The 57,671-nt window shown below is 60.5% G+C and carries 50 protein-coding genes (2 of these 50 only partly in view); 40 read left to right on the top strand and 10 right to left on the bottom strand.

Annotated features, from left to right (window positions below; translation table 11 throughout):
- On the top strand, nt 1–544 hold the 3' portion of the coding sequence (gene ampD / locus DLM_RS23765) for a 1,6-anhydro-N-acetylmuramyl-L-alanine amidase AmpD (RefSeq protein WP_231960279.1). It extends 32 nt beyond the left edge of the window; the window shows 544 of its 576 coding nt (coding positions 33–576); its start codon lies beyond the left edge, outside the window; it ends in the stop codon at nt 542–544.
- A 246-nt stretch (nt 545–790) separates the two neighbouring features.
- On the opposite strand, the gene kup is transcribed toward ampD, so the two are convergent.
- The gene (gene kup / locus DLM_RS18800) at nt 791–2,656 is read right to left on the bottom strand and encodes a low affinity potassium transporter Kup (RefSeq protein ID WP_089082631.1); all 1,866 of its coding nucleotides are present in this window, start codon (nt 2,654–2,656) and stop codon (nt 791–793) included.
- Nucleotides 2,657–2,955: 299 nt separating this feature from the next.
- Between kup and DLM_RS18795 the strand changes: the two genes are divergently transcribed.
- Genes DLM_RS18795 through DLM_RS18785 form a run of 3 tightly spaced genes read left to right on the top strand, consistent with a single transcriptional unit; the run spans nt 2,956 to nt 6,662 of the window.
- Nucleotides 2,956–4,662, top strand: coding sequence for a proline--tRNA ligase (locus DLM_RS18795; protein WP_089082582.1), 1,707 nt, complete (start codon nt 2,956–2,958; stop codon nt 4,660–4,662).
- Complete coding sequence (locus tag DLM_RS18790; RefSeq protein WP_089082583.1) at nt 4,662–5,300, top strand: lytic transglycosylase domain-containing protein; 639 nt, start codon at nt 4,662–4,664, stop codon at nt 5,298–5,300. Before DLM_RS18795 ends, DLM_RS18790 begins: the two co-directional genes overlap by 1 nt.
- Nucleotides 5,301–5,354: 54 nt before the next feature.
- Entirely contained in the window at nt 5,355–6,662 is a 1,308-nt protein-coding gene (locus tag DLM_RS18785) for an Nramp family divalent metal transporter (RefSeq protein ID WP_089082584.1), read from the top strand.
- Between the two features lie 54 nt (nt 6,663–6,716).
- Here the strand turns inward: DLM_RS18785 and DLM_RS18780 are convergent, their stop codons facing one another.
- The 5 genes from DLM_RS18780 to DLM_RS18760 form a co-directional block, all read right to left on the bottom strand.
- On the bottom strand, nt 6,717–7,214 hold the full coding sequence (locus DLM_RS18780; protein WP_089082585.1) for a MarR family winged helix-turn-helix transcriptional regulator: 498 nt from the start codon (nt 7,212–7,214) through the stop codon (nt 6,717–6,719).
- 237 nt (nt 7,215–7,451) lie between these two features.
- A complete protein-coding gene (locus DLM_RS18775; protein WP_089082586.1) occupies nt 7,452–7,991 on the bottom strand; it encodes an RDD family protein in 540 nt (179 codons plus the stop codon).
- A 21-nt stretch (nt 7,992–8,012) separates the two neighbouring features.
- Nucleotides 8,013–8,402 (bottom strand): DUF3106 domain-containing protein, encoded by a 390-nt coding sequence (locus DLM_RS18770; RefSeq protein ID WP_089082587.1) that lies wholly within the window; start codon nt 8,400–8,402, stop codon nt 8,013–8,015.
- Nucleotides 8,395–8,781, bottom strand: a complete 387-nt coding sequence (locus tag DLM_RS18765) for a DUF3619 family protein (protein WP_089082588.1) — start codon at nt 8,779–8,781, stop codon at nt 8,395–8,397. Before DLM_RS18765 ends, DLM_RS18770 begins: the two co-directional genes overlap by 8 nt.
- On the bottom strand, nt 8,778–9,344 hold the full coding sequence (locus DLM_RS18760) for an RNA polymerase sigma factor (protein WP_089082589.1): 567 nt from the start codon (nt 9,342–9,344) through the stop codon (nt 8,778–8,780). The genes DLM_RS18765 and DLM_RS18760 overlap by 4 nt, the downstream gene beginning before the upstream one ends.
- Nucleotides 9,345–9,567: 223 nt before the next feature.
- Here DLM_RS18760 and ilvB point away from each other — a divergent pair, with 223 nt between their 5' ends.
- The 6 genes from ilvB to bioD all read left to right on the top strand — a co-directional run bounded on the left by ilvB (nt 9,568) and on the right by bioD (nt 16,959).
- Nucleotides 9,568–11,334 carry a biosynthetic-type acetolactate synthase large subunit gene (gene ilvB / locus DLM_RS18755; RefSeq protein WP_089082590.1) on the top strand — a complete coding sequence of 589 codons (1,767 nt, stop codon included), beginning with the start codon at nt 9,568–9,570 and terminating at the stop codon, nt 11,332–11,334.
- 10 nt (nt 11,335–11,344) lie between these two features.
- Nucleotides 11,345–11,836 (top strand): acetolactate synthase small subunit, encoded by a 492-nt coding sequence (gene ilvN / locus DLM_RS18750; RefSeq protein ID WP_045845778.1) that lies wholly within the window; start codon nt 11,345–11,347, stop codon nt 11,834–11,836.
- A 64-nt stretch (nt 11,837–11,900) separates the two neighbouring features.
- The gene (gene ilvC / locus DLM_RS18745) at nt 11,901–12,917 is read left to right on the top strand and encodes a ketol-acid reductoisomerase (protein ID WP_045845777.1); all 1,017 of its coding nucleotides are present in this window, start codon (nt 11,901–11,903) and stop codon (nt 12,915–12,917) included.
- Nucleotides 12,918–13,133: 216 nt separating this feature from the next.
- Nucleotides 13,134–13,898 carry a CDP-diacylglycerol--serine O-phosphatidyltransferase gene (pssA, locus tag DLM_RS18740; RefSeq protein WP_420000699.1) on the top strand — a complete coding sequence of 255 codons (765 nt, stop codon included), beginning with the start codon at nt 13,134–13,136 and terminating at the stop codon, nt 13,896–13,898.
- A 306-nt stretch (nt 13,899–14,204) separates the two neighbouring features.
- Complete coding sequence (locus DLM_RS18735) at nt 14,205–16,001, top strand: 2-isopropylmalate synthase (protein WP_089082592.1); 1,797 nt, start codon at nt 14,205–14,207, stop codon at nt 15,999–16,001.
- A 313-nt stretch (nt 16,002–16,314) separates the two neighbouring features.
- Nucleotides 16,315–16,959 carry a dethiobiotin synthase gene (gene bioD, locus DLM_RS18730; RefSeq protein ID WP_089082632.1) on the top strand — a complete coding sequence of 215 codons (645 nt, stop codon included), beginning with the start codon at nt 16,315–16,317 and terminating at the stop codon, nt 16,957–16,959.
- A 14-nt stretch (nt 16,960–16,973) separates the two neighbouring features.
- Here the strand turns inward: bioD and DLM_RS18725 are convergent, their stop codons facing one another.
- On the bottom strand, nt 16,974–18,167 hold the full coding sequence (locus DLM_RS18725) for an HD-GYP domain-containing protein (protein WP_167467166.1): 1,194 nt from the start codon (nt 18,165–18,167) through the stop codon (nt 16,974–16,976).
- Between the two features lie 388 nt (nt 18,168–18,555).
- Between DLM_RS18725 and coxB the strand changes: the two genes are divergently transcribed.
- The 5 genes from coxB to DLM_RS18700 are packed head-to-tail and all read left to right on the top strand — an operon-like array spanning nt 18,556 to nt 22,869.
- Complete coding sequence (gene coxB, locus DLM_RS18720) at nt 18,556–19,629, top strand: cytochrome c oxidase subunit II (RefSeq protein WP_231959901.1); 1,074 nt, start codon at nt 18,556–18,558, stop codon at nt 19,627–19,629.
- Nucleotides 19,630–19,638: 9 nt separating this feature from the next.
- Nucleotides 19,639–21,267 (top strand): cytochrome c oxidase subunit I, encoded by a 1,629-nt coding sequence (gene ctaD / locus DLM_RS18715; protein ID WP_197715450.1) that lies wholly within the window; start codon nt 19,639–19,641, stop codon nt 21,265–21,267.
- Between the two features lie 12 nt (nt 21,268–21,279).
- Nucleotides 21,280–21,822: a cytochrome c oxidase assembly protein gene (locus tag DLM_RS18710; RefSeq protein WP_089082595.1), complete on the top strand. Its 543-nt coding sequence runs from the start codon at nt 21,280–21,282 to the stop codon at nt 21,820–21,822.
- Nucleotides 21,819–21,995, top strand: coding sequence for a DUF2970 domain-containing protein (locus DLM_RS18705; protein WP_089082596.1), 177 nt, complete (start codon nt 21,819–21,821; stop codon nt 21,993–21,995). The genes DLM_RS18710 and DLM_RS18705 overlap by 4 nt, the downstream gene beginning before the upstream one ends.
- Before the next feature lie 10 nt (nt 21,996–22,005).
- A complete protein-coding gene (locus tag DLM_RS18700) occupies nt 22,006–22,869 on the top strand; it encodes a cytochrome c oxidase subunit 3 (RefSeq protein ID WP_089082597.1) in 864 nt (287 codons plus the stop codon).
- A 7-nt stretch (nt 22,870–22,876) separates the two neighbouring features.
- On the opposite strand, the gene DLM_RS18695 is transcribed toward DLM_RS18700, so the two are convergent.
- Nucleotides 22,877–23,077 (bottom strand): DUF2909 domain-containing protein, encoded by a 201-nt coding sequence (locus tag DLM_RS18695; protein WP_089082598.1) that lies wholly within the window; start codon nt 23,075–23,077, stop codon nt 22,877–22,879.
- 133 nt (nt 23,078–23,210) lie between these two features.
- Between DLM_RS18695 and DLM_RS18690 the strand changes: the two genes are divergently transcribed.
- The 24 genes from DLM_RS18690 (at nt 23,211) to DLM_RS18575 (ending at nt 54,095) form a co-directional block, all read left to right on the top strand.
- On the top strand, nt 23,211–23,777 hold the full coding sequence (locus DLM_RS18690; protein ID WP_231959900.1) for an SURF1 family cytochrome oxidase biogenesis protein: 567 nt from the start codon (nt 23,211–23,213) through the stop codon (nt 23,775–23,777).
- Complete coding sequence (locus tag DLM_RS18685) at nt 23,774–24,274, top strand: hypothetical protein (protein WP_089082600.1); 501 nt, start codon at nt 23,774–23,776, stop codon at nt 24,272–24,274. Before DLM_RS18690 ends, DLM_RS18685 begins: the two co-directional genes overlap by 4 nt.
- 54 nt (nt 24,275–24,328) lie before the next feature.
- A complete protein-coding gene (locus DLM_RS18680; RefSeq protein WP_167467165.1) occupies nt 24,329–25,372 on the top strand; it encodes a COX15/CtaA family protein in 1,044 nt (347 codons plus the stop codon).
- 13 nt (nt 25,373–25,385) lie between these two features.
- Nucleotides 25,386–26,294 carry a heme o synthase gene (locus tag DLM_RS18675; RefSeq protein WP_089082602.1) on the top strand — a complete coding sequence of 303 codons (909 nt, stop codon included), beginning with the start codon at nt 25,386–25,388 and terminating at the stop codon, nt 26,292–26,294.
- Between the two features lie 23 nt (nt 26,295–26,317).
- Nucleotides 26,318–26,884: an SCO family protein gene (locus DLM_RS18670; RefSeq protein WP_231959899.1), complete on the top strand. Its 567-nt coding sequence runs from the start codon at nt 26,318–26,320 to the stop codon at nt 26,882–26,884.
- Between the two features lie 45 nt (nt 26,885–26,929).
- Nucleotides 26,930–27,694: a flagellar brake protein gene (locus DLM_RS18665; RefSeq protein ID WP_231959898.1), complete on the top strand. Its 765-nt coding sequence runs from the start codon at nt 26,930–26,932 to the stop codon at nt 27,692–27,694.
- 39 nt (nt 27,695–27,733) lie between these two features.
- Entirely contained in the window at nt 27,734–28,375 is a 642-nt protein-coding gene (gene hisG, locus DLM_RS18660; RefSeq protein WP_089082604.1) for an ATP phosphoribosyltransferase, read from the top strand.
- A gap of 17 nt (nt 28,376–28,392) precedes the next feature.
- Entirely contained in the window at nt 28,393–29,685 is a 1,293-nt protein-coding gene (hisD, locus tag DLM_RS18655) for a histidinol dehydrogenase (protein ID WP_089082605.1), read from the top strand.
- Nucleotides 29,686–29,923: 238 nt separating this feature from the next.
- Nucleotides 29,924–30,994 carry a histidinol-phosphate transaminase gene (gene hisC, locus DLM_RS18650; protein ID WP_089082606.1) on the top strand — a complete coding sequence of 357 codons (1,071 nt, stop codon included), beginning with the start codon at nt 29,924–29,926 and terminating at the stop codon, nt 30,992–30,994.
- Between the two features lie 4 nt (nt 30,995–30,998).
- Nucleotides 30,999–31,592, top strand: coding sequence for an imidazoleglycerol-phosphate dehydratase HisB (hisB, locus tag DLM_RS18645; protein WP_045845854.1), 594 nt, complete (start codon nt 30,999–31,001; stop codon nt 31,590–31,592).
- A 37-nt stretch (nt 31,593–31,629) separates the two neighbouring features.
- Nucleotides 31,630–32,271 carry an imidazole glycerol phosphate synthase subunit HisH gene (gene hisH, locus DLM_RS18640; RefSeq protein WP_089082635.1) on the top strand — a complete coding sequence of 214 codons (642 nt, stop codon included), beginning with the start codon at nt 31,630–31,632 and terminating at the stop codon, nt 32,269–32,271.
- Between the two features lie 19 nt (nt 32,272–32,290).
- Nucleotides 32,291–33,034, top strand: a complete 744-nt coding sequence (gene hisA, locus DLM_RS18635; protein WP_045845766.1) for a 1-(5-phosphoribosyl)-5-[(5-phosphoribosylamino)methylideneamino]imidazole-4-carboxamide isomerase — start codon at nt 32,291–32,293, stop codon at nt 33,032–33,034.
- Nucleotides 33,035–33,095: 61 nt separating this feature from the next.
- The gene (hisF, locus tag DLM_RS18630) at nt 33,096–33,863 is read left to right on the top strand and encodes an imidazole glycerol phosphate synthase subunit HisF (RefSeq protein WP_089082607.1); all 768 of its coding nucleotides are present in this window, start codon (nt 33,096–33,098) and stop codon (nt 33,861–33,863) included.
- Nucleotides 33,860–34,252 (top strand): phosphoribosyl-AMP cyclohydrolase, encoded by a 393-nt coding sequence (hisI, locus tag DLM_RS18625; RefSeq protein ID WP_089082608.1) that lies wholly within the window; start codon nt 33,860–33,862, stop codon nt 34,250–34,252. Before hisF ends, hisI begins: the two co-directional genes overlap by 4 nt.
- A gap of 124 nt (nt 34,253–34,376) precedes the next feature.
- Nucleotides 34,377–34,697 (top strand): phosphoribosyl-ATP diphosphatase, encoded by a 321-nt coding sequence (locus DLM_RS18620; RefSeq protein WP_082086335.1) that lies wholly within the window; start codon nt 34,377–34,379, stop codon nt 34,695–34,697.
- Nucleotides 34,698–34,719: 22 nt separating this feature from the next.
- A complete protein-coding gene (locus DLM_RS18615) occupies nt 34,720–35,043 on the top strand; it encodes a histidine triad nucleotide-binding protein (protein WP_089082609.1) in 324 nt (107 codons plus the stop codon).
- A 57-nt stretch (nt 35,044–35,100) separates the two neighbouring features.
- Nucleotides 35,101–35,304: a Sec-independent protein translocase subunit TatA gene (tatA, locus tag DLM_RS18610; RefSeq protein WP_089082610.1), complete on the top strand. Its 204-nt coding sequence runs from the start codon at nt 35,101–35,103 to the stop codon at nt 35,302–35,304.
- Between the two features lie 15 nt (nt 35,305–35,319).
- A complete protein-coding gene (tatB, locus tag DLM_RS18605; RefSeq protein WP_089082611.1) occupies nt 35,320–35,829 on the top strand; it encodes a Sec-independent protein translocase protein TatB in 510 nt (169 codons plus the stop codon).
- Nucleotides 35,826–36,569 carry a twin-arginine translocase subunit TatC gene (tatC, locus tag DLM_RS18600; protein ID WP_089082612.1) on the top strand — a complete coding sequence of 248 codons (744 nt, stop codon included), beginning with the start codon at nt 35,826–35,828 and terminating at the stop codon, nt 36,567–36,569. The genes tatB and tatC overlap by 4 nt, the downstream gene beginning before the upstream one ends.
- Nucleotides 36,566–36,913, top strand: coding sequence for a DUF2069 domain-containing protein (locus DLM_RS18595; RefSeq protein ID WP_089082613.1), 348 nt, complete (start codon nt 36,566–36,568; stop codon nt 36,911–36,913). The genes tatC and DLM_RS18595 overlap by 4 nt, the downstream gene beginning before the upstream one ends.
- 242 nt (nt 36,914–37,155) lie before the next feature.
- Nucleotides 37,156–39,324 (top strand): type I secretion system permease/ATPase, encoded by a 2,169-nt coding sequence (locus DLM_RS18590; protein ID WP_089082614.1) that lies wholly within the window; start codon nt 37,156–37,158, stop codon nt 39,322–39,324.
- Nucleotides 39,324–40,733, top strand: coding sequence for an HlyD family type I secretion periplasmic adaptor subunit (locus DLM_RS18585; protein ID WP_089082615.1), 1,410 nt, complete (start codon nt 39,324–39,326; stop codon nt 40,731–40,733). Before DLM_RS18590 ends, DLM_RS18585 begins: the two co-directional genes overlap by 1 nt.
- A 5-nt stretch (nt 40,734–40,738) precedes the next feature.
- A complete protein-coding gene (locus tag DLM_RS18580) occupies nt 40,739–41,338 on the top strand; it encodes a helix-turn-helix transcriptional regulator (RefSeq protein WP_167467164.1) in 600 nt (199 codons plus the stop codon).
- A 175-nt stretch (nt 41,339–41,513) separates the two neighbouring features.
- A complete protein-coding gene (locus DLM_RS18575) occupies nt 41,514–54,095 on the top strand; it encodes an Ig-like domain-containing protein (RefSeq protein WP_119313274.1) in 12,582 nt (4,193 codons plus the stop codon).
- Nucleotides 54,096–54,375: 280 nt separating this feature from the next.
- Here DLM_RS18575 and DLM_RS18570 read toward each other — a convergent pair whose 3' ends face one another.
- Both DLM_RS18570 and DLM_RS18565 read right to left on the bottom strand, forming a co-directional pair.
- On the bottom strand, nt 54,376–56,292 hold the full coding sequence (locus tag DLM_RS18570) for a LapD/MoxY N-terminal periplasmic domain-containing protein (RefSeq protein WP_089086373.1): 1,917 nt from the start codon (nt 56,290–56,292) through the stop codon (nt 54,376–54,378).
- A gap of 8 nt (nt 56,293–56,300) precedes the next feature.
- The gene (locus DLM_RS18565; protein WP_089086374.1) at nt 56,301–57,014 is read right to left on the bottom strand and encodes a transglutaminase-like cysteine peptidase; all 714 of its coding nucleotides are present in this window, start codon (nt 57,012–57,014) and stop codon (nt 56,301–56,303) included.
- A 118-nt stretch (nt 57,015–57,132) separates the two neighbouring features.
- On the opposite strand from DLM_RS18565, the gene DLM_RS18560 reads away from it, so the two are divergent.
- On the top strand, nt 57,133–57,671 hold the 5' portion of the coding sequence (locus tag DLM_RS18560; protein ID WP_089086375.1) for a TolC family outer membrane protein. Its footprint extends 988 nt past the window's final position; the window shows 539 of its 1,527 coding nt (coding positions 1–539); the start codon lies at nt 57,133–57,135; its stop codon lies beyond the right edge, outside the window.

Genomic DNA, 57,671 nt, shown 5'->3' with positions numbered 1-57,671 from the left:
GCTGCATCTGGAAGCCAGTGGCTGGGTAAGGGAGGCCAGGCAGATACCATCGCCCAATTGTGATGCCCGTGAGCAGGGACAGCCCGAACTGCTGGTCATTCACAATATCAGTCTGCCGCCGTATCGCTATGGCAGCCACGCGGTGGAGCAACTCTTTACCAATACGCTGAATCCGGATGAAGACCCGTTTTTTGCCAGCATCAAGCAATTGCGGGTGTCATCGCATTTCTTTATCCGGCGCAGTGGCCAGTTAGTGCAGTTTGTCCCGGTACAAGCCCGCGCTTGGCATGCTGGGGTCTCCAGTTGGCAGGGGCGGGAGCGCTGCAATGATTTTTCCATCGGTGTCGAGATGGAGGGCTGCGACTTTGAGCCCTTTGCCGATGCCCAGTACCAGATGTTGCTGGCACTGGTACGCGAGTTGCAGCAGCACCTGCCATTGCAGGCCATCACCGGGCACGAACACATTGCCCCCGGACGCAAGACAGATCCGGGGCCGTACTTTGACTGGGCGCGGCTGAGGCGGGAAATCGACCTGCCGATGTAGTAATGACACTACATAGTAAAATTTCATCCATTTTGCATCATTTGGCCGGCATTCATCTGCCGGCCTTTTTTGTTGCTGGCAGGCCTGTGGCGGCAGGAAATTCTGGAAAATTAATAGCTAATGCATTGAAATAAAAGCGTAAGTTTGAATATTGAAAGCAGTTTGTAATCGATTACATTGCCTGATTTTACGCGGGCAAATAAAAAAGGCAGGCGAAAATGCCTGCCTTTTGATGTAGTTGCTTGACTACAGCTCGACCTGGGCGCCCAGTTCCACCACGCGGTTGGTGGGAATCTGGAAGAAGTCGGTGGCACGCAGCGCGTTCTTGCTCATCCACACAAACAGGCGTTCACGCCAGCGTGCCATGCCGGGACGCTCGGTGGAAATAATGGTTTCGCGCGACAGGAAGAAGGACGTATCCATCAGTTCGAAAGCCAGTTTTTCGGCTTCGCACAGGGCAAGCACATTCAGCACGCTCGGGTCTTCCTTGAAACCGTAGCGGGCCACCACACGCCAGAATGACGGCGATAACTGCACCACTTCCAGGCGCGATTCGTCACTGATGTAGGGTACATCCTCGGTGCGAATGGTCATCAGCACGATGCGCTCATGCAGAACCTTGTTGTGTTTCAGGTTATGCAGCAATGCATGTGGCACACCATGCAGGGTGCTGGTCAGGAATACTGCTGTGCCCTGAACCCGTGTTGGCGGATAGGACTCCAGATTCTCAATGAAACTGTCCAGCGGCAGCGCCTGCTCGCGCAGCCGGTCGAACAGCAGCTTGCGGCCCTGTTTCCAGGTGGTCATCAGCATGAAGATGACCATGCCCAGCACCAGTGGCAGCCAGCCACCGGAGAACAGCTTGAGCAGGTTGGCACTGAAGAAGGCGGTATCGATGATGCCGAAGAAAATGGTGATGCCCAGTGCCAGCGGCAGCGGCCAGCGCCAGTTGACACGGGCCACCACAAAGAACAGCAAGGTGGTGATCAGCATGGTGCCGGTAACGGCAATGCCGTAAGCCGAGGCCAGATTATCCGAGCTCTTGAAAATCACCACCACCACCAGCACGGCCACCAGCAAGGCCCAGTTGACGAAGGGCAGATAGATCTGGCCGATTTCGTTTTCCGAGGTGTGGGAAATTTCCATGCGCGGGCTATAGCCCAACTGGATGGCCTGGCGGGTGAGCGAATAGGCACCGGAAATCACCGCTTGCGAGGCAATCACGGTCGCCAGCGTGGCCAGGATGATCAGCGGCAGCAGCGCCCATTGCGGTGCCAGCAGGAAGAAGGGGTTCTTGATGGTTTCCGGCTTGAGCATCAGCAATGCGCCCTGGCCAAAGTAATTGAGCACCAGTGCAGGCAGTACCAGGCCATACCAGGCCCGACGGATCGGTGCCTTGCCGAAGTGTCCCATATCCGCATACAGCGCCTCTGCGCCGGTCAGTGCCAGCACCACCGAGCCCAGCGTCAGATAGGCCCCAATGCCGTGGTGAACGACAAAGTTGTAGGCATACCAGGGATTGACGGCGGCCAGGATGCCCGGAGCCTGGACGATCTGCAGGATACCCAGCAAACCAAGGATGGAGAACCAGGCCAGCATCACCGGGCCAAACAGCATGCCCACGCTGGCCGTGCCAAAGCGTTGCAGGGCGAACAGGCCGACCAGCACGGTGATGGCAATGGGCATCACATAAGGCTGCATGCTGGGGCTAAGCACCTCCAGCCCTTCTGCCGCCGACAGTACCGACATGGCGGGGGTGATGATGGCATCGCCATAAAACAGGGAGGCACCAAACAGCCCCAGCAACACTACCTTCCAGCGCGCCGAATGGGTGACGTAATGACGGGCCAGCGCCATCAGCGCCATGATGCCGCCTTCGCCGTGGTTGTCGGCGCGCAGCACGAACACCACGTACTTGATGGAGACCACGAAGATCAGCGACCAGAAGATCAGCGACAGGATGCCGAAGATGTTGTCAGGCGTGGTGGCCATGCCATGGCCGGTAAAGCATTCGCGCAAGGTGTACAGCGGGCTGGTACCGATATCCCCATACACCACGCCCAGCGCAGCCAGCGTCAGGCCGGTCATGGCTTGTTTATTGTGAGCCTGCATGATTTGTGTGTGCATTCTTTATGTAGTTAAGCATGCATGCCATTCGTCTTCCGTGATTGTTGCGGCGCAAGAAAACGGAATGGCCTGTGAGCGCGAAGGTTACTACTGTGTCAGTACAGCGCCAAGCTAATGCTGTACTGCCAGGCATTTTCCATCTGGCGCTGTCGGGGGAAAGCGACAAAGTGACGCTGGCAGCGCTTGCGCACTCCGCTGGCATGAGGCTGCCGACAGGATGCTTTCCCGTCACCCGTGCAAAACGCTACAATCAACCCTATTTAGCCGAATACCAAGGACGCATCATGCGCGCATCGCAGTTTTTCATTTCCACCCTGAAAGAAGCCCCCGCCGACGCCGACATCACCAGCCAGAAGCTGATGATTCGTGCCGGCTTCATCCGCAAGGTTGCTGCCGGTATCTATTCCTGGATGCCGATGGGCCTGCGCGTGGTGCGCAAGGTGGAAAACATCGTGCGCGAAGAAATGAACCGTGCCGGTGCCATCGAAGTCTCGCTGCCGGTGGTGCAGCCGGCCGGCCTGTGGCAGGAGTCGGGCCGCTGGGACACCATGGGCGAGGAAATGCTGCGCTTCCAGGACCGTCACGAACGTGACTTTGCGCTGCAGCCTACTGCCGAAGAAGTGATTACCGACATCGCCCGCAGCGAGCTGCGCAGCTATCGCGCCTTGCCGAAAAACTTCTACCAGATCCAGACCAAGTTCCGCGACGAGCGCCGCCCGCGCTTTGGCGTGATGCGTGGCCGCGAGTTCACCATGAAGGACGCCTACTCCTTCGACCGCAGCGCCGAAGCTGCCGGGGTGAGTTACGACAATATGTATGCCGCCTACTGCCGTATTTTTGACCGTCTGGGCCTGACTTACCGCGCCGTGGCTGCCGACACCGGTGCCATCGGCGGTGACCGCTCGCACGAATTCCAGGTGATTGCCGATACCGGTGAAGATGCCATCATCTACTGCCCGGATTCCGACTACGCCGCCAATATCGAACTGGCCGAAGCCGTTGCGCCCGCCGGCGAACGCCCGGCCGCCAGCGCCGCGCTGACCAAGGTCCACACCCCCAAGGTCAAGACCATTGCCGAGCTGGTGGATTTCCTGTCCATCGACATCAAGAGCACCGTCAAGGCGCTGGTGGTGGAAGGCAGCGAAGGTGAGGCTGTGCTGATGCTGGTGCGTGGTGATCACGAACTGAATGAAGTGAAGGCGGAAAAAGTGGCCGGCATCAAGAAGCCGCTGACCATGGCTTCACCGGCCATCATCCGTGAGGCTTTTGGAGCCAATCCGGGTTCGCTGGGCCCGGTGGGCTTCAAGGGCCGCATCATTGCCGACCGTACCGTGGCCAAGATGGCCGACTTTGTCATCGGTGCCAACGAGGACGACCAGCACTACACCGGTGCCAACTTCGGCCGTGACTGTGCCGAGCCGGAAGTGGCCGACATCCGCAACGTGGTGGCAGGCGACCCCAGCCCGGACGGCAAGGGCGTGCTGGCCATCCAGCGCGGCATCGAAGTGGGCCATGTGTTCTATCTGGGCACCAAGTACTCTGCGGCGATGAATGCCACCTTCCTGGACGAAGACGGCAAACCCAAACCGTTTGAAATGGGCTGCTACGGCATCGGCGTCACCCGTATCCTGGGTGCCGCCATCGAGCAGAACCACGACGACAAGGGCATGATCTGGCCGGACAATATCGCCCCGTTTGCCGTGGTCATCTGCCCGGTCGGCTACGATCGTTCCGCCGAAGTGAAAGCCGCTGCCGACAGCCTGTACGCCGGTCTGCTGGCCAAGGGCGTGGACGTGATTCTTGACGACCGTGGCGAACGGCCGGGTGCCATGTTTGCCGACTGGGAACTGATCGGCGCGCCGCATCGCGTCACCATTGGCGACCGTGGCCTGAAGGAAGGCAAGGTCGAATACCAGCAGCGTCGCGATGCTGCAGCAACGCCGGTTGCGGCAGATGCTATTCTGGAACATCTGCTCGCCAAACTGTCCTGATGAAAATCCTCCTGTCGCTGCTCGCCCTTACCACCATGCTGGCCTGTTCGCCAGCGTGGGCGGGTGCGCAGCGCGAGGAGGCGCTGTCTGCCAATGTGGCGTCAGCCATGAGCCGCACCATTGCCGATGTCAATGCGCCGCGCCTGGTATTCGATACGCCGCAAGAGGGGCAGGCCTGGCTGGCTGAAATGTCGCGCCGCCTGCAAAAGCGTATTCCCGATAGCTGGATGCGTGAGCGACTGTTGACGGCCATCCAGTACGAGGCCACCCGCGCCGGGCTGGACCCGCAAATGGTGCTGGGCCTGATCCAGGTGGAAAGCGGCTTTAACAAATACGCCATTTCCCCTGCCGGTGCCCGTGGCCTGATGCAGGTGATGCCCTTCTGGGTAAGGCAAATCGGCAACCCGCAGCACAATCTGTTCGAACTCACGCTCAATCTGCGCTATGGCTGCACCATCCTGCGCCATTATCTGGACATGGAGCGTGGCAATCTTTATCGCGCACTGGGCCGTTACAACGGCAGCCTGGGTCGGCCGGAATATCCCAATCTGGTGATTGGCGCCTGGAAAAAACAATGGTCCTGGACTGCGCCAGTACCAGTCAAAGTAGCTGGTAGTAACCTGCCTTTAGGTCAGTAGACTTTGCACGCAAATAGCGTGCATTTTTCTTTCCTCTTCGCTTGAGGATGTTGCATGTTTTCCCTTCCCCGCACGGCAACCGCTCCGTTTTGTCCCGCTGAAGTACAAGGCAGCATCCGCATTGATGGCCGCGCGCCCTGGTGGCAGCGGCTGCGCCGTTTTGCCGGCCCCGGTCTGCTGGTGGCTGTTGGCTATATGGACCCCGGCAACTGGGCTACCGATATCGAGGCCGGTTCCCGCTTTGGCTACGGCCTGCTGTGGATTGTGGCGCTGTCCAGCCTGGTTGCCATGGTGTTGCAGTTGATGGCTGCCCGCCTTGGCCTGGTAACAGGCTTGGATCTGGCGCAGGCCAGCCGCAATCATTTCGGTCCATATGGCCGGATTATTCAGTGGTTGAGTGCGGAATTATCCATTATTGCCTGCGATGTGGCCGAGGTACTGGGCTGCGCACTGGCATTCAAGCTGCTGTTTGGCGTGCCATTGGCCTGGGGGGTGGTGCTGACGGCGTTTGATACCGTCATCGTGCTGGGCATGAAGGGCAAGGGCTTCCGGCAGATCGAGGCGGTGGTGCTGGGGCTGATCGCCACCATTGCCCTGTGTTTTGCCATCCAGGTGTTCATGGTGGGGCCGGACTGGCAGGCGGTGGCGCGCGGCCTGCTGCCATCCAATCCCGGTGGGGATCTGCACCAGGCGGTGGTGCTGGGGCTGGGTATCGTCGGGGCCACCATCATGCCGCACAACCTGTATCTGCATTCCTCGGTGGTGCAAACCCGCAAGGTGGAAAGCGGCAAACACAGCCTGCGCGATACCTTGACGCTGTGCCGGGTGGATACGGTGGTGTCGTTGCTGCTGGCCATGCTGGTGAATGGGGCCATTCTGGTGCTGGCTGGTACTGCCTTTCATGCGGTAGGACAGCCGGTGGTGGACGATATCGAACAGGCTTACCGCTTGATTACCCCGCTGGCCGGTGGTGCGGCGGCCTTGCTGTTTGGCCTGGCCTTGCTGGCATCGGGCCAAAGCTCCACCCTGACTGGCACAGTGGCAGGACAGGTGATCATGGATGGATTCTTGCAGATCCGCATTCCCTGCTATCAGCGCCGGTTGATCACGCGCGGGCTGGCCCTGCTACCAGCGCTGCTGGGGGTGTTGCTGCTGGGCGAGGGCGCGGTGGGGCGCATGCTGGTGTGGAGTCAGGTGGTGCTCAGCCTGCAACTGCCGCTGGCGATGTGGCCCTTGCTGCGCATGACAGCCAGTCGGCAGTTGATGGGGGAGTTTGCCCTGTCACCGCTGATGCAGGTAGTGGGCTGGCTGCTGTTCGTGCTGATCTGCGGGGCCAATCTGTTATTGATCATTGGCCTGTAAACGGCAATAAAAAAGCCGCCATAAGGCGGCTTTTTTATTGCGTGGGCGTGCTGTTCAGTCTTCCTGCGTTTGCAGCAGCTTTTTCAGCAGGCCGGCCAGCTGGATTTTCTCGGCTTCATCCAGGTTTTCCATCAGTTCGGCCTCGGCAGCCAGATGGTTGACCACGGCTTCTTCAATCACGGCAAAGCCCTTGGCGCTCAGGGTGACAATCACGCCGCGGCGGTCTTCCGGGTCGGGTGAGCGGGTGACCAGACCGGCTTCTTCCAGGCGGTTGATGCGGTTGGTCAGCGCGCCGGAGGAAATCAGCACCATGCCCTGCAGCTGGTTGGGGGAGAGCTGATAGGGTTCGCCGCGACGACGCAGTGCAGCCAATACGTCGAATTCACCGACATTCAGGTTGTAACGGGCCAGATCCTGCAATACACGGCGGGTAATGAAATACTCCATCCGCACGATGCGACCTATGACCTGGGTGGAGGAGGGGTCCAGGTCGGGACGTACTTCATTCCAGAGGGCGACGATGCGGTCTATCTGATCGGGCTGTTGATGCATTCTGCGATTATCCAGGTAAGGGAGGGGCGTGGCTTTCCGTTCCGGGCGCAAAGCGTATCATGAGTTGTCGATGAAGTATCTTTTCATGAAGATATTTCCGGGTGGCCAAGGTTGGGCTGCATTCCGCAGGATCGGCGGCAAAGCCAGGCCTGGCGCGCCGATTAGCCCTGCCGAGGTATTCCGCGCAGCGATGAGTGGTCTGTTGGCAAACGGGGGACAGCCGTTGATCTGGCCGATTTATTGCCGGACTTTACCCTTGCCGGGGTGCGGCGCCTTGGGCAGTTCCACCTGGCGGGTACGCGCCAGCCTGTCGTGCAGAAACAAGCGGTCCTTGTCGTAGAACGCGGCCAGATAAGGCAGTGCGCACCAGGCCAGTGAAATCAGCAGCGCTTGCCTGCCATGCCCCAGATTGCGCGACCAGGCCAGATAGGAAATGGCTGGCATGCCGACAAACAGCAGCAGCCCCACGACATAACGAAAGCCTGCCTGACGCCAGTCAATCAGTTGATTGTCGTCCTGGCGGACCAGCTTTAGACGCCAGGCCTTCATGGCGACGGTCTGGCCGGATTTGACCCAACTGCTGCCAAAATAGCCGAACAGGCTGCCGGCCAGTGCCAGTTGCGTCAGCAGGTCCAGCAGCAGCGAACGGCCCAACCAGGCTTGCAGGCCGGTCATGACGGCAGAAACGGTGAGCAGCAGGGCAGCAATCAGCAGCAATTCGTAAAACTGGCTGCACAAACGGCGGCCAATGCTGGCCGCGGTAATGGATGAAGACATGAGATGCAGGATAGTTGGGGGTCAGCCGGAAGCCTGTGGCTTGAGCTGGACCTGTTTCAGGCGCTGGATGGCTTTTTCCCGGTCTGCCGGCGGCAAGCTTTGCAGCGTTTTCCAATTGTTGCGGATTTGCTGGCGTTGTTCCAGCGTCAGGTCAGACCAGATCTTCAGCTTGCTTTGCAGGCGTAATCTGCCGGCCGCATCCAGGCTGCGATATTCCGGCACGATGGCCAGCAGGGTTTTCTTCTTCTCCGGCGCATAGCGATCCCACTCGCCAGCCAGCGGAGCCATCACGGTCTGCTGCTCGGTATCCAGCTGGTCCCAGCGTGGATTGGTCAGTGGGCTGGCCGCTACCGGCAAGGCCAGCAGGCTGCCAAGCAGCAGCATGGGAAGAAGGCGGCGCAGCTTAGTCATGCATGTTCCCCGAGAAATGAGGGTCCATCAACACTTCCAGCGGCAGCTCATGCGACAAGATGGCTGCATCGACCGCTTCTTCTTCCACCAGCAGGCCTTCGGCCAGCCACACACCGGTGCCGGCCACCATGGCGAAACTCAGCGCCAGCATGCTGCGACGCACTGCCTGGGTATGACGCAGCACCCATAGCGCCAGTCGTTCGCCGTGGCCAACAGGTTGGCGGATGCGCTCGTCAAAACGGCTTAGCGCCTGTTCACGTGCCTGCTGCAGGCCAAGCAATACCGCGGGTGTCGGCTCCTGACCTGGCTGATCAAGCACGGTGGTCACGGTGCGGGTCAGTTTTTCTTCCGTGGCAAGTGCTTTGTTTGAGGATTTCATAGCACCACTCCTTTTTGCTGCAGGATGGCGGCCAGGGTATGGGTGGCGCGCGAGCAATGTGTCTTGACGCTGCCTTCCGAGCAGCCCATCACCCTTGCCGTCTCGGCAACGTCCAGTCCTTCCCAGTAACGCAGCAGAAAGGCTTCACGTTGACGATTGGGCAGCAGTTGTACTGCGCCATCGATCAGTTGGGCCACTTCCTTGCGGGCAAACCATTTTTCCGGATTGCTGCTGGCTTCGTCGGCCGCGATGTTGAGGGTTTCCAGCGGATCTGCCGTTTCGTCCTCTTCGCGGGTAGGCAGCAGCGAGGACAGCAAAGTGCCAAAGAAATTTCTCACCTTGCTGCGGCGGAAATGATCACGAATGGTGTTTTGCAGAATGCGCTGAAAAATGAGTGGCAATTCCGCCGCCGGTGCATGGGCATAGCGGTCTGCCAGTTTCATCATGGAGTCCTGCACGATATCCAGTGCGTTTTCATCGTTGCGCACGGCGTAGAGGGCTTGCTTGAAGGCGCGACGTTCCACCGACAGCAAAAAGTCGGCCATTTCCTTGCGGCTTGCCATGAGAGGGGTATTCGGGTTGATGCCAACGAGAGATAGTAGCAGAGCCCAGACGCCAAGACCACCCCGCGGATTTCCCTGTTTTTACCGTGGCTTAGCGCGTTTTTGCACCTGCACAAAAGCCTTGACCGCCATTTGAGGGATACGCTAAGGTCTTCCATCACAACGGGATGAAACACAAGTCAATTGCCAAGATTGACTGCAAGACAAGACAAAGAGGCACAAGATGCAGATATCGGGCGCGGAAATCCTGGTCCGTTGCCTGCAGGAAGAAGGGGTCGAATTTCTGTTCGGCTACCCTGGCGGCGCAGTTCTGGAAATTTACGATGCCATCTTCCGGCAGGACAAGTTCAAGCACGTTCTGGTACGCCATGAGCAGGCTGCAGTGCATGCAGCCGATGCTTACTCGCGTTCCAGCGACAAGGTGGGCGTAGCACTGGTGACTTCTGGTCCCGGTGCCACCAATGCTGTCACTGGCATTGCCACCGCCTATATGGATTCGATTCCGATGGTGGTGATTTCCGGCCAGGTGGCCACGCCTGCCATCGGTCTGGATGCCTTTCAGGAAGTGGACATGGTGGGTATTACCCGCCCGTGCGTGAAGCACAACTTCCTGGTCAAGGACATCAACGACCTGGCGGCTACCATCAAGAAAGCCTTTTACATCGCCAAGAGTGGCCGTCCCGGCCCGGTGGTGGTGGATATTCCCAAGGATGTCACCCAGCAAAGTGCCGAATTCCACTACCCGGAAAACGTACACATCCGTTCCTATGTGCCTGCCACCCGCGGTCATCCGGGACAGATCAAGAAGGCCATCAACCTTCTGCTGGAAGCCAAGCGTCCCTACATTTATGTTGGCGGCGGTGCCGTACAGGGCAATGCCGCAGCCGAAGTCACCGAGCTGGTGAAGTCGCTGGGCCTGCCGTGTACCAATACCCTGATGGGCCTGGGTGCCTATCCGGGTTCCGATCCGCAATTCCTCGGCATGCTGGGCATGCACGGTACTTACGAAGCCAATATGGCGATGCAGTACTGTGATGTGCTGATTGCGGTGGGTGCGCGTTTTGACGACCGCGTCATCAGCGTGCCGTCGCATTTCCTGTCGCAGCCGAAGAAGATCATCCACATCGACGTGGACCCGTCTTCCATCTCCAAGCGCGTGAAGGTGGATGTACCCATCGTGGGCGACGTCAAGCACGTGCTGCGTGAAATGCTGGACATCCTGCGCCAGTCCGGTCAGAAGCCGGATGCCGGCCATCTGGCAAACTGGTGGAAGCAGATTGAAGAATGGCGTGGCCACAACTGTCTGCTGTACACCCCGTCCACCGAGCTGATCAAGCCGCAATTCGTGGTGGAAAAGTTGTACGAAATCACCGGCGGCAAGGCCATCATTGCTTCGGACGTAGGTCAGCACCAGATGTGGGCTGCCCAATATTACAAGTTCGACAATCCAAAGCAGTGGCTCAATTCCGGCGGCTTGGGTACCATGGGCTTCGGTTTGCCGGCAGCCATGGGCGCGCAACTGGCCAATCCGGATGCAACCGTCGCCTGTATCACCGGCGAAGGCTCCATCCAGATGAACATCCAGGAGCTGTCCACCTGCAAGCAATACCATACCCCGGTCAAGGTGGTGGCGCTGAACAACCGCTACCTGGGCATGGTGCGCCAGTGGCAGGAATTCTTCTACGGAACCCGGTACTCCGAGTCCTACATGGACGCGTTGCCGGACTTCGTGAAAGTGGCCGAGGCCTATGGCCACGTTGGCTTCAAGATCGAAAATCCGTCCGATGTAGAACCGGTGCTGCGCGAGGCTTTCGGCCCTGCGCTGAAGGAGCGTCTGGTATTCCTCGACTTCCGTACTGATCAGTCCGAGAACGTGTTCCCGATGATCCAGAACGGCAAAGGCCTGGACCAGATGGACTTGCCGCCGCACATGCGCGATGTCCAGCAGCTTCCTTTCGAGAACAACCGTGACTACGGCAATATGTGCTGAGGCGGACGGTATGAGACATATTCTTTCGATCTTGCTGGAAAACGAAGCGGGCGCACTGTCCCGCGTGGTGGGCCTGTTTTCGGCCCGGGCTTACAACATTGACTCTCTGACGGTGTCGACAACCGAGGACGCGACACTGTCACGGATGACGATCGTCACGCATGGTTCTGACGAAGTCATCGAGCAGATCACCAAGCAGCTCAACAAGCTGATCGAGGTGGTCAAGGTGATAGACCTCAATGAATCCGAGCACATCGAACGCGAGATGATGCTGATCAAGGTGCGCGCTACCGGCAAGGACCGGGAAGAAATGAAGCGCATGGCGGATATTTTCCGCGGTCGCATCATCGATGTTACGGAAAAGACATACACCATCGAGCTGACTGGTACGAGCGACAAGCTGGGGGCCTTTATCGAGGCCATTGACCGCGCAGTGATCCTGGAAACGGTCCGTACTGGCGCATCCGGCATAGGCCGTGGTGAACGGGTTCTGAAAATCTGATATATCTATGCATCTGGCGGCGGGCCACAGCAGGTGGCCGCCCGGATAACAAGGGACAAAGCAAATGAAAGTGTATTACGACAAGGACGCTGATCTTTCCATCATCAAGGGTAAAAAAGTAGCCATCATCGGTTACGGCTCGCAAGGCCATGCCCACGCCCAGAACCTGAAAGAGTCTGGCGTTGATGTGATTGTTGGTCTGCGCAAGGACGGTGCGTCCTGGAAAAAGGCCGAAGCGGCTGGTCACAAGGTCAAGGAAGTGGCCGAAGCAGTGAAGAAGGCCGATGTCGTGATGATTCTGCTGCCGGACGAATCGCAGCCGGACGTATACCGCAACGAAATCGCCCCGAACATCAAGAAGGGCGCTGCCCTGGCATTCGCCCACGGCTTCAACGTGCATTACAACCAGATCGTTCCGCGTGAAGACCTGGACGTGATCATGGTTGCCCCGAAAGGCCCGGGCCACACCGTGCGTTCCGAGTACGTGAAGGGTGGCGGCGTGCCGACCCTGATCGCCGTTTACCAGGACAAGTCCGGCAAGGCCCGTGACGTGGCCCTGTCCTATGCTGCTGCCAACGGCGGCACCAAGGGTGGCGTGATCGAAACCAACTTCCGCGAAGAAACCGAAACCGACCTGTTCGGCGAACAGGCTGTGCTGTGTGGCGGCGCGGTAGAACTGGTGAAAGCCGGTTTCGAAACCCTGACCGAAGCCGGTTACGCTCCGGAAATGGCTTACTTCGAATGTCTGCACGAACTGAAGCTGATCGTGGACCTGATGTACGAAGGCGGCATCGCCAACATGAACTACTCCATCTCCAATAACGCGGAGTATGGCGAGTACGTGACCGGCCCGGAAGTAGTGACCTCCGCTACCAAGGAAGCCATGAAAAAGGCGCTGTACCGCATTCAGTCCGGTGAATACGCCAAGATGTTCATCCTGGAAGGCAAGACCAACTACCCGAGCATGACTGCCCGTCGTCGCCTGACTGCCGATCACCCGATCGAGAAGGTTGGTGCCGAACTGCGTGCCATGATGCCTTGGATTTCCAAGAACAAGCTGGTTGACCAGTCCAAGAACTGATTGCGCAGTCGGTCAGTGTACAAAGCCGGGGCAACCCGGCTTTTTTCATTGTCACGGCCCTGTCGCGGATTGGTTCTGGCCCGGTTTTGCTGCTGGCAGCGGCTTGGATTACACTAGGCGGTTCTGCGCCAAGGCGCCCGATTTATCCAGATCGTCGACGCATTGACCACCGGCTTGCCTCTTTGCCGGTTCAGCGCCGTATCGACTGCTTCGCTTATGGATAACTGCATGATCAATGATCCCGTTCCGGGCAAACCCTCCCTGCGCCGTCAGGGGATTTACCTGCTACCCAATTCCTTTACTCTCGCCGCGCTGTTTGCTGGCTTTTACGCCATCGTGCAGGCGATGAACCAGAACTTCCAGATTGCTGCCGTTGCCATTTTTGTTGCCATGATTCTGGATGGCATGGATGGCCGCGTTGCCCGGCTGACGCATAGCCAGAGCGCCTTCGGTGCCGAGTTTGACAGCCTGTCGGACATGGTGAGCTTTGGGGTGGCACCGGCACTGGTGGCCTATGAATGGCTGCTCAAAGACATGGGCAAGCTGGGCTGGATGGTGGCTTTCATCCATTGCGCCGGGGCGGCGCTGCGGCTGGCCCGCTTCAATACCATGATAGGCAGTACCGACAAGCGCTGGTTTACCGGCCTGCCCAGTCCGGCTGCGGCGGCATTGGTAGCTGGCCTGGTGTGGATTTGCCACGCGTATGACTATACCGGCCTGCCGGGGCTGAAATGGGTGTTGCTGGGCTTTACCGCTTTTTCCGGCATCACCATGGTGACCAATGTGAAGTTCTGGAGCTTCAAGGAAATCCACCTGCGCCGCCGCGTACCGTTTGTGATGCTGCTGGCGCTGGTGGTGGCTTTGTTGCTGCTGATGTCCGAGCCGCCGCTGGTGCTGTTCGGCTTCTTTGTCTGCTATGCGCTGTCCGGCTATGTGATGGCGGCCTGGCGCTGGTGCAAACCCAAGCCTGTGATGCTTTGATCCTGTTGTTGGCTGTGCAGATCACCCCGTTGGCGCCAGGCGCAACGGGGTTTTTTATTGTCCGGAGCGATGTAGATATTGGACAGATATGTCCAATATCTGTCCGATTTGTTCTGAGGGGTAGATCTGGTTGCTGACGGTTTTTGGTGTCAGGAATAGCCATTTTTTATGAAATATTAGACTTAATGTCTAATATTTGCATATTTGACACAGGATTTTTGATTTTAAGGTGCATGTTGCACTGCAGGTTTGACGAAATATTGTCCAATCGATACATTGGTTAAAACTTTGCTGCAGGAGCACAACATGCAATTGGACATTGAACGACTGATCGAAGACCTGGGTGGCCCCGGTGCGGTGGCTGAAGGCCTGAGTCAGCTGTTTCCCGATGAGCCGGTCAGCCGTGCAGCAATCTACAAATGGAGAGAACGTGGCAGCCTGCCGCTGTCACAGTTGAACAAACTGGCGCAACTAGCCGCCAGCCAGGGCAAGAAATTCGATTTCAACGATTACCTTAACGCCGCCGGGACAGCAGCACAGGGACAAGGGAGAGCATTCAACATGGGCGACCGTCTTTACATTTTTGATACCACCTTGCGTGATGGCGAGCAGTCGCCGGGCGCTTCCATGACCAAGGAAGAAAAAATCCGCATCGCCCGCCAGCTGGAACGTCTGGGTGTGGATGTGATCGAGGCCGGTTTCGCCGCTGCCAGTCCGGGTGATGCCGACGCCATCCGCGCCATTGCCGAGGTGATCAAGGACTCCACCGTCTGTAGCCTGGCCCGCGCCAACGAGCGCGATGTGCGTGCTGCCGGTGAAGCCATCAAGCCCGCCGCCCGTGGCCGCATCCACACCTTCATTGCCACCAGCCCCATCCACATGGAAAAGAAGCTGCGCATGAGCCCGGATGAAGTGGTGGCCGCAGCGGTAAAGGCAGTGCAGATTGCCCGTGAATACACCGACGATGTCGAATTTTCCGCCGAAGACGCCTTGCGCTCGGATATCGACTTCCTTGCCCGCATCTTTGGCGAAGTGATCAAGGCCGGTGCCACCACGCTGAATGTGCCGGATACCGTGGGCTACGCCGTACCGCGAGCCACCGAGGCCTTCTTCCGCGAGCTGATCAGCAAGACGCCGGGTGGCGACAAGGTGATCTGGTCCGCCCATTGCCACAACGACCTGGGCATGGCGGTGGCCAACAGCCTGGCGGCAGTACTTGGCGGTGCCCGTCAGGTGGAATGCACCATCAACGGCCTGGGCGAACGTGCCGGTAATGCCGCGCTGGAAGAAATCGTCATGGCGGTGCGTACCCGCAAGGACGTGTTTGCCGTGGAAACCCGTGTCGATGCCACCCAGATCGTGCCGGCTTCCAAGCTGGTATCCACCGTCACCGGCTACCCGGTGCAACCGAACAAGGCCATTGTGGGTGCCAACGCCTTTGCCCATGAATCCGGCATCCATCAGGATGGCGTGCTCAAGCATCGCGAAACCTACGAAATCATGTCGGCTGAAAGCGTGGGCTGGAGTGCCAACCGCCTGACGCTGGGCAAATTGTCCGGCCGCAATGCCTTCAAGACCAAGCTGACCGACCTGGGCATCGTGCTGGACAGCGAAGAGGCACTGAACGCGGCTTTTGCCCGCTTCAAGGACCTGGCCGACCGCAAGCGCGAGATTTTCGACGAAGACCTGCACGCGCTGGTATCGGACGAAATGGTGTCCACCTTGCAGGAGGACTACAAGTTCGTGTCGCTCAAGATCAACACCGAAACCGGCGAAGCCCCGCAAGCGGCCATCGTGTTTGTTGAGCACGGCATGGAAAAGCGCTGCGAATCCAGCGGTTCCGGCCCGGTGGATGCCGCCTTCAAGGCGATCGAAAGCACGGTCAACAGCCAGGCCGAACTGGAACTGTACTCGGTGAACGCCATCACCAAGGGCACCGAATCGCAGGGCGAAGTCACCGTGCGTCTGGCCAAGGATGGCCGTGTGGTGAACGGCCAGGGTGCGGATACCGACGTGATCGTGGCCAGTGCCAAGGCTTACCTGTCTGCACTGAACAAGCTGAGCAACCGTCAGGAGCGTGTCAAGGCACAAGGCGACGTTTAAGAGTTTGCTTTTGTTTTCAGCCGGGCTGCCCGCCACAGCCCGGGGCTGGTCTGACGGATTTTCCCCATCCCGTTCCCGTCAGGTCGGACCCGCCCGGTGGCAGCAATCCGGCCACAGGTTTCAGTTCACCCATTGATTGAAACCACAGGCTCACAAGGCCGCTTTCCATTTAGCCCCGGCTCACAAGGCCAGCGCGGCAGACAGCCGACCCAGGAGGTCGGCGTTGTCGCGCTGGCGGGCTGATTCCGCCTTACCTTCCTGTTCTGCCCGCGTTATCATCGCGCCTGCTTCATTCATGCAAGGCACCCACATCATGTCCCAGGGATTTTTCCTTACCGGCACCGATACCGAAATCGGCAAAACCCATTCCGCCGTCGCGCTGATCCGCCATTGGCAGGCCCAGGGCCAGCGGGTGCTGGCGATGAAGCCGGTGGCCTCCGGCTGTGAGATTCTGCCGGACGGTAGCTGGCTGAATGACGATGTGGCGCGGCTGGTGGCGGCAAGCGGACAGCAGGATCTGGACCTGATGAACCCCTATCGTTTTTTGCCGCCGGTATCGCCGCATATCGCCGCGCGCGAAGCAGGCGTCGAGATTTCACTGGCGCGTATCGTCAGCCACTACCGGCAACTGGCGGCGCAGGCGGATACCGTGCTGGTGGAGGCCGCTGGCGGCTGGCTGGCGCCATTGGCCGATGGTGTGTACATGGAGGACATGGCGCGGGCGCTGCAACTGCCGGTGATACTGGTGGTGGGCATGCGGCTGGGCTGCATCAACCATGCCTTGCTCACGGTGCGGGCGATCGAGGCTTCCGGTCTGACGCTGGCGGGCTGGGTGGCCAACCGGGTGGTGCCGCAGCAACTGGCCTACGCCGACAATCTGGCTACCCTCAAGGCAGCCATTGCCGCGCCCCTGCTGCTGGAGCTGCCTTACGAAGATTCCACCGCCCAGTCTGCCTGAGCAAAGTCATTGCCTCAGCCATCAGCCAGCGGGCTATCGAGCAGCGTGCTGCACAGGTCCTGAAACAATATGCTGTCATCCGCAGCCAACCGGTCCTGGGTCAGGCTCAGGTCGCGGCCCAAATTACGCAGCCGCCAGTTGATCTCCTGGCTGGCCAGCATGATTTCCAGTTGCAGATCTTCTTCCAGCCCCAACTGGTTGCCGGACTGCATGCCCGTGCTGAACAGTGAACGCTGGATGCCATCAAACTGGCTCATGCAGCGGCTGAGGGCGGCCTGAGCAGCATGGCTGAGTTTTTCTTCCTGCAGATTGAGCAAGAGGTGGGTAATGGTGCCGATATGCTTGAGCAGGGTGTGCAGTCCATCCATCGCCTGTGCCACTGTTTGGCTGGCCGCCGGGCTGTTGTCCAACTGGCGCACGATGCGGTTGAGCAAAGAGACCGAGGGGCGGTGGAATTCTCCCGGAATGATGCGCAAGGCGATATCCAGCCTTTGATAAGGGTGGCTCTTGTGCAGCAGTAACTGGGTGGCCATGTCGGCCACCGCGATGATCTGGCCGGCGACACATAGCTGTTTTTCCTTCTCCCGGCGCGGGTAGCCGCTGCCATCCAGCCGTTCGTGATGCTGCAAGATGGCCAGCGCCACCGTTTCCTTGTGGGCGAAAGGCCCGAGCTGCAGCATTTGGCGATAGCCGATCAGCGGGTGTGCCATGCGGTGACGCCATTGGCTTGCCTTGCTGCCGCTTTGTGGCGTGGCGCTGCGCGGGCGCAGGTAAAGCTCGCCGATATCATGAAACAGTGCAGCCAGCGCAATCTGCTCCAGCAGGATGCTGGATTGCCCGGTGCGCAGCGCAAGGCCCAGGCTGAGCAGGCAGCACAGCAGACTGTGTTCCAGCAATGCTTGCTGATCCAGCATGGCCAGCAGCATGCTGAGCGAATGGTTGAGTGGCAAATTTTCCAGCACCGCCAGGCAGGCATGCCGATGTGCTGTTTTTTCCAGCAGGAGGTGCAGCAGGGGTTGGCTGGATAGCAATTGCCGGCCTTGATCCTGCAATAGTGCATGCGCGGCAAAATCCGGCAGGGCCAGGCTGGCCTCCAGTGGCGAGCGCAGTAATTGCTGCGGTAGCGCCTGCACATGCCTGTCCTGCAAGGTCAGCCCGCTTTGCAACAGGATGCTGCCATCCGCCGCGGTCAGGCTGTGCTCAACCACAATGGCCTGCCTGGCTATCAGCCTGGATAGGGAAGCCAGAAAAAAAGGATTGGCACTGTACTGCTCATGGCTTGCATTCGGCATGATCGGTATTGGCAGTGAAGGCTGGGCAGGTTTTAGCAGAAATGATGGCAGCTCATTCATCATTATTTGCCATCGTAAGGCAATTGCAAGGATATGCCGCTGGAATCTGCATTGCTACCGCAGTGCGGCATGAAAGAGGCTTGTTTTTATTTGAATCTGGTCTAGGCTTGCAAACAGTTATTGAAGTTTGTTGTTAGTGTTTGAACAGGCTGCCGTATTCCTGGTAGCTGGAAAAGGGGGACGCATGTCCTGCCTTCGCCTCTGTGGCATTAGCGCCATATGGTTCGCCCTCCACAGCACTGCCGTGCAAGGGGACACTGCGGCTTTCAATCTGCAAGCCCCCGCCACTTCTCTGGCCAGGATGGAGTACGACCTGCACAGCATGCTGCTGTGGGTGACCGGGCTTATCTTCCTGCTGGTGTCGGCGGTGATGCTGTATGCCATCGTGCGACATCGCAAATCACGCGGCCATGTGGCCAAACCCTTCCATGAAAACACCACGGTGGAAATCATCTGGACCGTGATTCCATTGCTGATCCTGCTGGCCATTGCCTGGCCGGCCACCCGCGCCGTGCTCAGCCAGAAAAGCACGCATGGCGCGGAGATGACCATCCGCATTACCGGCTATCAGTGGAAGTGGCGTTACGACTACCTGGATGACAATTTCGGCTTTGTCAGCCATTTGGCCACCCCGCGCGCCGCCACGGCGGCCGGGGCCGCACGGCCGGAACATTATCTGCTGGAGGTGGACGCGCCATTGGTACTGCCCACCGGGCGCAAGGTAAGGCTGCTGCTGACCGCCAACGATGTCATCCATTCCTGGTGGGTGCCGCAGTTGGGGGTGAAGCAGGATGCGATTCCCGGCTTTCTGCGCGATGCCTGGTTCATGGTGGACAAACCTGGCATTTATCGCGGGCAGTGTTCGGAGTTGTGTGGCAAGGACCACGGCTTCATGCCCATCGTGGTGGATGCGCGCAGCCCGGCAGACTATGCGCGCTGGCGCGCTGCGCGGCTGAAACAGGCCGCTGCTGCGGCGGATGATCCGGCCAGGGTGTGGACGCTGGCGGCGCTGCGCCAGCGGGGCGAGACGGTGTACAGCCAGAACTGCCTGCCCTGTCATCAGGCCAGCGGCAAGGGCATTCCCGGTAATTTTCCGGCACTGGATGGCTCGGCGGTGGTGAATGGCGACAAGGCTGCGCATATCCGCATCGTGTTTTATGGCAGCCAGCGCAATCCGGCCATGCAAGCCTGGGGCAAGCAACTTTCTGATACCGACATCGCCGCCGTCATCACCTACGAGCGCAATGCCTGGAGCAATCATAACGGGCAGGTGGTGCAGCCCGCAGACATCCATGCGCTGCGTGGCGGTAGCGGTTAGGAGGCGGTCATGGATCTGGCAGGCAATACGGCGCATGGCATGGTACCGGCACACAAGCCGCAAGGGCTGGCGCGCTGGCTGTATGCCACCAATCACAAGGACATCGGCTCGCTCTACCTGTGGTTTGCCTTCTGCATGTTCCTGGTGGGCGGGGTGCTGGCGCTGTGCATCCGCGCCGAGCTGTTCAGCCCCGGCCTGCAATTCTTTCAGCCGGAACTGTTCAATCAGCTGACTACCCTGCACGGGCTGATCATGGTGTTCGGCGCCATCATGCCGGCCTTCACCGGGCTGGCCAACTGGATGCTGCCGTTGATGATAGGCGCGCCGGACATGGCCTTTGCCCGCATGAACAACTGGAGCTTCTGGCTGCTGCCACCCGCCATGACCCTGCTGTTGCTGTCCTTCATCGTGCCCGGTGGTGCCGCAGCGGCGGGCTGGACGCTCTATGCGCCGCTGTCGGTACAGCTGGGCATGGGCATGGACCTCACCATTTTTGCCATTCACATCCTGGGCATCAGTTCCATCATGGGGGCCATCAACATCGTGGTCACCATCATCAATCTGCGTGCGCCGGGCATGCGCATGATGAACATGCCGATGTTTGCCTGGGCCAGCCTGATTACCGCCTATCTCATCATCGCGGTGATGCCGGTGCTGGCCGGGGCCGTCACCATGGTGCTGACGGATCGCCATTTCGGCAGCCACTTCTTCAATGCGGCTGGCGGGGGCGACCCCATCCTGTACCAGCACGTGTTCTGGTTTTTCGGTCATCCGGAGGTGTACATCATGGCCTTGCCGGCCTTCGGTATTGTCAGCCAGGTGATTCCCACCTTCGCGCGCAAACCCTTGTTCGGCTACAGCTCCATGGTGTATGCCACCAGCTCCATCGGTGTGCTGTCCTTCATGGTGTGGGCGCACCACATGTTTGTCACCGGCATGCCCGCCACGGCGCAGTTGTTTTTCATGTACGCCACCATGCTGATTGCCGTCCCCACCGGGGTGAAGGTGTTCAACTGGATTGCCACCATGTGGCAAGGCAGCATGAGTTTTGAAACGCCGATGCTGTTTGCCATCGGCTTCATCCTGTTGTTCACCATCGGCGGCCTGTCCGGGGTGACGCTGAGTGTGGCGGCGGTGGATGTCCAGCTGCATGGCAGCTATTACGTGGTGGCGCATTTTCACTATGTGCTGGTGGCCGGGGCGCTGTTCAGCCTGTTTTCCGCCGTGTATTACTGGTTTCCCAAGATGACCGGGCGCATGTATGTGGAAAGGCTGGGCCAGCTGCATTTCTGGTGGTCCTTGCTGTGGTTCAACGTCACCTTCTTTCCCATGCACTTTCTGGGCCTGGCCGGTATGCCGCGCCGCATTCCGGATTACGCCCTGCAATTTACCGATTTCAACCGCCTCGCCAGCATCGGTGCTTTCATGTTCGGCCTGGGGCAGCTGATTTTCCTGGTGAACATCCTGTACTCGCTGCGCCATGGCAAAACCGCGCCGCAACAGCCTTGGGAAGGGGCCAACACCCTGGAGTGGCAGATACCCACGCCCGCGCCCTATCACAGCTTCAATCCGCCACCGCAGTTGGAAACCGCCGAAAACGGCGTGGTGCTGAGCATGCGGGAAGGCGGGCAGGGCTAGTGGGGGCCGGGCATGGACAGGGTGCGGATGGCCAATGCGGTATTGCTGCGCAAGCTATTGCTGGCGGTGCTGCTGATGTTCGGCTTTGCCTGGTTGCTGGTGCCCTTGTACCGGGTGCTGTGCGAGGTGAGCGGCCTGAACCGCGTGGTGGCTGCCGATGCCTTGCCGGATGCCACCACCAGCCAGCCGCCAGTCCGCCCGGTGACCCTGCAGCTGGATGCCATGGTGCAGCCGGGGCTGCCCTGGCAGGTGCGGCCCATGCAGCCGCGATTGCAGGCCCGGACCGGCCAGCTCATCCAGTTGCAGTACGAAATGCGCAATAACAGCGGGCAAAGCGTGGTGGGGCAGGCCATTCCGCGCTATCTGCCAGCCGAAGCGGCGGCTTATGTGAAGAAGCTGGAATGTTTCTGTTTTCGCCAGCAAGCCTTCCGGCCGGGCGAGGTACGGCGTTTCCCGGTGGTGTTGCTGATCGACCGGCAACTGCCCGCCGCTATCGACAGCATCACGCTGGCCTATAGCGTGTTTGATGTACCGGGGCAGGGGCGTGCGCCATGAGCGGCTGGCGCGGCGTGCTGGCCGTGTTGTCGGCTTTTTGCGGTATCCGCAAGCGCAAGGCGGTGCAGGATGACAGCCAGTTGCGACCGTGGCAGCTGATCATCACCGCGCTGTTGCTGGTGCTGATGCTGATTGGCTTGCTGCTGGCGCTGGCACGCTGGATAGGTGCTTGAGGAGAGTGCAATGGAGCATCCGGAACAAGCGCTGGCCGGGTTGTATTTCGTGCCGGCCCCGTCCCGCTGGCCGGCGCTGGGCGCGCTGGCATTGTTCTGTCTTGGTCTGGGCGCAGCCCTTGCCGTCAATGGCGTGGCGTGGGGCGGCTGGCTGTTGCTGTTCGGCGCGCTATGTCTGCTGCTAATGTTGTATGGCTGGTTTGGCGATGTGATAGGCGAGAACCAGCAAGGCCGCTACCACCGGCAGGAAAGCTTGTCATTCCGCTGGGGCATGGGCTGGTTTATTTTTTCCGAGGTGATGCTGTTTGCCGTGTGCTTTGGCGTGCTGTTCTGGCTGCGGCTGGTGGCGCTGCCCACGCTGGGCAGCCTGGATTACCAATGGCTGTACCCGGATTTTTCCCCCAGTTGGCCCTTGCAGACCGCACCGCAGGCCACGCAAAGCTACCGGGCGATGGCGGCCTGGGGGCTGCCTGCGCTCAATACCCTGATCCTGCTGAGTTCCGGCGCCACGCTGACCTGGGCGCACTGGGGTCTGCTGCTGGGGCGGCGGCGGCAGTTACAAGCCGGTTTGCTTTGTACCTTCAGCCTGGGCGGTCTGTTTCTGCTGTTGCAGGCCATTGAATACCACCATGCCTGGACTGCGCAGCACTTGACCCTGGCCGCCGGTGCCTATGGCATGACTTTCTACATGCTGACCGGCTTGCACGGCCTGCATGTGCTGTTGGGCAGCATCATGCTGTTGGTGGTGTGGTTGCGGGTATTGCGGGGGCATTTCGATCGCCAGCACCACTTTGCCTTCGAGGCGGCAGCCTGGTACTGGCATTTTGTCGATGTGGTGTGGCTGTTGCTGTTTGTGCTGGTGTACTGGCTATGACACGTATTCAGCCGGTCTGCTGCGGACGCCACCAGCCAAACAGCGCGCCCAGCAGCAACAGCATGAACAGCCCGACGGACAGGCCGACGCGCAAGGTGAGGGAGCGGATCAGCCGCTGGGAGCCGGAATCGGCCTTGAGCAGGCCGGACAGCCCCCAGAACAGCGCCAGCACGATGCAGGCCAGCAAGAACAGGATGATGATTTTCATGGCGGAATCCCCCGGTACTGCCCGGACAACAAACAGATGTATTCAGTCTAGTGGCAAAAATCGCCGTCGTGGGTTTCTGTTGTTATGCGTGTTGTTACCTTTTGTACTGGCGCTATGGCAGTGGCAGCGCGGTATGGACAAATTGAGGCTGGAGCAGGCATTGGCCGCAGGGCCGGCAGCGCGTGCCATGACAGCGCTGCCGGCCAGCGCGCTGCCCGATCTGGCCCGCTACCGGCTGGCCGGGGCGCGGGCTGGCGGCCCTGCCATCCTGCTGGCCAACAGCCTGCTGGACGGCATGCCGGGCCAGCGCGTGTTGCAGCCGCTGCAGCTGGGCGATGGCAGTTTGCTGCTGGCTGATCTGGGCTGGCGCGCTGTCACGCAGCCCTTGCCGGCTTTGCAGCTGCCACCGCAGTTGTCGGGTCAATGGCTGCCCTGGCATCCACGCTGGACCCTGCCGGACGCACGGCAGGGCGGGGAGGGGGTGGTGGATGCGGTGGACCTGGCGGCCCTGCGTCGGCGCTATCCGGGGCGTTGGCATGCCGGTGTATTCATCTTGCAGCCCCCGGTGGCCGGTTTGCAGCCCTGGCCGCTGTTGCCGCCGCTGTCCGCCCAACGCCACTTTGCCTATGCGCTGCAGTGGCTGCTGCTGGGGTTCTGCCTGTTGTGGCGCTGGCGGCGTTGGGCGCGGAGTGTCGCATGAGCCCGCGTGCCGCTGGCCGTCTGCGGTTGTTGGCCATGCTGGCACTCTGCCTGCTGCCGCTGCTGGCAGCCTGGTTCAGCTACCGTTTTCTGCCTCCAGTTGGCGGCAAGAGTGATGGCGAAATGCTGCCTACCCGGCCTTTTGCCGCAGCCTCCCAGCAAGCTTGGCCGCGCGGGCGCTGGGTGTTGGTGACCCAGGCTGTGGGGGCCTGCCAACAGGCTTGCCGCCAGCGGCTGTTTGTCATGCAGCAGGTGCATCTGGCGCTGGGTGAGGCCGCACCGCGGCTGCGCCGGGTTTTGCTGCAAGACCGGCCTTTCACCGCTGATGGCGGTGTGTTGCGCTTGCCATCGCCGCGGCTGCTGGCGCCGGAGCGACCGGGCTTTTATCTGATCGACCCGCAGGGAAACCAGTTGCTGTTTTATGCCGACACCTTGCCGCCGGAGCGCATCATCCGCGAACTGGCCATGGTGCTGAAGATAAACAACGGTTTGGGATAAGCCATGGACATGGCCGGTGGCGCAGGCGTGCGGCCAGGCTGCCAGGAGGCTGAAATGCGAAAACTGCTTTGGCTGGCCGTGTTGCTGGCGCTGGTTTTGCTGCCGCTGGGGGCGTATGTGCGGCTGTCGCAGGCCGGACTAGGCTGTCCGGACTGGCCCGGCTGTTACGGTCAGCTATCGCCTGCGCATGCCGCCGCCGCGATTGAGCGTGCCATGCAGTTGCAGCCAGATGGACCGGTCAGCCCTGACAAGGCCTGGAAGGAAATGGCGCATCGCTATCTGGCCGCCGCCCTTGGCGTGTTGTTGTTCTGCCTGTGGTGGCAGGCCTGGCGTCAGGCCCAGCGCCTGGCCATGGCCAGCCTGCTGCTGCTCGTGCTGCTGCTGCAGGCCATGCTGGGCATGCTGACGGTGACGCTGCAACTGAGGCCATGGGTGGTGACCAGCCATCTGCTGCTTGGCATGTCCTTGTTTGCGCTGCTGCTTGCCGCCGCCCGCCGTGCGCAACCCAGGGTCGCGGTGCTGCCGGCGCATGGCCGACTGGTGACCCTGCTGCTATTGCTGGTGCTGGGGCAGATTGCCTTGGGGGGCTGGATGGCGGCCAATCATGCGGCATTGGCCTGCCAGGGTTTCCCGCGCTGCAATGGTCAATGGTGGCCGGACATGCAGTTCACCGTCACACCGCCTGCTTGGCCATGGGCGGTTGGGACATCGGTCGCGCTACCGGCAGCCGCGCTGGTGGCGCTGCATTGGCTGCACCGGCTGGGGGCCTTGTTGCTGCTGTGCGTGCTCTGCTGCGTGGTGGGGGGCTTGTGGCGCTACCCGGTATTGCGCCGCAGCCTCTGTCTGCTTGTGCTGCTGGCCGGGCTGCAGTTGCTGCTGGGCATGCTGAATGTGTTATGGCTGCGACCGCTGCCGCTGGCCTTGGCCCATCATGTTTTTGCCATGCTGTTGTTGGCGCAGGCCCTTGGTATCCGCTGCCGTGTGCAGCCATCGGCCTGCTGGCATGGTTTGAGGGCTGTGCGGCGGCGCGCCTTCCTGGCCGGACGCATGCTGCCGCGCGCTTGGCCGGGCAGGCGCTCCGGCGCGCAGGGTGAGTGAGGGCCGGCCCGGTATGAAATCGGCTGTCAGCCTGCCCAATCCCGCCGCTTGGCCACATCTGCTGGCCATGCTGCAACTGGCCAAGCCGCGTGTGCTGGCACTGGTCCTGTTTTGTGCCGTCAGCGGTATGCTGCTGGCCCAGCCAGGGTGGCCGTCTCTGGGCAGAATGCTGCTAGCCAGTCTGGGGATTGCCCTGATGGCGGCGGCCGCGGCCATGCTCAACTGTCTGCTGGAGAGGTCGCTGGATGCCCGCATGCAGCGAACCGCCTGTCGGGCCACCGCCCGTGGCGAGGCGGGCCGGGGTGAAACCCTGCGGCTGGCCTTGCTGCTGGGTGGCGGCGGCATGCTGCTGCTGTGGGGCTGGGTCAATGCACTGACTGCCTGGCTGACGCTGGCTAGCCTGTTGGCGTATGCGTTGGTGTACACCTTGCTGCTGAAACCGCGCACGCCGCAAAACATCGTCATCGGCGGCATCAGCGGGGCCATGCCGCCGCTGCTGGGCTGGACCGCCATGACGGGAGAAATCAGCCCGCACGCCCTCTTGTTGTTGCTGATCATCTATGTGTGGACTCCGCCGCATTTCTGGGCGCTGGCCCTGTACCGCCGCCGCGACTATGCCCGCGCCGGCCTCCCCATGCTGCCGCTCACCCATGGCGCGGCCTTCACTACCTTGTCCATCCTGCTGTATACCGTGCTGCTCACCGCCGTCAGCCTGTTGCCACTGGCCATTGATGCGGTGGGTCTGCTATACCTGCTGGCGGCGCTGATACTGGATGCACGTTTCTTGTTTCTTGCTGTGCTCCTGCATCGTCAGTATGCTGACGCCTTGGCGCGCCGCACCTTCCGCTGGTCGATCTGGTATCTGGCCGGACTGTTTGGTGCCATGCTGCTTGATCACTATTGTCTGCTACCGGTTACCTGATGCGCTTCCTGTTACGATTTCTGATGCTTTCCTGCCTGCTGGCTGCTCTGGCCGCCTGTGCGCCCCCGGCTGCGGCCAAACTGGACCTCAAGGGGACTGACATGAGCGAAACCCAGCTCGGCGGCGATTTCAGCCTGACCGACCACCTGGGCAAGTCACGCAAATTGACCGATTTCTCCGGCAAGGTGGTGGCCTTGTTCTTTGGCTACACCCATTGTCCCGATGTCTGCCCCACCACCATGCTGGAATACGCAACGGTAATGAAAAAACTGGGTGCGGATGCCGACAAGGTGCAGGTGCTGTTTGTCACGGTTGATCCGGAGCGTGATACCAGCGCGGTACTGGCTGCTTATGTACCGCACTTTGATGCCCGCTTTGTCGGCCTGAGCGGGACCCCGGCGCAGATCGATACCGTCAAGTCGGCTTACAAGGTGGTGGCGCAAAAGGTGGGCGATCCTGCCGGTGCCTATACCGTTGATCATAGCGCCGGATCCTATCTGTTCGACAAAAGCGGCAAATTGCGGGTTTATGAGGCGTATGGCACGCCGGCAGACAGCCTGACTCATGATATTCGTCAGTTGTTACGCTAGAATTGAGGCAACGATTCACATTTACAGCGGAAAGAAGCACCCATCGTGAGCCAAGACAATACCGCCGGTATGCCGCATGGCGATCATGCCCCGCCCGATCTGTCCAGGTATACCCTGGCCACACCGGTTGAGGTGGTGCATCATCTGGCGTCCATCGCCAAGTCTGGCCACATGGTGACGGTGTTTTCCAATAAGGGAAAAACCTTCATTCTCACCCGCTTTCTGGAAGTCGATGCCAAGCGTGGCGTGCTGCTGCTGGACTGGGGCGCAGACCCGGTCACCAACGAGCAGTTGCTGGCCAGTGAACGCAATGTGTTTGTCTGCTCGCCCGAAGGGGTGAAAACCCAGTTTGTCACCACCGCCGCGCGCAAGGTGATGCTGGACAGCGGTCCGGCCTTCGAGGTGGACCTGCCCGAGCAGGTGATCAAGCTGCAGCGCCGCGAGTTTTTCCGCATCCAGACCCCGGTCGGCAATCCGGTTAGCTGCCATATTGCCGATTACCCGCACCAGCCGCTTGACCTAGTGCTGTTCGACATCAGTCTGGGCGGCTGCAGCCTGTGGCTGCCCGCACCGCAAACGCCAGGTTTCGAGCTTGGCCAGCAATACCAGAATTGCACCTTCGAGCTCAAACCCATGGGCAGCCTGCGGGTGGGCATCGAAATCCGCCACCATCTGAGCACCCGTTTGCGCAACGGTAACGATGCAGTACGTGTCGGCTGCGCCTTTCTCAACATGACGCCGTCGTCGGAAACGCTGGTACAGCGTTATGTCGGCCATCTGGAGCGGGAACGCCGCGCTCTGGTCGGCTGATGACGGCCTTCTTACCCATTCCATTGCCTGTCTAATATCATGACCCTGACTATTGCCCTGTCCAAAGGGCGCATCTTTGAAGAAACCCTGCCCCTGCTGGCCGCTGCCGGCATTGTTCCGGCGGAAGATCCGGAATCCTCGCGCAAGCTCATCATCGGTACCAATCATGCCGATGTGCGGCTGGTGATTGTAAGAGCGTCGGACGTCCCCACCTATGTGCAGTACGGTGCTGCCGATCTGGGCATTGCCGGTCGCGACGTGCTGATCGAACACGGCGGCGACGGCCTGTATCAGCCGCTGGACCTGAACATTGCCAAGTGCAAGATGATGGTGGCGGTGGAAAACGGCTTTGACTACCAGAATGCGGTACGCCAGGGCGCACGCCTGAAAGTGGCCACCAAGTACCCGAAAATCGCCCGCGAACACTTTGCCGCCAAGGGCGTGCATGTGGACATCATCAAGCTGTACGGCTCGATGGAACTGGCACCGCTGGTAGGGCTGGCCGATGCCATCGTTGACTTGGTATCCACCGGCGGCACCCTGCGCGCCAACAATCTGGTGGCGGTGGAACACATCATCGACATCAGTTCACGTCTGGTGGTGAACCAGGCCGCGCTCAAGCTCAAATACGACCGCATCCAGCCGGTGCTGGATGCCTTTGCCTCTGCCGTACCGGCATAAGGCAGAAACGGAATCCCATGCTGAAACTGTCTTCGACCCAAGCTGATTTCCAGCAGCAACTGCAAGCACTGCTGGCCTTTGAAACCGCGCAGGACCCGGCGGTAGACAGCGCGGTTGCCGCCATCTGTGATGACGTCAAGGCGCGCGGTGACGCTGCGGTACTGGAATACACCAACCGCTTCGACCGCATGCAGGCCACCTCCATGGCCGAGCTCACCCTGTCGCGGGAGCAACTGGAAGCCGCCTGGCAGCGGCTGCCGGCCGAAGTGCAACAGGCCCTGAGCGCCGCCGCCGAACGTGTGCGCCGCTACCACGAGAAACAGTTGGCCCACTCCTGGAGCTACGAGGACGAAGACGGCACCCTGCTGGGCCAGCAAGTCACCGCGCTGGACCGCGTCGGCATCTACGTGCCCGGTGGCAAGGCAGCGTATCCGAGCTCGGTGCTGATGAACGCGATGCCGGCCAAGGTGGCCGGTGTGGGCGAAATCATCATGGTGGTGCCCACCCCGCAAGGTGAGCGCAACGATCTGGTGCTGGCCGCCGCTTTCATCGCCGGTGTGGACAAGGTATTCACCTGTGGCGGTGCCCAGGCCGTGGCCGCGCTGGCCTATGGCACGGAAACCATCCCGCAGGTGGACAAGATTACCGGGCCGGGCAATGCCTATGTGGCCGCTGCCAAACGTCGCGTGTTCGGCGTGGTGGGCATCGACATGGTGGCCGGCCCGTCCGAGATTCTGGTGATTTGCGATGGCAACACCCCGGCCGACTGGATTGCCATGGACCTGTTCAGCCAGGCTGAGCACGACGAAATCGCCCAGGCCATCCTGTTGTGTCCGTCGGCGGAATACATTGCCGAAGTGGAAGCCAGCATTGAAAAGCTGCTGCCCAGCATGCCGCGCCGCGCCATCATCGAAGCCAGCCTGGGCAACCGTGGAGCGCTGATCCAGGTGCGCGATCTGACCGAAGCCTGCGAGATTGCCAATTACATTGCGCCGGAACATCTGGAGCTGTCGGTGGCCGATCCGGACGCCAGCCTGCCGCTGCTGCGTCATGCCGGTGCCATCTTCATGGGCCGTTTCACCTCGGAAAGCCTGGGCGACTACTGTGCCGGCCCCAACCACGTGCTGCCCACCAGCCGCACCGCACGTTTCGCCAGCCCGCTGGGCGTGTACGACTTCCAGAAACGCTCCAGCCTGATTCGCGTGTCTGCCGCCGGCGCGCAGAAACTGGGCAAGATTGCCAGCGTACTGGCGCATGGCGAAGGCCTGACCGCCCACGCTCGTGCTGCCGAACTGCGGCTGGAATCCTGAGAAAATCACTTCAGCTGAAGACAGGGCCGGATCCATACCGGCCCTGTTTTTTTCGTGCGGTGAAAATGTCGTCAAATGTCGATTTCTCGTGCCGTCACGCTGGCTTGCCACGGCGGGCAACTAGCCCAAAATCACCGAACACGGTAGGATAGCCCCCTCCAGCGTTGTACTGACAACGCCCCTGTTGACCTGCATGGCCGGGTCGGTTGTCACAGGCAGCCGGCACAGCCCAATCATCATGACATTGACTGCCAAGCAACTGGTCCGTCCGGAAATCGCCGGAATCAAGGCCTACCATGTGGCCAACGCCAGCGGCCTCATCAAGCTGGACGCCATGGAAAATCCCTACGCGCTGCCCGATGCATTGCGCGCCGAACTGGGGCAGTGCCTGGCCGACGTCGCCATCAACCGTTATCCCGATCCGCATGGCGGCGGGCTGAAGGACGAACTGAAGGCTGCGTTTGACATACCGGCTGCCGCCAGTGTGCTGCTGGGCAATGGTTCGGACGAAATCATCACTCTGATTGCCCAGGCGCTGGCCCGCCCTGGCGCGGTGATGCTGGCGCTGGAACCGTCCTTTGTCATGTACCGCATGAATGCGCTGTTCTCCGGCCTGCAGTATGTCGGGGTGCCGCTGAATGCCGATTTCAGCCTGGATCTGCCAGCCTTGCTGGCGGCCATTGCCAGCCATCAGCCGGCGGTGGTGTTCCTGTCTTATCCCAATAATCCCACCGGCCCGCAGTTTGCCCGCGAGCAGGTACTGGCCGTGCTGGATGCCGCGCCGGGACTGGTGGTGGTGGATGAAGCCTATCAGGCCTTTGCCAGCGACAGCCTGATGGATCTGGCCGGCAGCCGACCTAATCTGCTGGTGATGCGCACCCTGTCCAAGCTGGGCCTGGCCGGTTTGCGCCTGGGCTATGCCGCAGGCTGTGCCGAATGGATAGACGAGCTGGACAAGGTACGCCCGCCCTACAACATCAATGTACTGACCCAGGCGGCCGCCCGCTTTGCGCTGCGCCATCTGGCGGTGTTCATGCAGCAGGCACAGACCCTGCGCGACGAACGCCAGCGCCTGTTGCAAGCTTTGCGTCAGTACCGCGCGCTGACGGTATTTGCTTCACAGGCCAATTTTGTCACCATCCGCGTGCCGGATGCCGCAGAACTGTTTGCCTTCCTGAAGAAAAATGGCATCCTGATCAAGAACTTGCATGGCAGCCACCCGCTGCTCGACAACTGTCTGCGCCTCACCGTGGGCAGTCCGGATGAAAACACGGCCGTGCTTGCTGCACTGGCCGGCTACTTTGCCTGAAATCATGAGAACAGCCTCCGTTACCCGCAACACCCTGGAAACCCAGATCACCGTCACCCTGAACCTGGATGGTACTGGCCGCAGCCATTTCGATACCGGCGTGCCCTTTCTCGACCACATGATGGACCAGATTGCCCGCCACGGCCTGATCGACCTGGACATCGTGGCCAAGGGCGATTTGCACATCGATGCCCACCACACGGTGGAAGACATCGGCATCACGCTGGGCCAGGCCTTTGCCAAGGCCATTGGCGACAAGAAGGGCATCCGCCGTTACGGCCATGCCTACGTGCCGCTGGACGAAGCGCTCAGCCGCGTGGTGATCGACCTCTCCGGCCGTCCCGGCCTGGTGTACAACGTGGAATACACCCGCGCCAGCATCGGCCAGTTCGATGTCGACCTGTTCTCCGAGTTTTTCCATGGCTTCGTCAACCACAGCATGGTGACCCTGCATATCGACAATCTGCGCGGGGTAAACAGCCACCATCAGGCCGAAACCATCTTCAAGGCCTTTGGCCGCGCGCTGCGCATGGCCTGTGAAGTGGACGAACGCATGGGCGGTGCCACACCGTCCACCAAGGGTACGCTGACGGCCTGAGCCGCAGCCCACTCTCATCTGAACAGTTAGGGACATGATGAAAGTCGCAGTAATCGACTATGGCATGGGCAATCTGCACTCGGTGCTCAAGTCCATCCAGGCGGTCAACGACCAGGGCGCGGACATTTTCCTCAGCCGCGACCCGGAAGCCATCGTCAAGGCCGACAAGGTAGTATTTCCCGGTCAGGGGGCAATGCCGGACTGCATGCGCGAGCTCAACAGCTACGGCCTGGCCGAGGCAGTACGTGAAACCACGCAGACCAAGCCGTTTTTCGGTATTTGCGTCGGTGCGCAGTTGCTTTTCCAGCACAGTGAAGAAGGCGATACCCCCGGACTTGGCCTGTTTCCGGGCAATGTGGTCCGTTTTTCGGCTAACCTGACAGATGCCGCTGGCGAGCGCCTCAAAGTGCCGCACATGGGCTGGAACCGTGTTTACCAGACTTCGTCCCATCCGCTGTTTGCCGGGATAGAAGATGGCGAACGCTTCTATTTTGTCCACAGCTACCACTTTGCCCCGGCTGATGCAGCGCTGACGCTGGCGGAAAGTGAGTACCCGGACAGGTTTTCCTGTATCGTCGGGCGTGGCAATATTTTTGCGACGCAGTTCCATACCGAAAAGAGCCACCGTGCCGGTCTTCAGATGATGAAGAACTTCCTGGCATGGGATGGCAGTGTTTAACTTACGTTGATCTAGCACCATGCTGCTTATACCCGCTATCGACCTCAAGGATGGTCAATGCGTACGCCTGAAACAGGGCGTCATGGACGATGCCACCGTCTTTTCCGATGACCCGGTCCAGGTGGCCGCCCACTGGAGAGACCAAGGTGCCCGCCGTCTGCATCTGGTTGACCTGAACGGTGCCTTTGCCGGCAAACCCAAGAACCTGAATGTCATCCGCTCCATCCTGCAGGAAGTGGGCGATGACATGCCGGTACAACTGGGTGGCGGCATCCGCGACCTGGACACCATCGAAAAATACCTGGACATGGGCTTGTCCTACGTCATCATCGGGACTGCCGCGGTAAAAACTCCGGGCTTTCTGCATGATGCCTGCGATGCCTTCCCCGGCCAGGTGATTGTCGGCCTGGATGCCAAGGACGGCATGGTGGCCATCGATGGCTGGGCCAAGATCACCAATCACAATGTGATCGATCTGGCCAAGCGCTTCCAGGATTACGGTGTCAACTCGGTGATCTACACCGACATCGGTCGTGACGGCATGATGAATGGCGTCAATATCGAAGCCACCGTCAAGCTGGCCCAGGCGCTGACCATTCCGGTGATCGCCTCCGGCGGCCTGACCAATCTCGACGATGTACGCAATTTGTGCGCGGTTGAGGATGAAGGGATCGAAGGTGCCATCACCGGGCGTGCCATCTATGAGGGCAGCATCGATTTTGCTGCCGCGCAGACGCTGGCCGACGAACTGTCCGAGGCCTGATCCGGTTTTAACCCCCAGTTTGGCCGAAGACTCTTCGGCCAAATTTTTTTGTGTTGCAAACATGACTCTGGCCAAACGCATTATTCCCTGCCTGGACGTGACTGCCGGTCGCGTCGTCAAGGGCGTCAACTTTGTCGGCCTGCGCGATGCCGGCGACCCGGTGGAAATCGCCCGGCGCTACAACGAGCAAGGTGCCGACGAGCTTACCTTTCTGGACATTACCGCCAGCTCTGACGACCGCGACCTGATCCTGCATGTGATCGAATCGGTGGCCGAACAGGTGTTCATCCCGCTGACCGTGGGCGGTGGCGTGCGCAAGGTGGAAGACATCCGCCGCCTGCTCAACGCCGGTGCCGACAAGGTCAGCATCAATACCGCTGCGGTAACCAACCCCGAACTGGTGCGCGAAGCCGCCGCCAAGTTTGGCAGCCAGTGCATCGTGGTGGCGGTGGACGCCAAGGCCGTCACCCCGGAAAACGACCGCTGGGAAGTGTTTACCCATGGCGGGCGCAACCGTACCGGCATCGATGCCGTGGCATGGGCGCAAAAGATGCAGGAATACGGTGCCGGTGAAATCCTGCTCACCAGCATGGACCGTGACGGCACCAAGATCGGCTTCAACCTGCCGCTGACCCGTGCCGTGTCCGAAGGGGTGGGCATTCCGGTGATTGCCTCCGGCGGCGTGGGCAATCTGCAGCATCTGGTGGATGGGGTGAAGCTGGGCAAGGCCGATGCCGTGCTGGCCGCCAGCATCTTCCACTTTAGTGAATACACCGTGCGCGAGGCCAAGGAGGCCATGCGCGCAGCCGGAATCGAGGTGCGGCTATGAGCAACTGGCTTGATGAAGTCAAATGGGATGCCCAGGGCCTGGTGACGGCGATTGCCCAGGACAGCGCCACTGGCCGTGTGCTGATGGTGGCCTGGATGAACCGCGAAAGCCTGCAACTGACGGCTGACACCGGCATTGCCCACTACTGGAGCCGTTCGCGCCAGAAGCTGTGGAAAAAGGGCGAGGAGTCCGGCCACCTGCAAACCGTTCAGGAACTGCGGCTGGACTGCGATGGCGACGTGATTGTGATGCAAATCCAGCAGGCCGGCGGCATTGCCTGTCATACCGGCCGCGAAAGCTGTTTCTACCGCCGTTTCGAAAACGGTGGCTGGAGCATTGTCGATGGAGTGCTGAAAGACCCGGCCGCCATTTATCAGCACAAGCATTAAATTGCTCCGTATCAATTCATTGTCACGCGTTGTCGCTACAATGGCAGGCCGTGTCCTGCGCTAACGGCCGAGAAGCGAATCGGCCTATACTTGCCGAATTCCCAGTATGCAAAGGTGAAGCATCATGACTTTCGATGTGCTCAAGACGGTTGCCGATACCCTGGAAGCCCGCCGCGAGGCGAGCCCCCAGTCCTCTTATGTGGCCTCGCTGTTTCACAAGGGCGAAGATGCCATTCTGAAAAAAGTGGCAGAAGAGGCGGCAGAAACCATCATGGCTTCCAAGGACAAGGACAAGCTGCATCTGGTGCGCGAAGTGGCCGACCTGTGGTTCCACTCCATGGTGTTGCTGGCTTATCATGGCCTGCGCCCGGAAGATGTGCTGATGGAGCTGCATCGCCGTGAAGGCATTTCCGGCATCGACGAAAAAGCCTCCCGCCCTTCCTGAATTCCGCATACAGGACCATGTGATGAGTGACTGCATTTTCTGCAAGATCGCCGCAGGCGAGATTCCCTGCAACAAGATTTACGAAGACGCGGATGTCGTGGCCTTCCATGACATCCGTCCGCTGGCACCGGTGCATTTCCTGATCATTCCCAAGCTGCACGTGGCCTCGCTGGCCGATTGCGGTCCGGAACACGAAGCCCTGCTGGGCCGCATCATGGGCCTGGTGCCTAAGCTGGCCGCCGAGCAGGGGCTGGCCGCTGGCTTCAAGACCGGCATCAACACCGGTCGCGGTGGCGGCCAGGAAGTGTTCCACCTGCATGTGCATGTTTTTGGCCATAAAGGCTGACGCTTTGCCGGCGCGCCGCCTGTCGGGTGCGCCTGATCATTTTGAAAGGAAGTTGCAATGGGTTCTTTCAGTATCTGGCACTGGCTGGTTGTACTGCTGATCGTGGTGCTGATTTTCGGTACCAAAAAACTCAAAAACGTGGGTGAAGACCTGGGCGGCGCGGTGCGCGGCTTCAAGGAAGGCATGAAGGGCGAAAACGAGAAAGCCGACAAGCCTGCCGAAACCGGTCGCATCATCGACAACGAATCCGACAAGAAATAAGCCACAGGCCGCATCGTGTTCGATATCAGCTTTGGTGAAATCCTCCTGATCGGCATTGTGGCGCTGGTGGTGCTGGGGCCTGAGCGCCTGCCCACGGTTGCCCGCACCCTCGGTGCGCTGGTGGCGCGGGCGCAGCGCTTTGTTGCCAGCGTCAAGGCCGATATCCATCAGCAAGCCAACCTGAGCGGGCTGGATGGTTTGCGCAACGACATCCAGGATGCCGCCAGCAGTTTCAAGGCGCAGATGGAAGCCGAAGTGCAGGGTGTGCGGCAGGAAATGGCCGCGCAATCTGCCCAGTTGCAGCAGCTATCCTCCGAGGCCAAGGCCCCGCTGGAAGAGGCCGCCCACACCATTCATGGCGGGCTGGACTTGCAGGCCGAGTCGGCTCCTGCCGCCGTGGTCTCTGCGGTGGTGGCGGAAAAGCCTGCCGTGGAGCTGCCCGTTCGTGATGAAAACCAGCTTGATCTGTTTGATGCGCCGCCACCGGCCAGTCAGCCTTCCTCCGAGTCCCGTCCGCACGCATGAACGAACAACCTCTGCTTGTCCACCTGCTGGAACTGCGCACACGGCTGGTGCGCGCCATTCTCGGCCTGATGCTGGTGTTCCTGGGCCTGTTTCACTGGTCTGGCGACATCTATCATTTGCTGGCCAAACCCTTGCTGGATGCGCTGCCCAATGGCGGCAGCATGATTGCCACCGAGGTGACAGCCACTTTCTTCGTGCCGATGAAGCTCACCATGCTGGTGGCTTTTCTCATTTCGCTGCCCAACACCCTGTACCAGGTATGGGCTTTTGTTGCGCCGGGTTTGTACAGCCATGAAAAGCGGCTGATCCTGCCGCTGGTGGTGGCTAGCGTGCTGCTGTTTTTGCTGGGCATGGCCTTTGCCTATTTCCTGGTGTTTCCGGTGGCATTTCACTTTTTCTCGATGATGACGCCCAGCGGGGTGAGCATGATGACCGACATCGACAAGTATCTGTCGTTTGTCATGGGCATGTTCATCGCCTTTGGCGTGACGTTTGAAGTGCCTATCATCGTGATTGTGCTGGTGCGCATGGGGGTGGTGTCGGTGGCCAAGCTGCGCGAGGGCCGGCCCTATGTGATTGTCGCTGCCTTCGTGGTGGCGGCGGTGGTGACGCCGCCGGATGTGTTGTCGCAAACCATGCTGGCCGTACCGCTGTGGCTGCTGTACGAAGTAGGCATCATCATGGCGGTATTCATGGCGCGCCCGGCGCGGGCTTTGACGGCTGGAAGTCAGGATAAATGAACCGAAAACTGTTTCACTACGGCGCGGCTGCCAGTCTGGTGGCCCTGATTCTGCTGACCCTGGCCTGGGAGCTGTGGCTGGCACCGGTTCGGCCCGGCGGCTCTTTCCTGGCGCTCAAGGCGGTTGTTCTGCTGGCACCGCTGATGGGCATTCTCAAAGAGCGGCTGTATACCTACCAGTGGTCCAGCATGTTCATCCTGGCCTTCTTCACCGAAGGCATCATGCGTAGCTGGGGCGACAGCGGCCTATCGCAAACCCTGGCCTTGTGGGAAGTGGCGATCAGTGTGGTGTTTTTTGCTTGCGTGCTGGGTTTTGCCCGCACTTTCAAGCGCAAGCCGACCTAGCGTTGTCTTTTGGCGGATCTACCCGAAATACCTAAAAACCTGCCGGTGGCAGGTTTTTACTTTTCTTAGTGCTTGAATTGAAATTTCCTAGTAAAAATGAACCGCTAAATGCCCCCTATTTTAAATTATTTATTTTAACTGTTCTTAACAGTTTGCTGCTTCTGACTCTTACACTAGAATGGCGTCACTAAGAGCAGAGCAAGGACTGACTGCTCATCACAAAAGTATCAAGAGGGCAGCGCATGCATTCCCCGTCCCCGGTCGGACAACATGATTCCATTCCCCCGCAGGCAACCCATCTGGACCCGCTGTTGGATTGTCTGTTTGCCCTGGCACGCGGCTATGGCATCAATGCCACCCGTGAGTCGCTGGTGGCGGGTATTCCGCTTACCAATAACCGGCTGAACCCCTCCATGTTTTCGCGCTCGGCACGGCGTATCGGCCTGACCTCGCGCGTGGTGCGTCAACCGCTGGACAAGCTGCGCGATGCCCTGCTGCCTGCGGTGTTGCTGCTGGAGGGCGATGAGGCTTGCATCCTGCGTGCCATCGACCCGGATAGCGGCCTGGCGCGGGTGAGTTTTTCCGAACTGACCGAATCGGAAGTCAGCATCTCGCTAGAGGAACTGGCCGACAAATACCTGGGGCTGGCCATTTTTGTCCGTCCCCGTTTCAATTTTGAGCGCCGTGCGCCGGAGTTGGGCGAAATCCGTTCGCGGCACTGGTTCTGGCAGACGGTGTATGGTGGGCTGCCGCTGTACCGCGACGCCATGATTGCCGCCTTGCTGATCAATCTGTTTGCCTTGGTGATTCCACTGGTGTCGATGAATGTTTACGACCGCGTGGTGCCGAATATGGCGACGGAGACACTGTGGGTGCTGGCCATTGGCGGCCTGCTGGCCCTGGTGTTCGACTTCCTGCTGAAGATGACCCGCGCCTATCTGATTGATCTGGCCAGCAAGCGGGTGGATGTGACGCTGTCCAGCCTGATCATGGAGCGGGTGCTGGGCATCCGCATGGAAGCACGGCCAGCCTCGGTGGGGGGCTTTTCCTCCAATCTGCGCGCCTTTGAAACCGTGCGCGACTTCATTGCCTCCGCCTCCATTACCGGGCTGATTGATCTGCCCTTCGTGCTGATCTTCCTGCTGGTAATCCTGTGGATCTCGCCCTTGCTGACCCTGCCGGTGCTGGTGGGCGGCTTGTTGATGATCGTGTTTGCCCTGCTCATCCAGGAAAAGATGAAAGAGCTGACCGAGGCCACCTTGCGCGCTTCGGCGCAACGCAATGCCCAACTGGTGGAAAATCTGGCCGGACTGGAAACCATCAAGATCCTGGCCGCTGAAGGCCAGCAGCAGGGACGTTGGGAGCAAGGCACGCTGTTTCTGGCCCAGGTGGGGGCGCGCTTGAAATTGCTGGCCACCTCGGCCAATACCTTTGCTGGTTTCATCACCCAACTGGTATCCATCGTGATGCTGGTGGTGGGGGTGTACCAGATCATGGATGGCAATACCTCGCAAGGTGGCGTGATTGCGGCGGTGATGCTGTCCGGGCGCGCCATGGCACCGCTTGGCCAATTGGTGGCCTTGCTGACGCAGTACCACAATGCCAAGACCTCGCTGTCCTCGCTGGACGGCTTCATGAACATGCCGGTGGAGCGGCCGCAGGATGCCAACTTCTTCCACCGCACCAGTTTTCAGGGCGAGATCGAGTTCCGCAATGTGTCGTTCAGCTATCCGGATAATCCGCAACAGGCGCTGCGTAATGTCTCGTTCAAGATCAAGGCTGGCGAGCGCGTCGCCATTATCGGGCGGGTGGGTTCCGGCAAGTCCACGCTGCAAAAGCTGATCCTGGGTCTGTTCCGGCCAACGGAAGGCTCGGTGCGGGTGGATGGCATCGATATCAATCAGATCGACCCGGCCGAACTGCGCCGTCATATCGGCTACGTGCCGCAGGATGCGGTGCTGTTCTACGGTACGCTGCGCCAGAACATCGCCATGGGTGCGCCGCATGCGCATGACGCCAGCGTGGCGGCGGCGGCCGAACTGGCCGGGCTGACCGACTTCGTCAATGGACATCCGCAGGGTTTTGACATGGTGATCGGTGAGCGCGGCGATTCGCTGTCGGGCGGTCAGCGTAAGGCGGTGACCATTGCCCGTGCGCTGCTGAATGCGCCGCCCATCCTGCTGATGGACGAACCCACCAGCAATATGGACAACACCACCGAAAGTCAGATCAAGCAGACCTTGCTGAAGGTAATGGCAGGCAAAACCATGATCATGGTGACGCATCACAATGCCTTGCTGGAGCTGGCCGAGCGGCTGATCGTGATCGACAACGGCACCATTGTGGCTGATGGCCCCAAGGCCGCGGTGATTCAGGCCCTGCAGCAGGGGCAGGTGGGGAGGGCAGGCTGATGAAAAAGACATGGAAGCAACGCCTGCAAGGCTGGATCCGCGGTGGCCAGGGCCGTACCTCGCCTTACTGGGACAAGCTGATGGACTGGGCGGCGGCACGCGATTTGCAGGACCGCCAGGATTTTGCCACCGACGGTGACTGGGCCATCCTGGAGCAAAGTCCGGGCCGGCCGCGCATATTTGTGTGGAGCATGCTGGCCTTGCTGGTGGTGGCCTTGTTATGGGCCGCACTGGCGCAGATTGATGAAGTGGCGCGCGGTGAAGGCAAGGTGGTGCCGGTATCGCAAAACCAGCATATCCAGAGCCTGGATGGCGGCGTGGTTTCGAAGATTCTGGTCAAGGAAGGCCAGATTGTGCAGAAAGGCCAGTTGCTGCTGAATATCGACAACACCCGCTTTGTCTCCTCGCTGAACGAAAACCAGGCCCAGTACCTGTCCTTGCTGGCCAAGGCGGCGCGGCTGCGCGCCATTGCCAACAATGTGCCGTTTGCATTGCCCAAGGAGGTCATCCAGCAGGCACCGGACATTGCCAAGCAGGAAACCGAGCTGTACCAGGCCAAGCGGCAAGAGCTGGACGCCAATGTCTCGATGGCACGCCAAGAGCAGGCGCAACGCAGCCAGGAACTCAACGAGGTACGTGCCCGCTATGCCCAGGCACAGCAGGGTTTGCAGCTTACCCAGCGTGAACTGGCGGTCACCAAGCCATTGAAGGAGTCGGGTGCGGTGTCGGATGTCGACCTGCTGCGCCTGCAGCGCGATGTGTCGCGCTATCAGGGCGACCGCGACATGGCCGGGGCGCAGATTCCCAAGCTGCAGGCCGCCATCAGCGAAGCCAACCACAAGATCCAGGAAGTCGAGCTGAATTTCCGTAATCAGGCCAGCGCCGATTTGTCCGACACCATGGGCAAGATCAACAGCCTGTCTGCCGGCAGTTCCGGCCTGGCCGACAAGGTGAAGCTGTCCGAGGTGCGTTCGCCGGTAAAGGGCGAAGTCAAGCGACTGTTCGTCAACACCATTGGCGGCGTGGTACAGCCGGGCAAGGACATTCTGGAAATCGTGCCGCTGGAAGATTCACTGATGATAGAAACCCGGGTCTCCCCGCGTGATATCGCCTTCCTGCGTCCCGGACAGCGCGCCATGGTGCGTTTTACCGCCTACGACTACACCGTCTACGGCGGCATGGAAGGCAGCCTGCAGGAAATCGGGGCCGACACCGTTACCGATGACAAGGGCAATGCCTTTTATATCGTCAAAGTACGTACCCGTGCAGGCGCACTGGGCGAGAAGCATCTGCCCATCATTCCAGGCATGGTGGCCCAGGTGGACATCATGACTGGCAAGAAAAGCATTCTTTCCTATCTGTTGAAACCGGTGCTGCGCGCCAAGGCAGAGGCCTTTACCGAACGATGAGCGACATGGTGATATTGATTACCGCCAGCAGTGCGCTGGCTGATGGCTGGGCGGATAGCCTGCAGCTGCACGATGCCGTGCGCCTGCCTGATCTGGCGGCACTCAATCGTAGCGCGGTGCCGGCGGATAGCCTGGTTTTGCTGGATCTGGCCGATGTTGTGGCCAGCGAGCAGGACATTCTGCAGGCCTGCCGGCATTGCCGGGTGCTCGCCCTCAGTTCGCTGCCGCAGGACGAAGAAGGCATGCACTGGCTACAGTGCGGTGCCGCCGCCTATGCCCATGCCATGAGTACGCCGGACTTGCTGCAACAGGTGTTTGATACCGTCAAGTCCGGAGGCACCTGGGTGGGACGCAGCATCATGCAACAGCTATGCGCACGATTTGGCCGGCAGCAGCCAGTGGCAGATGCGCCAGACTGGCGTGCCAGACTTTCCGAGCGTGAGCAGCATGTGGTGGCAGCATTGCGTGAAGGGCGGGCCAACAAGGAGATTGCCCGCTTGCTGGACATTTCCGAACGTACCGTCAAGGCCCATCTGACTTCGGTATTCCAGAAGTTCGGGGTGGAAGACCGCCTGCAGTTGCTGTTGAAGCTGACCGGGCGCTAGGTTTTTCTGCCGCCACTGACAAAGCCGCCTTGCTGGTTTGCAATGCGGCTTTGTTTTTAAATTGATATGAGAAGTTTCTGAAAATTAAATAGTTTTTGCCCTTAAGTACAATATATTTTCCTTACATCGCGACTTAACCTGATCGAAGTGCATATTGCGTCTTCAGGAGTCAGTCATGAGTAGCCCCGCTATCCAAGGTCAGGTTGTTGCCGTCAACGGTGTGGTAAAAGCCATCGATGCCCAAGGGCATGAACGCATTCTCAAGGCTGGCGACATCATCCATCCGGGTGAGCATGTCGTACTGCTGGATGGTGCCACCTTGTCGGTGGCCCGCGACGGGGGCGAAGTACTCAATGTGGATGGCCCGCGCGAACTGGCCTTGACGGACGAAACCCTGCAGCCGCAGGTAACCGACAAGACCGAAGCCGCTGTGGCCAAACTGGCACCGGAAGCACAGCAGGTGCTCGCTGCTCTGGAAAATGGCCAGGATCCGCTGGCCCAGCTCGACTCTGCCGCCGCCGGCCTTAACGGTGCGGGTGCCGGTGACGAAGGCAGCCATAGCTTTGTGCGGCTGATGCGGGTGAGTGAGTCCCTGAACGGCCTCCAGACCGACACCGCGACCGGCACCGTGGTCACCTCCCAGTCGGTGCAGGCGGACACCACCTCGAATGTGGCTGCGCCCATCAGCCTGACCATCGACAGCATCAGTGCCACCAATGACGCCACGCCCACCATTCATGGCACCGGCATTCCTGGTCTGACCGTGATCGTCACCAATACCTCCGGTACTGTCATTGGCAGTGCAGTAGTGGGCAGCGATGGCAACTGGTTCATCACCCCCACATCTCCGTTGCCGGATGGCACCGACACGCTGATTGCCACCAGCACCAATACCGCAGGTGTCACCGCCACCGCCTCCGCCAACGCCATTATCGACACCACGCCGCCGGCTACGCCTACCGTCACCATCGCCGAACATAGCGATCCTAATGGTGTGATTGGTGCTTCGGATCTGGTCAATGGCAAGGTGGAGGCCACGGTCAAGCTGGATGCTACCGATCTGGCCAAAAATGGCAGCGCCACCATCGTGGTTAACGATGGTGGCCATATCACCACCCTGGTGGTACACAGCGATGGCAGCGTGACCGGCACCGATGAGTCGGTCAGCGGCAGTTACAGCAATGGCACCGTCACCCTCAGCATGACGCCGCCGGCACAGGACGCGACCGTTACCATCACCGCCACCCAGACCGATGCGGTGGGCAATACCTCCGCTCAGGGTAAGGACAGCGGCACGCTGGATACCGTGGCCCCGAGCGCCCCGACGGTGACGATTGCCACCGACGCCAACAATGACGGCTTCATCAACAAGACCGAGCAAGGCAGTGCCAGCACCGACACGGTCAACATCGGCCTGCCGAGCGATGCCAAGGCGGGCGACACGCTGAATGTCACCATCAACGGCGTGGCGCAAGCCGCCCACGTGCTGAGCAGCGATGACATCAGTGCCGGCAAAGTCGTGCTCACCCCGACTGCGCCGACCGATGGCGCTACGTTGACGGTAACGGCCTCCATTACCGATACGGCAGGTAATACTTCGAGCACCGGCAGCAGCAGTGCCCAGCTCGACCTGAGCGCCAGCATCAGCATCAGCAATGACGGCAGTGGCGGCGACCATACTTATAACAAGGCGGAAAGCAGTGCCGTGGTGATTAGCGGTAGTACCGGCGGCGTGGAAACCGGCCAGACTGTTACCATCACCTTCACTGACAGCCAGGGCCATACTGCCACCACCACCGCTACGGTTGATGACAATGGAAACTGGACCGCCAAGCCGGCCAATCTGACAGGGCTGAGCGACGGTAGCATCAGTGTCAGCGCGACTGTTAGCGACAAAGCCGGCAATATCGCCACCGCCAATACCGACAGTGGCAGCGGGCAGCCGGGTGAAAATCTGGACACCACCGCCCCGTCGGCACCGACAGTGACGATTGCCACCGACACCAACGACGATGGCTTCATCAACAAGGCTGAGCAAGGCAGTGCGACGACGGAAACCGTCAACATCGGTCTGCCGAGCGATGCCAAGGCGGGCGACACCCTCAACGTCAGCATCAACGGCGTAGCACAAGCTGCCCACGTGCTGAGCAGCGATGACATCAGTGCCGGCAAAGTGGTATTGACCCCGGCAGCCCCGGCTGAAGGCGGGACACTGACGGTGGCTGCGACCATCACCGACGTGGCTGGTAACACCTCGGCTCAGGGCAGCGACAGCGCCACGCTGGACACCACCGCCCCGTCGGCACCGACAGTGACGATTGCCACCGACACCAATGACGATGGCTTCATCAACAAGGCCGAGCAAGGCAGTGCGACGACGGAAACCGTCAACATCGGCCTGCCGAGCGATGCCAAGGCGGGCGACACCCTCAACGTCAGCATCAACGGCGTGGCGCAAGCCGCCCACGTGCTGAGCAGCGATGACATCAGTGCCGGCAAAGTGGTATTGACCCCGGCCGCCCCGGCCGAAGGCGGCACACTGACGGTGGCTGCGACCATCACCGACGTGGCTGGCAATACCTCGGCTCAGGGCAGCGACAGCGCCACGCTGGACACCACCGCCCCGTCCGCGCCGACCGTCGTCATTGCCACCGACACCAATGACGATGGCTTCATCAACAAGGCTGAGCAAGGCAGTGCCACGACGGAAACCGTCAACATCGGCCTGCCGAGCGATGCCAAGGCGGGTGACACCCTCAACGTCAGCATCAACGGCGTGGCACAAGCCGCCCACGTGCTGAGCAGCGATGACATCAGTGCCGGCAAAGTGGTATTGACCCCGGCAGCCCCGGCTGAAGGCGGCACACTGACGGTGGCTGCGACCATCACCGACGTGGCTGGCAATACCTCGGCTCAGGGCAGCGACAGCGCTCAGTTGGATACGGTGGCACCAAGTGCGCCGACAGTGACGATTGCCAGCGACACCAACGACGATGGCTTCATCAACAAGGCCGAGCAAGGCAGTGCCACGACAGAAACCGTCAACATCGGCCTGCCGAGCGATGCCAAGGCGGGTGACACCCTCAACGTCAGCATCAACGGCGTAGCGCAAGCCGCCCACGTGCTGAGCAGCGATGACATTACTGCCGGCAAAGTGGTATTGACCCCGGCCGCCCCGGCTGAAGGCGGCACACTGACGGTGGCCGCGACCATCACCGACGTGGCCGGCAACACCTCGGCTCAGGGCAGCGACAGCGCTCAGTTGGATACGGTGGCACCAAGTGCACCGACGGTGACGATTGCCACCGACACCAACGACGATGGCTTCATCAACAAGGCTGAGCAAGGCAGTGCCACGACAGAAACCGTCAACATCGGCCTGCCGAGCGATGCCAAGGCGGGTGACACCCTCAACGTCAGCATCAACGGCGTGGCACAAGCTGCCCACGTGCTGAGCAGCGATGACATCAGTGCCGGCAAAGTGGTATTGACCCCGGCAGCCCCGGCTGAAGGCGGGACACTGACGGTGGCTGCGACCATCACCGACGTGGCTGGTAACACCTCGGCTCAGGGCAGCGACAGCGCCACGCTGGACACCACCGCCCCGTCGGCACCGACAGTGACGATTGCCACCGACACCAATGACGATGGCTTCATCAACAAGGCCGAGCAAGGCAGTGCGACGACGGAAACCGTCAACATCGGCCTGCCGAGCGATGCCAAGGCGGGCGACACCCTCAACGTCAGCATCAACGGCGTGGCGCAAGCCGCCCACGTGCTGAGCAGCGATGACATCAGTGCCGGCAAAGTGGTATTGACCCCGGCCGCCCCGGCCGAAGGCGGCACACTGACGGTGGCTGCGACCATCACCGACGTGGCTGGCAATACCTCGGCTCAGGGCAGCGACAGCGCCACGCTGGACACCACCGCCCCGTCCGCGCCGACCGTCGTCATTGCCACCGACACCAATGACGATGGCTTCATCAACAAGGCTGAGCAAGGCAGTGCCACGACGGAAACCGTCAACATCGGCCTGCCGAGCGATGCCAAGGCGGGTGACACCCTCAACGTCAGCATCAACGGCGTGGCACAAGCCGCCCACGTGCTGAGCAGCGATGACATCAGTGCCGGCAAAGTGGTATTGACCCCGGCAGCCCCGGCTGAAGGCGGCACACTGACGGTGGCTGCGACCATCACCGACGTGGCTGGCAATACCTCGGCTCAGGGCAGCGACAGCGCTCAGTTGGATACGGTGGCACCAAGTGCGCCGACAGTGACGATTGCCAGCGACACCAACGACGATGGCTTCATCAACAAGGCCGAGCAAGGCAGTGCCACGACAGAAACCGTCAACATCGGCCTGCCGAGCGATGCCAAGGCGGGTGACACCCTCAACGTCAGCATCAACGGCGTAGCGCAAGCCGCCCACGTGCTGAGCAGCGATGACATTACTGCCGGCAAAGTGGTATTGACCCCGGCCGCCCCGGCTGAAGGCGGCACACTGACGGTGGCCGCGACCATCACCGACGTGGCCGGCAACACCTCGGCTCAGGGCAGCGACAGCGCTCAGTTGGATACGGTGGCACCAAGTGCACCGACGGTGACGATTGCCACCGACACCAACGACGATGGCTTCATCAACAAGGCTGAGCAAGGCAGTGCCACGACAGAAACCGTCAACATCGGCCTGCCGAGCGATGCCAAGGCGGGTGACACCCTCAACGTCAGCATCAACGGCGTGGCACAAGCTGCCCACGTGCTGAGCAGCGATGACATTACTGCCGGCAAAGTGGTATTGACCCCGGCCGCCCCGGCTGAAGGCGGCACACTGACGGTGGCCGCGACCATCACCGACGTGGCCGGCAACACCTCGGCTCAGGGCAGCGACAGCGCTCAGTTGGATACGGTGGCACCAAGTGCACCGACGGTGACGATTGCCACCGACACCAACGACGATGGCTTCATCAACAAGGCTGAGCAAGGCAGTGCCACGACAGAAACCGTCAACATCGGCCTGCCGAGCGATGCCAAGGCGGGTGACACCCTCAACGTCAGCATCAACGGCGTGGCACAAGCTGCCCACGTGCTGAGCAGCGATGACATCAGTGCCGGCAAAGTGGTATTGACCCCGGCCGCCCCGGCTGAAGGCGGCACACTGACGGTGGCCGCGACCATCACCGACGTGGCCGGCAACACCTCGGCTCAGGGCAGCGACAGCGCTCAGTTGGATACGGTGGCACCAAGTGCGCCGACAGTGACGATTGCCAGCGACACCAACGACGATGGCTTCATCAACAAGGCCGAGCAAGGCAGTGCCACGACAGAAACCGTCAACATCGGCCTGCCGAGCGATGCCAAGGCGGGTGACACCCTCAACGTCAGCATCAACGGCGTAGCGCAAGCCGCCCACGTGCTGAGCAGCGATGACATTACTGCCGGCAAAGTGGTATTGACCCCGGCAGCCCCGGCTGAAGGCGGCACACTGACGGTGGCCGCGACCATCACCGACGTGGCCGGCAACACCTCGGCTCAGGGCAGCGACAGCGCTCAGTTGGATACGGTGGCACCAAGTGCGCCGACAGTGACGATTGCCAGCGACACCAACGACGATGGCTTCATCAACAAGGCCGAGCAAGGCAGTGCCACGACAGAAACCGTCAACATCGGCCTGCCGAGCGATGCCAAGGCGGGTGACACCCTCAACGTCAGCATCAACGGCGTGGCACAAGCTGCCCACGTGCTGAGCAGCGATGACATCAGTGCCGGCAAAGTGGTATTGACCCCGGCAGCCCCGGCCGAAGGCGGCACACTGACGGTGGCTGCGACCATCACCGACGTGGCTGGCAACACCTCGGCTCAGGGCAGCGACAGCGCTCAGTTGGATACGGTGGCACCAAGTGCGCCGACGGTGACGATTGCCACCGACACCAACGACGATGGCTTCATCAACAAGGCTGAGCAAGGCAGTGCCACGACAGAAACCGTCAACATCGGCCTGCCGAGCGATGCCAAGGCGGGTGACACCCTCAACGTCAGCATCAACGGCGTGGCACAAGCCGCCCACGTGCTGAGCAGCGATGACATTACTGCCGGCAAAGTGGTATTGACCCCGGCCGCCCCGGCTGAAGGCGGCACACTGACGGTGGCCGCGACCATCACCGACGTGGCCGGCAACACCTCGGCTCAGGGCAGCGACAGCGCTCAGTTGGATACGGTGGCACCAAGTGCGCCGACAGTGACGATTGCCAGCGACACCAACGACGATGGCTTCATCAACAAGGCCGAGCAAGGCAGTGCCACGACAGAAACCGTCAACATCGGCCTGCCGAGCGATGCCAAGGCGGGTGACACCCTCAACGTCAGCATCAACGGCGTGGCACAAGCTGCCCACGTGCTGAGCAGCGATGACATCAGTGCCGGCAAAGTGGTATTGACCCCGGCAGCCCCGGCCGAAGGCGGCACACTGACGGTGGCTGCGACCATCACCGACGTGGCTGGCAACACCTCGGCTCAGGGCAGCGACAGCGCTCAGTTGGATACGGTGGCACCAAGTGCGCCGACGGTGACGATTGCCACCGACACCAACGACGATGGCTTCATCAACAAGGCTGAGCAAGGCAGTGCCACGACAGAAACCGTCAACATCGGCCTGCCGAGCGATGCCAAGGCGGGTGACACCCTCAACGTCAGCATCAACGGCGTGGCACAAGCCGCCCACGTGCTGAGCAGCGATGACATTACTGCCGGCAAAGTGGTATTGACCCCGGCCGCCCCGGCTGAAGGCGGCACACTGACGGTGGCCGCGACCATCACCGACGTGGCCGGCAACACCTCGGCTCAGGGCAGCGACAGCGCTCAGTTGGATACGGTGGCACCAAGTGCACCGACGGTGACGATTGCCACCGACACCAACGACGATGGCTTCATCAACAAGGCTGAGCAAGGCAGTGCCACGACAGAAACCGTCAACATCGGCCTGCCGAGCGATGCCAAGGCGGGTGACACCCTCAACGTCAGCATCAACGGCGTGGCACAAGCTGCCCACGTGCTGAGCAGCGATGACATTACTGCCGGCAAAGTGGTATTGACCCCGGCCGCCCCGGCTGAAGGCGGCACACTGACGGTGGCCGCGACCATCACCGACGTGGCCGGCAACACCTCGGCTCAGGGCAGCGACAGCGCTCAGTTGGATACGGTGGCACCAAGTGCGCCGACAGTGACGATTGCCAGCGACACCAACGACGATGGCTTCATCAACAAGGCCGAGCAAGGCAGTGCCACGACAGAAACCGTCAACATCGGCCTGCCGAGCGATGCCAAGGCGGGTGACACCCTCAACGTCAGCATCAACGGCGTGGCACAAGCTGCCCACGTGCTGAGCAGCGATGACATCAGTGCCGGCAAAGTGGTATTGACCCCGGCAGCCCCGGCCGAAGGCGGCACACTGACGGTGGCTGCGACCATCACCGACGTGGCTGGCAACACCTCGGCTCAGGGCAGCGACAGCGCTCAGTTGGATACGGTGGCACCAAGTGCGCCGACGGTGACGATTGCCACCGACACCAACGACGATGGCTTCATCAACAAGGCTGAGCAAGGCAGTGCCACGACAGAAACCGTCAACATCGGCCTGCCGAGCGATGCCAAGGCGGGTGACACCCTCAACGTCAGCATCAACGGCGTAGCGCAAGCCGCCCACGTGCTGAGCAGCGATGACATTACTGCCGGCAAAGTGGTATTGACCCCGGCCGCCCCGGCTGAAGGCGGCACACTGACGGTGGCCGCGACCATCACCGACGTGGCCGGCAACACCTCGGCTCAGGGCAGCGACAGCGCTCAGTTGGATACGGTGGCACCAAGTGCACCGACGGTGACGATTGCCACCGACACCAACGACGATGGCTTCATCAACAAGGCTGAGCAAGGCAGTGCCACGACAGAAACCGTCAACATCGGCCTGCCGAGCGATGCCAAGGCGGGTGACACCCTCAACGTCAGCATCAACGGCGTAGCGCAAGCCGCCCACGTGCTGAGCAGCGATGACATTACTGCCGGCAAAGTGGTATTGACCCCGGCCGCCCCGGCTGAAGGCGGCACACTGACGGTGGCCGCGACCATCACCGACGTGGCCGGCAACACCTCGGCTCAGGGCAGCGACAGCGCTCAGTTGGATACGGTGGCACCAAGTGCGCCGACAGTGACGATTGCCAGCGACACCAACGACGATGGCTTCATCAACAAGGCCGAGCAAGGCAGTGCCACGACAGAAACCGTCAACATCGGCCTGCCGAGCGATGCCAAGGCGGGTGACACCCTCAACGTCAGCATCAACGGCGTAGCGCAAGCCGCCCACGTGCTGAGCAGCGATGACATTACTGCCGGCAAAGTGGTATTGACCCCGGCCGCCCCGGCTGAAGGCGGCACACTGACGGTGGCCGCGACCATCACCGACGTGGCCGGCAACACCTCGGCTCAGGGCAGCGACAGCGCTCAGTTGGATACGGTGGCACCAAGTGCACCGACGGTGACGATTGCCACCGACACCAACGACGATGGCTTCATCAACAAGGCTGAGCAAGGCAGTGCCACGACAGAAACCGTCAACATCGGCCTGCCGAGCGATGCCAAGGCGGGTGACACCCTCAACGTCAGCATCAACGGCGTGGCACAAGCTGCCCACGTGCTGAGCAGCGATGACATTACTGCCGGCAAAGTGGTATTGACCCCGGCCGCCCCGGCTGAAGGCGGCACACTGACGGTGGCCGCGACCATCACCGACGTGGCCGGCAACACCTCGGCTCAGGGCAGCGACAGCGCTCAGTTGGATACGGTGGCACCAAGTGCGCCGACAGTGACGATTGCCAGCGACACCAACGACGATGGCTTCATCAACAAGGCCGAGCAAGGCAGTGCCACGACAGAAACCGTCAACATCGGCCTGCCGAGCGATGCCAAGGCGGGTGACACCCTCAACGTCAGCATCAACGGCGTAGCGCAAGCCGCCCACGTGCTGAGCAGCGATGACATTACTGCCGGCAAAGTGGTATTGACCCCGGCAGCCCCGGCCGAAGGCGGCACACTGACGGTGGCTGCGACCATCACCGACGTGGCTGGCAACACCTCGGCTCAGGGCAGCGACAGCGCTCAGTTGGATACGGTGGCACCAAGTGCGCCGACGGTGACGATTGCCACCGACACCAACGACGATGGCTTCATCAACAAGGCTGAGCAAGGCAGTGCCACGACAGAAACCGTCAACATCGGCCTGCCGAGCGATGCCAAGGCGGGTGACACCCTCAACGTCAGCATCAACGGCGTGGCACAAGCCGCCCACGTGCTGAGCAGCGATGACATTACTGCCGGCAAAGTGGTATTGACCCCGGCCGCCCCGGCTGAAGGCGGCACACTGACGGTGGCTGCGACCATCACCGACGTGGCTGGCAACACCTCGGCTCAGGGCAGCGACAGCGCCACCCTGGACACCACCGCGCCAGATACCCCGGTGGTGAGCATTCTGCCCAATGGCCTGACCAGTAATTACTATGGTCTGAATGATTCGGTCATTACCGGATCAACACCGCTAAGCCAGGTGCTGAGCGATATTGCCAGCCATAGCCCGACCGCGACCTTTGTAGCGGATGCGCTGAGTTTTGGCGTGGCAAACAGCGTGTCTGGCAATCTGGGTGCCAGTGGCAATCTGGCTAATTTCCTGGGCAGCAACGCCAGCAATGTGCAATACGCCAGCACCTATGGTTCCACCAGTCAGGCCATCATCAGCATGAATGGTGTGTTCGCGGCGGCCTCGGGTACTTACAAACTGTCGGTATTGGCAGACGATGGCTACCAGATCATTGTGGATGGCGTGACGGTTGCCACCAGAAACCAGAACCAATCGCCGACCGGCACAGATTTCACCCTGACCCTGGGGGCCACGGCGGGTAATTTACATACCATCCAGATCGTGTACTGGGATCAGGGCGGTCAGGCAGTGTTCCAAAGCACGCTGACACCGGCGGGTAGCACCACGGCAAGCGTCATCAGCCTGGTAAGCAGCAATACCATGACCGCTTCCGTCACGCTGGACGCGAAGGATCAGGCCGAGCTGAACCATAGCGGTACTGTGCATATCACTTCCAGCACCGGTACGGATGTAACGCTGCACTTGAATTCCAGCAATCAACTGGTTGATGGTAACGGCCTGGTCTACAGCTATCAGAATGGTGTGATTTACCTGCCGGTGGCTACACCGTCGCTTGGAACCACACTGACGGTTAATGCCACCGTGACCGATCTGGCCGGTAACACCTCGGGTGTGGGCAGCGATAGCTATCACTTGCCGACCACGCCGCCGGTGGTGATTACCACCGACAGCAATCACGATGGCTACCTCAGCGGTTCGGAAACATCCAATGGTACGGCGACGCTGCAGTCCACCGTAACATTGGACAAGAGCCTGATCAGCGCGGGTGGTAGCGCCAATCTCACCGTGACCGACAATGGTGTGGTGACCAAGCTGGTGGTGAACCATGATGGAAGCATCACTGGTGCTGCCAATGGTGTAACAGCCAGCTACAACGCCAGCACCGGCGTGGTGACGCTGAACATGCCGGAACCGGGTGATGGCAAATCTGTCAGCATCTCGGCCACCCAGACCGATACCCATGGCAATGTCTCCACCACTGGTGCGGCAAGCGCCATCGAAGACATTACCGCGCCGTCGGCACCGACGGTGACGATTGCCACCGACGCCAACAATGACGGCTACATCAACAAGGCCGAGCAGGGCAGCGCCACGACGGAAACCGTCAACATCGGCCTGCCAAGCAATGCCAAGGCGGGCGATACGCTGAACGTCACCATCAACGACGTGGTGCAAACGGGTCATGTACTGACTGCCGCTGAAATTACCGCAGGGAAGGTCGTTCTCACTCCGGCCGCCCCGGCTGATGGCGGTACGCTGACCGTGAAGGCCTACATCACTGATCTGGCGGGCAATGTTTCGGCCAGCGCCAGCGACAGTGCCAAGATTGATCTGACAGCCCCCACCATTGCCATTGCCACCACGCTGGCCGGTGATGATGTGATCAATGCCGCCGAACACAATAAGTCGCTGCTGGTCAGCGGCAGTACAAGCGGTGTGGAGGATGATCAGAAGGTGGATGTGGTGCTGAACAATGTTCACTATAGTGCCACGGTAAGTGGCAATAGCTGGTCGGTGACTGTACCGGCCAGCGATGTGGCCAAGCTGGCGGATGGCAATATCACGGTGACGGCCAATGTCAGCGATGCCGCGGGGAATGCAGCCACACCGGCTAGCCATGCCCTGACGGTGGATACCACGCTGCCGACCATCAATCTGGTATCGAATATCACGACAAGTCAGTTGTTCAATACCACTTGGGAAAGCACCAACCAGACCACCAGCACGACCAAAGCCGAGGGGTGGACCTTGGTGACCAGCAATGACGTTGCACCTGGCGGTATCAATGGTTTCGAGATCTGGACCACCAGCGATTCCATGAGCACGGCCAGCGGCAGCACCATTACCCCGAACTCATCAACGGGTGCTGGCAATACCCACTGGCTGGAACTGAATAACTCGACTTCTGACATTATTCAGACCCTGGGCATTACCCGCACCGTGACCACCGTGGCCGGCGCGGAATACCAGTTGTCGATGGATTTTGCCGGTCGGCCGGGCTATTCCACGGATGTCAGCAAGATCGGTATCTATGTGGATGGCAAGCTGGTGGCCGAATATTCGGCTACATCGGGCAGCACGCTGGATTGGCGCAATATTTCCTTCGACTTTACCGGTACCGGCGGCAATCAGGTCATCACCATCCTGACGGATACCCCGGCCAGCGCGGTCGATGCCAGTGGTCGTGGTGCCATGGTGGATAATATCGTGCTGACCCAGGGCGGCTTCCAGGCCAGCGATGCGGCAACCACCACCATTGCCTTGTCCAGCCTGATGACGGCTTCGCATCCGGTGGCGGTTGGCTCGGAAACCCTGACGTTGAATATCAGCGGTCTGACCTCTGCCGAAGGCTCGCCATCCCTGGTACTGCATGGCACGACCTACACGCCGGATGCCTCCGGTAACCTGACCGTTACCGGTTTGAGCCTGAGCGATCTGCAAAGCGGTTCCCTGCAGTTGTCCGGCAGCTACCACGGGCAGGTCAGCTTTAATGCCACCGTCACCGCGATTGAGAGCAATGGCAATACGGCCACCTCGTCGACCGTACCGGTATCCTTCCTGGTGGGGGCTGGTAATGAAGTCCATGGCTCTGCGGGTACCGACTATCTGTACGCCGGATCCACCGCCACCTTGCTGCATGGCGGGGCCGGCAACGACACCATGACCAGTGGCAGTACCGGTGTGGATACCTTCAAGTGGGTGCTGGGCGATCAAGGCACGGTGGCAACTCCGGCCGTGGATACCATCATCAACTTCAAGACCGCAGCGGTATCCAATGGCGGTGACAAGCTGGATCTGCGTGATCTGCTGGTAGGCGAAAGCCATAGCGGTACCGATGTTGGTAATCTGGGCAATTACCTGCACTTCACCACCAGCACCAGCAAGGGGGTGACAAGCACGGTGATCCATGTCAGCGAAACCGGTAATCTGGCAACGCATGAGACCCAGCAGATTGTGCTGCAGAATGTCGACCTGACCCATAGCGGCAACACGCTGCTGTCGGACAGCCAGATCCTGCATAACCTGCTGGGGAGTGGTAAGTTGATTACCGACTAAGCCAGCCCTGGCCGCAACAACCGACAGCCTGACACGCTGTCGGTTTTTTTGTGGGCGCACGGATGATGGCTAAAGGCGGTCTAGATCGTCAGGACGCCGTAGTCGCTAAACGGTTTGGCCGCCCTAGGGCATCGCTGGCATTGCCGTTCTCATGCCTGCCTTCCAACCATTGCGTGCAGAACCGTTGGCATTGTGGTTCGCGTTTACTGCTGTTGGCACCGGATATGAAAAAGCCCGCGTCCAGTGGCTGGAGGCGGGCTGGTGCCTGGGCCGGTGCTGCTTAGCTGATGGCCGGGCCGGTCAGGCTGTGTACGCCCATTTCGATCAGTGCGGCTGCATCCTCCGCGCTGCTAATCCCCTTGGCTTCCAGTTGCACGCCCATCAGTGCCGCCATGCGTAGCAGGCCGCGCAGCAGCGCAGAACGGCCCTCATCGGCATGAATGCCCTGGGTGAGGGTGCTGTCCAGTACCAGATAGCTGATGCTGGCCTCATGGGTACGTGCCACCAGTGCCAGATTGTGTCCCTGGATTTCCACCGCCAACTGATGGCCTGCCGGACGAATGGCGCGGCTGAAGGCGACAAAGTGCTCCCAGTGCTCATCCAGCCCGGTTTCGTGGAATTCAAAATTGATCTGGCGTTCCGGGTAGCGCTGTAGCAACTGCAAAATGGACGGCAGGAAGTCCGGATGGTGCAGCGAGGCGGGCGACATATTGACGGCCAGCACCCCCGCCGGGCCATGGCGCAGTGCCAGGTTAAGGGTATTGAGGTCCAGCCGGTGTACCAGTCCCAGCCGTGCCGCCTGTGACACCAGGCGCAAGGCACTCATGGCGGCCATGCCATGCTGTGCCGGGCGAAACAGCATGCCTTCATGCCACAACACCACCTTGTCCGGATCGCATACCGGGTACCAGCGCAACTGCAGCGAGTCATCCTGGCAGGCCGCTTCCAGCAGCGCCTTCCAGTCCGGCAGCGCTTCCCGGTCTGCAGGGGCTGCCCTGCTGCCCAGATACCAGCTATTGAGTGGCTGGGCCTCGGCCAGGGTCAGGCTGTCGCTGGCGCGGGCCAGCACCTCGGTCAGTTGGTCGCCACTTTGGAAGGCCGTGATGCCGATATGGCCCAGCCCAGGCTGGTCGGACAAGTCCATCGTCCAGTACACCGGCCACAGCAGGCAAAGCTCATCCGCCAGCTTGCCGGCCTCCTCATGGCCCAGCTCTGGGCAGAACAGGGCAAAGTCGGCACCGCGCAGGCGGGTGGCCATCCAGCCGCGGTGGGACTGGCACTGGCTGGCGAGATCATCCGCCACCCGCTTGAGCAGGGCATCGGTACGCCGTCCACCCAGGCGCTGGTTCAGTTCGGCCAGGCCGGCCACCCGGATCAGCAGCAGATGACCGCTGACCGGGTCGGCTTGCGGATTGAGCAGGTTGGCAAAGCGCTGTTCGAATGCTTCACGGTTAGGCAGGCCGGTACTGCTGTCAGTCAGCACTTCGCGGCGCAGGCGGTCCACTTCATCGCGCAGGCCCAGCAGGTAGTTTTGCAGCCGTTCCACCATGTGGTTCATCGCCATGCCCACTTCGGCCAGTTCCGGAATGCCGGGGATGGGAATGCGCATGAAGCGCTGTTCGCTGATGGCATGGGCTTGCGCCACCACCGCATGCAGTTCGCGGCGCAGGCTGCGGATGTCGAAAAAGCCCAGCAGGCCGGCAGCCAGGCCGATCACCACCAGCCAGAACACGGTTTGCAGCGCGCCTTGCCACAAGGAGCTGTAGGCATAGCCCAGATGTGCGCTCACCACGATGCGGCCAGCCTGCAGCCAGCCGTTGCTCACCTGGGCCAGTCCGGTTTGCGGCTTTAGCGGCAGCAACTGACGGAACCAGGCCGGGGTGTCTTCAAAACCGTTACGGTTGCGCAGATGGATGGCTTGCTGGGCTGGAACGCCTTCCCAGCTGATCTCGGCAAAGTGGCCCTGCTCGAAGGCCGCGCCCAGCAGGGTTTGCGCCATCACCGGATCGGCCTTGTACTGCGTCACCATCAGGGCCAGCGCGTTGGCGGTATCGGCACTTTGCGCGCTTAGCTGTTGTTCCAGATAGCTGCGGGCATTGAGCAGGTTGGCAATCAGCGCGCCGCCGATGGACAGCGCCACCAGCAACAGCAGTAACAGCCACAGGCGCTGTACCAGAGAAAGTTTGCGTGACTTCACGGGGGGACTCAAAAGGTAAAACCTTCCGTTTTCAGTTTGTCCAGCAGTTGTTTCCAGCGTGTCAGCCGGTTGACATTATTGTTTTGCGTACCGCCCACCCAGATGCTTTCCATATTGAAGCTGAACACCGGGATCAGGTCGGGCCGCTGCGAGGCAGGCTGGATGCTGGTGATCAGGTTATCCAGAATCAGCGGCTCCACTGTCGGGCTTGGATAGTATGCCAGCACCATGTGCGCTTGGGTGACATTGCTGGACGGGCCGCCAATGCGCGCCTTCACATAAGTCAGCCTGATCTTGTCCGGTGCCACGCCCAGCATGCGGAGCGACACGTATTTGCCAATCACGAAACCCTTGCAGTCGGCCATGCCCTTGCCAAAGGTTTCCAGTGGCGTGGCCCAGTAATCCTCCTGCCGCCATACCTGGCTGTTTTCCGCATAAGTAATGCGCCGGTTGAAAAACTCGTTCACCTCCTTCAGCCGTGCGCTGTCGCTACTGCCGGCATTGTTCAGCATGGCCTGCCACTCGCGGTACAGCCGCTGCGCCTGCGGGCCATAGCGCGACACGGTCTGCTCGCTGGGCAGGCTGCTGCCGGTAACACCCAGGCACAGCAGCCAGCTGAGCATGATGGGCAGCAGCAGGTGCAGCAGTTTGATGCCTGCGTCATGGACTCGCTGCAAGGGTGTTGTATCGGTGAGGACTGGCGGTGAACAGATCACGCTCATGGCATTTTTTCTGTAAAAAACAGGCAGCAACAGTAAATTTCAGTGTGTATAATTTAAATGTATTGTGTTTTAAACATGTATTTAAAATAAGCCACACATTTCATATGGGGTAGTATCGATGAGAAATTTGCGCAAATCCATCAGTTTGTCGGTGGCTATCGGCCTGGCCGGTGTTGCCGCTTTGTTGCCGCAACAGGCCAGTGCCATTGAGGTTACCGCCGCTGTGCAGCAGGCAATCCTGAACAACCCGGAAGTGCTGGCCAAGCTGCACCAGTTCCGTGGCGCGGGTCAGGATGTGAACGTGGGCCGGGCGGGGTACATGCCAACTGTCGATCTGAGTTACGAATCCAACCGCCAGCGCTATGACTACCCTAGCAATGTGGCAGTAACCGACCAGAACTACACCACCCGCGGTTGGAAACTGAGCCTGAGCCAGAACATCTTCCAGGGCTTGCAGACCTATAACACGGTCAAGCAACTGGGTTATGACGAACAGGCCAAATATTTTGATTTCCTGGATGCTACCGAAAGCATGGCCCTGCAGACGGTTCAGGCTTATCAGGATGTGCTGCGCTATCGTCAGTTGTTGGATACCGCTCAGGAAAACTATGCAATTCATAAGGGAATCTTTGAGCAAATTGCGCAGAAGGTGCAGGC

It is taken from the genome of Aquitalea magnusonii (genome assembly GCF_002217795.2).
In the GTDB taxonomy this organism is placed as follows: domain Bacteria; phylum Pseudomonadota; class Gammaproteobacteria; order Burkholderiales; family Chromobacteriaceae; genus Aquitalea; species Aquitalea magnusonii_B.
This window is presented reverse-complemented; position numbering and strand designations above follow the sequence as displayed.

What these genes read in the sequence shown, in the direction of transcription:
- kup (WP_089082631.1), bottom strand. Translation starts at nt 2,656, where the DNA reads ATGCAGGCTCACAATAAACAAGCCATGACCGGCCTGACGCTGGCTGCG.
- DLM_RS18795 (WP_089082582.1), top strand. Translation starts at nt 2,956, where the DNA reads ATGCGCGCATCGCAGTTTTTCATTTCCACCCTGAAAGAAGCCCCCGCC.
- DLM_RS18790 (WP_089082583.1), top strand. Translation starts at nt 4,662, where the DNA reads ATGAAAATCCTCCTGTCGCTGCTCGCCCTTACCACCATGCTGGCCTGT.
- DLM_RS18785 (WP_089082584.1), top strand. Translation starts at nt 5,355, where the DNA reads ATGTTTTCCCTTCCCCGCACGGCAACCGCTCCGTTTTGTCCCGCTGAA.
- DLM_RS18780 (WP_089082585.1), bottom strand. Translation starts at nt 7,214, where the DNA reads ATGCATCAACAGCCCGATCAGATAGACCGCATCGTCGCCCTCTGGAAT.
- DLM_RS18775 (WP_089082586.1), bottom strand. Translation starts at nt 7,991, where the DNA reads ATGTCTTCATCCATTACCGCGGCCAGCATTGGCCGCCGTTTGTGCAGC.
- DLM_RS18770 (WP_089082587.1), bottom strand. Translation starts at nt 8,402, where the DNA reads ATGACTAAGCTGCGCCGCCTTCTTCCCATGCTGCTGCTTGGCAGCCTG.
- DLM_RS18765 (WP_089082588.1), bottom strand. Translation starts at nt 8,781, where the DNA reads ATGAAATCCTCAAACAAAGCACTTGCCACGGAAGAAAAACTGACCCGC.
- DLM_RS18760 (WP_089082589.1), bottom strand. Translation starts at nt 9,344, where the DNA reads ATGGCAAGCCGCAAGGAAATGGCCGACTTTTTGCTGTCGGTGGAACGT.
- ilvB (WP_089082590.1), top strand. Translation starts at nt 9,568, where the DNA reads ATGCAGATATCGGGCGCGGAAATCCTGGTCCGTTGCCTGCAGGAAGAA.
- ilvN (WP_045845778.1), top strand. Translation starts at nt 11,345, where the DNA reads ATGAGACATATTCTTTCGATCTTGCTGGAAAACGAAGCGGGCGCACTG.
- ilvC (WP_045845777.1), top strand. Translation starts at nt 11,901, where the DNA reads ATGAAAGTGTATTACGACAAGGACGCTGATCTTTCCATCATCAAGGGT.
- pssA (WP_420000699.1), top strand. Translation starts at nt 13,134, where the DNA reads ATGGATAACTGCATGATCAATGATCCCGTTCCGGGCAAACCCTCCCTG.
- DLM_RS18735 (WP_089082592.1), top strand. Translation starts at nt 14,205, where the DNA reads ATGCAATTGGACATTGAACGACTGATCGAAGACCTGGGTGGCCCCGGT.
- bioD (WP_089082632.1), top strand. Translation starts at nt 16,315, where the DNA reads ATGTCCCAGGGATTTTTCCTTACCGGCACCGATACCGAAATCGGCAAA.
- ctaD (WP_197715450.1), top strand. Translation starts at nt 19,639, where the DNA reads ATGGATCTGGCAGGCAATACGGCGCATGGCATGGTACCGGCACACAAG.
- DLM_RS18710 (WP_089082595.1), top strand. Translation starts at nt 21,280, where the DNA reads ATGGACAGGGTGCGGATGGCCAATGCGGTATTGCTGCGCAAGCTATTG.
- DLM_RS18705 (WP_089082596.1), top strand. Translation starts at nt 21,819, where the DNA reads ATGAGCGGCTGGCGCGGCGTGCTGGCCGTGTTGTCGGCTTTTTGCGGT.
- DLM_RS18700 (WP_089082597.1), top strand. Translation starts at nt 22,006, where the DNA reads ATGGAGCATCCGGAACAAGCGCTGGCCGGGTTGTATTTCGTGCCGGCC.
- DLM_RS18695 (WP_089082598.1), bottom strand. Translation starts at nt 23,077, where the DNA reads ATGAAAATCATCATCCTGTTCTTGCTGGCCTGCATCGTGCTGGCGCTG.
- DLM_RS18690 (WP_231959900.1), top strand. Translation starts at nt 23,211, where the DNA reads ATGGACAAATTGAGGCTGGAGCAGGCATTGGCCGCAGGGCCGGCAGCG.
- DLM_RS18685 (WP_089082600.1), top strand. Translation starts at nt 23,774, where the DNA reads ATGAGCCCGCGTGCCGCTGGCCGTCTGCGGTTGTTGGCCATGCTGGCA.
- DLM_RS18680 (WP_167467165.1), top strand. Translation starts at nt 24,329, where the DNA reads ATGCGAAAACTGCTTTGGCTGGCCGTGTTGCTGGCGCTGGTTTTGCTG.
- DLM_RS18675 (WP_089082602.1), top strand. Translation starts at nt 25,386, where the DNA reads ATGAAATCGGCTGTCAGCCTGCCCAATCCCGCCGCTTGGCCACATCTG.
- DLM_RS18670 (WP_231959899.1), top strand. Translation starts at nt 26,318, where the DNA reads ATGCTTTCCTGCCTGCTGGCTGCTCTGGCCGCCTGTGCGCCCCCGGCT.
- hisG (WP_089082604.1), top strand. Translation starts at nt 27,734, where the DNA reads ATGACCCTGACTATTGCCCTGTCCAAAGGGCGCATCTTTGAAGAAACC.
- hisD (WP_089082605.1), top strand. Translation starts at nt 28,393, where the DNA reads ATGCTGAAACTGTCTTCGACCCAAGCTGATTTCCAGCAGCAACTGCAA.
- hisC (WP_089082606.1), top strand. Translation starts at nt 29,924, where the DNA reads ATGACATTGACTGCCAAGCAACTGGTCCGTCCGGAAATCGCCGGAATC.
- hisB (WP_045845854.1), top strand. Translation starts at nt 30,999, where the DNA reads ATGAGAACAGCCTCCGTTACCCGCAACACCCTGGAAACCCAGATCACC.
- hisH (WP_089082635.1), top strand. Translation starts at nt 31,630, where the DNA reads ATGAAAGTCGCAGTAATCGACTATGGCATGGGCAATCTGCACTCGGTG.
- hisA (WP_045845766.1), top strand. Translation starts at nt 32,291, where the DNA reads ATGCTGCTTATACCCGCTATCGACCTCAAGGATGGTCAATGCGTACGC.
- hisF (WP_089082607.1), top strand. Translation starts at nt 33,096, where the DNA reads ATGACTCTGGCCAAACGCATTATTCCCTGCCTGGACGTGACTGCCGGT.
- hisI (WP_089082608.1), top strand. Translation starts at nt 33,860, where the DNA reads ATGAGCAACTGGCTTGATGAAGTCAAATGGGATGCCCAGGGCCTGGTG.
- DLM_RS18620 (WP_082086335.1), top strand. Translation starts at nt 34,377, where the DNA reads ATGACTTTCGATGTGCTCAAGACGGTTGCCGATACCCTGGAAGCCCGC.
- DLM_RS18615 (WP_089082609.1), top strand. Translation starts at nt 34,720, where the DNA reads ATGAGTGACTGCATTTTCTGCAAGATCGCCGCAGGCGAGATTCCCTGC.
- tatA (WP_089082610.1), top strand. Translation starts at nt 35,101, where the DNA reads ATGGGTTCTTTCAGTATCTGGCACTGGCTGGTTGTACTGCTGATCGTG.
- tatC (WP_089082612.1), top strand. Translation starts at nt 35,826, where the DNA reads ATGAACGAACAACCTCTGCTTGTCCACCTGCTGGAACTGCGCACACGG.
- DLM_RS18595 (WP_089082613.1), top strand. Translation starts at nt 36,566, where the DNA reads ATGAACCGAAAACTGTTTCACTACGGCGCGGCTGCCAGTCTGGTGGCC.
- DLM_RS18590 (WP_089082614.1), top strand. Translation starts at nt 37,156, where the DNA reads ATGCATTCCCCGTCCCCGGTCGGACAACATGATTCCATTCCCCCGCAG.
- DLM_RS18585 (WP_089082615.1), top strand. Translation starts at nt 39,324, where the DNA reads ATGAAAAAGACATGGAAGCAACGCCTGCAAGGCTGGATCCGCGGTGGC.
- DLM_RS18580 (WP_167467164.1), top strand. Translation starts at nt 40,739, where the DNA reads ATGGTGATATTGATTACCGCCAGCAGTGCGCTGGCTGATGGCTGGGCG.
- DLM_RS18575 (WP_119313274.1), top strand. Translation starts at nt 41,514, where the DNA reads ATGAGTAGCCCCGCTATCCAAGGTCAGGTTGTTGCCGTCAACGGTGTG.
- DLM_RS18565 (WP_089086374.1), bottom strand. Translation starts at nt 57,014, where the DNA reads ATGAGCGTGATCTGTTCACCGCCAGTCCTCACCGATACAACACCCTTG.